The following is a 54,222-nucleotide window of genomic DNA, read 5'->3' as shown; positions in this document are numbered from 1 at the left end:
TCTTGGGCCTGCGCCGGATGCGCTTTGCCGGGCGCGGCGATGCGCCGGGCTTGGTACAGCTTGATGAAAGCCGCATCACCTTTATGGGGCCGACGCTCGGCGGCAGCATCAGTGTCGATGAGCTGATCGAGATCCGGCTGTTGTCCTTGCGCGGCCGCAGGGCATGGCGGTTGCGCCAAGGCGACGGGCAGGTCTTGCTGGTGCCCATCGATTCCACAGGGGCCGAGGCGCTATTCGACGCTTTCGCAACCTTGCCGGGCCTCTCTTCGGCCGATCTTGTCGCGGCTTTACAGGGTGATAGCCCCGCCAGCGGGCAAAGCCTGCCCGCCTTGGATGGTGGCGACAGGCTGGTCTGGCGGCGGGCGCAAAAGGGGCTTGCCCCGGTTTAAGCTAAGGCGTTGATTACCCCCTGATCGCTGTGCCCGATCGATAACCCTTTGCGATGTTTTCGCCCGCTCTCTTGACAGGGCTGTCTGCACAAGACACCTGTGCCGCTAAAGACACCCTCGCAGCAGACGGAGCCTCCTATGTCCATCCCTCAGTCCGGCGGCGGTTTGATCGAAAGCTTTGATGATCTGGCAGGGCTTTTGGAGTCTGGCTGTAAGCCTGCGGATCAATGGCGCATCGGCACCGAGCATGAGAAATTTGGCTGGCTGACCGACAGCCGCAAGCCGCTGCCTTATGCGGGCGAGCGTTCGATCTCGGCACTTTTCGCGGGGCTGGAAAGCCGCTTTGGTTGGACCCCGGTGCGCGAGGGCGCCAATATCATCGGCATGACCCGCAATGGCGCGAATATCAGCCTTGAGCCGGGCGGCCAGTTTGAGCTTTCGGGCGCGCCTTTGGTCTCGGTCGTTGAGACGGCGGCAGAGCTGGACAATCACTTTGACGAGGTTGGCCAGATCGCTGGCCCCTTGGGCATTCGCTTCATGTCGATCGGGGCCGCCCCGGAATGGCGGCACGAAGATATGCCGGTGATGCCGAAGGGCCGCTACCGGCTGATGACCGATTACATGGGCCGCGTTGGCACCCATGGCACGCAGATGATGTATCGCACCTCGACCGTGCAGGTGAACCTCGACTTCGCGTCCGAGGCGGACATGGTCAAGAAGATGCGGGTGGCCATCGCTTTGCAGCCGGTGGCGACGGCGCTTTTCGCCTCGTCCCCCTTCTTTGAGGGCAAGGAAAACGGCCATAAAAGCTGGCGCTCGCGGATCTGGCGCGGCTTGGATGACAGCCGCACTGGCATGCTGCCTTTCGTCTTCGACGAGGCGATGGGCTTTCAGGCTTACGTCGATTGGGTGCTCGATGTGCCGATGTATTTCGTCTATCGCGACGGGGTTTATCACAATGCTTTGGGCCAATCGTTCCGCGATTTCCTGAAGGGTGAGCTGCCCGCTTTGCCCGGTGAGAAGCCCACGCTTTCCGATTGGGCCGACCATCTGACCACCGTCTTCCCCGAAGCGCGGGTGAAGAAGTACATTGAGATGCGCGGCGCCGATGCTGGCAATCGTGCGCATCTTTTGGCGCTGCCAGCCTTCTGGACGGGTCTGATGTATGACCAAACCGCGCTGGATGCGGCTTGGGATCTGGTGAAGGGCTTTGACGGCGAAACGCGGGAAGCCTTGCGGGTGGCGGCTTCCGTCTCGGGCCTGCAGGCCGAGGCTGAGGGCGTCAAACTGCTCGACCTTGCCCGCGCCACGGTGGCTTTGTCGCAAGCGGGTCTTGCAGGGCGCGGTTACGGCGAAGAACGGCTCTTGGCGCCTTTGGTGCAAAGCCTGAACACAGGCAAAACGCAGGCGGATCATTGGCTTGAGCTTTATCGCGGCGCATGGGGCGGATCGCTTGACCCGATCTATGAGGCGTCCAGCCTCTGACCCAGCAAAGGATCGCAAAGACAGTGCAACGGAGTCTGCAAGGACTCCGTTGCTGCGTTTTAGGAACGCCGTCCCGGTAGGTCGAGCCAGAGCTTGCCCTCTCGCACGCCGCCACGGATCAAGCGGCCGGGGGCGGCGATCTTGGGATAGTCCGCGATCCGGTCGCGAAAGCGGTCATTGCTGATGACAATCGCGTCGCTGTCGCTGGCATAGGTTAGCAAGAAAGGATCGGCCTGCTGGCCCTTGGGCACCACCAAGACGCGCTCAACATCGATCCCAAGCGCCCGCGCCAGATGGACGTCATTCATATGCCGCTCGGCCAGTTTATAGCCCGCATTGGCATCGAAGATCACACCAGCCTGATAGCCCCGCGCCTCTAGATGCTGCAGGACCGCGACAACGGGCTTAAGCTGGGGCGTGGAGCTGTCCCAATGCATAACGTTTGAGCCGTCCACCACCGCGATTGGCCGAGTGTCGCGCTTGCGTTTGCCGGGCTGACTTGGCCGTCGCGACGGAAGCTTTTTGCGCTTGGGCTTTTTGCCGCGCGGTTTGCCTCCGTAGCCCCGCAACAGCAGGGCCAAGAGGACCGCGAGAAGAAAAAGGCCAAAGAGCGACAGGAGCCAAATGTCACTCATCCCAGTGCCCTTCGCTTAGCTCTGCGGCTTTTTTTGGCCAATCTTCGGCTCAGTTCCGGCTTTGATCCGCGCCAAATTGGCGGCGTGGCGGATGTAGATCAGCACCGTCAAAATCACAGCCAAGATCAGCAACCGGCCATGATCAAACACAAATAGCCACAAAGGCGAGGTGGCGGCGGCCACCAAAGCTCCGACCGAGGAGATCCGGGTGATCGCAGCGGCGGCAAGCCAGGTGAGGCAGCAGGCCACGCCAATCTGCCAGTCCAATGCCAGCATCAGACCAAGGAAAGTGGCAACACCTTTGCCGCCCTTGAAGCCCAGCCAGATCGGGAAGAGATGGCCGATAAAGGCCGCCAATGCCGCCAGTTGCGCGGCGTCCTCGGCCCCAACGAAGCAGCGCGCCAGCACCACCGCCAAAGCGCCTTTGCCGCCGTCAAGCAAGAGAGTCGCCAAAGCGGCGCCCTTGTTGCCGGTCCGCAGCACATTGGTCGCGCCAATATTGCCCGAGCCGATCTGGCGCAGATTGCCCAGACCCATCGCGCGGGTGACCAGCACGCCAAAGGGGATGGAGCCCAAAAGATAGGCCAAGACCGCCGTCAAAATCAGCGTATCGGTGGCGGTCAGCAGTTCTGGCATATGCATCCCCTTAGGCGGTGAAGACCTGGGCGCCGGCGACCCATGTGGCCAACACCTTACCCTCCATCCGAGCGCCGTCAAACGGGGTGTTTTTCGATTTCGAGCGCAGCGCGAATCGGTCCATTTGGAAGGGCGCGTCGGGGTCGAACAGCACCAAATCGGCAGGCGCGTCTTCCGAGATCCGCCCCTGCGGCAGGCCAAGCCGTTGTGCCGGGTTCAGCGCCATTGCGCGGAACAATGCGGGCAGGCTGAGATGCCCGCCGTGATAAAGCCGCATTGCTGCGGGCAGGATCGTCTCCAAAGCCACGGCACCGGCGGCGGCCTCTTCAAAGGGCAGGCGCTTGGATTCCTCATCCGCTGGGGTGTGGAAGCTGGCGATCACATCGATCGTGCCATCGGCCAAGGCGGCGATGATCGCTTGGCGATCTTCTTCAGACCGCAAAGGCGGAGTGAATTTGAAGAAGGTGCGGTAATCGCCCACGTCAAATTCGTTCAGCGTCAAATGGTGGATCGAGGTGCCAGCCGTCACATCCAAACCCGCCGCTTTGGCGCGTTGCAACGCGGGCAGCGAGGCGGCGGTGGTGATCTGATCGGCGTGATAGCGGGCGCGGGTCATCTCGACCAAAGCCAGATCGCGCTCCAGCCCCATTCGCTCGGCCAAGGGCGAGACGGCGGGCAGGCCTTTCAGCGAGGCAAACTTGCCGGAAGTGGTCGAAGCGCCCTTCGACAACGCTGCCTCTTGCGGGTGGCCCACCACCAAAGCGCCAAGGCTGCGCGCATAGGTCAGCGCGCGGGACAATGCCTTCGTCTCGGTCGAGACGGCGAAAACATCGGTGAAGGCGATCGCCCCGGCATCCAAGAGAAAACCGATCTCGGTCATCTCGCGGCCCTCGCGGCCCTTGGTCAAAGCCGCCATATGGCGGATGCGCACCGGCGCAGATTCCTGCGCGCGGCGGGTCACGAATTCCAAGGTTTCGGGCGTATCGATCGCGGGCAAAGTGTCGGGCCGCGCGATGATCGTGGTCACGCCACCTGCCGCTGCCGCCAGCCCTGCCGAGCGGAAGCTTTCGCGGTGCCGCTCACCCGGCTCGCCGATCTTCACGCCCCAATCGACGATCCCCGGCGCAAGGCATTTGCCGCCGCAATCGATCAGCGTGGCGCCTTTCGGAGCCTTGCCATCTTGACCAAGGATCACCCCATCTTTGACCGTCAACGTGCCGGGCGCATCAGTGCCGGTCTCGGGGTCGATCAGGCGGGCATTGTGGAAGTGGAGCGTGCTCATGGGGTTCGGCATCCGTCTTGGCAGGGCACCAAGGGCCCCGCATCCTGCCTTGGCGTGTAGGCCTTGCGGCTGCGGCTGTCCAGATTTGCCTGCTAGTCGCGACGCTGCCGATTGCGTCTTGTGAGGTAAATGAAGACGCCAATTGCGATCAGGAAGGCCCAGAAGGATTCGATCTCGGCCGCGATCAGGAAGAGCGCAAAGACGCAGGCGAGGATGAACCACATTGGCATGCCGCGCTTGCGCTTTGCGCCTTTGGGACCAAACCGCTGCTGTGTCCCCCTTCCGCGCGACAACTGGCCCTTGATCAAGGGCACTTCGGCCGGGGGAAACTCCACCCGTTGCGGTGCAGGGCGGGGTGGCTCGGGCAGATAGACCGGCGGCACATCGGGGACGCTGGGGGGCTCGGCGCTATAGGTCGGGGGAGGCGAATGAGGGTGCGACAGCTGCGCGCCCGGAGGCGGCGGCACCTCACGCGGGGGCAGCGGTGGCAGTTCGGGCGGCAGCGGCGGTGGCACTTCGCGGGGAGGCGGCGGCGGCATAGCCTCGGCAGGCAAAGGCGGTGGGGTTTGCGGATCTGCGGGGCGTTTGTCGCTCATGGCTGCACCAAGGGACTGGCCACCACGGCGCTGGGGGCGGCGGCGCAGAAAGAAATATCGGGCATCAGATCAGCTTCTCCGCACTGGCTACCCGCGCAGAGGACGGCGGCAGGGCGTTGCTTGTCAAGCCAACTCGCCCAGCCTTGCCCGCTGCAAGCGGCGCTTGGCTAAAGGCCTGCCGCTCGCTTAGCTGATCAGCACGAAAAGCGTGGTGAAAAGCGCCAAAAGCACCAGCACCACGGTCGCCACCATGCCGCCTTTGCGCATGTCGTCTTTGCTGGGCTTGCGATCATGGCTCATGACATGGGTCTTTCGCTTTGCGCGTAAAGCGCGATCAGTTCCTTCACCGTCTTGCGGCTGAGCATCGCAAATTTCAACGGTTTGCGATGTTGTGCGGTAAAGCTGATCCCATTGGAGCTGCTGGTCCAAAAGGGTCTGGGATAGGTGCCAGCGCGCGGCATGCTCTCAACCCGCGCTGTGCCAAAGATCGGATGGCTATAGGCCAGAATGCGGCGGTCGGTCAGCGCATAGGCGCTGCGGCCATAAAGCCCGACCAAGACCGATGCCGGCGCCAAGGCGATCAGACCGGCAGGGCCGACGATAAGACAGAAGATAAAGGCGACCGTTGCCATCAGGCAAAGCGGCGCCAAGCTGGGCCGCCCCGACCATAATAGCTGCTCTTCGGGCATCAGATCGCCGCTCCAATCGCGCGCGGTCAGATGCGCGGGCAGCGCGGCCTGAGGCGCCTCAGTGCTCACACCATCGTTCCGACGATCTGCCGCCCACGCTCGGCGCGCAGGTTGCGGGCCAGAAGGTCCATGCAGGCCATCCGCACCGCGACCCCCATCTCGACCTGATCTTGGATCACCGAGCGGTTGATGTCATCCGCGAGATCACCGTCAATCTCGACCCCGCGGTTCATCGGGCCGGGGTGCATGACGATGGCATCGGGATTGGCGAAGGCCAGCTTCTCGGCATCCAGCCCGTAGCGGTGATAGTACTCGCGCTCGGAGGGGATAAACCCGCCGTCCATCCGTTCCTTTTGCAGACGCAGCATCATCACCACATCGGCGCCCTTCAGCCCTTCGCGCATATCGTCAAAGAGCTCGCAGCCAAAGGCATCGACGCCCGAGGGCATCAGCGTCGGCGGCGCGATCAGACGGATGCGATTCTCCATCTTGTTCAGCAGGATCAGGTTCGAGCGCGCCACGCGGCTGTGCGCAATATCGCCGCAAATCGCCACGGTCAGCCGCTGGATCCGCCCCTTGGCGCGGCGGATCGTCAAAGCGTCAAGAAGCGCCTGTGTCGGGTGCTCATGCCGGCCATCGCCCGCGTTCAGCACGGCGCAATTCACCTTCGAGGCCAGAAGGTTGACCGCCCCCGAGTTCGGGTGCCGCACCACCAGCAAATCGGGATGCATGGCGTTCAGTGTCAAAGCGGTGTCGATCAGCGTCTCGCCCTTCTTCACCGAGGAAGAGGCGACAGACATGTTCATCACATCCGCCCCCAGCCGCTTTCCGGCCAGCTCGAAACTGGCCTGCGTCCGGGTGGAGTTCTCGAAGAACATGTTGATCTGGGTCATCCCCTCCAGCACATCGGATTGCTTCACCGTGCGCCGGTTCAGGTCGACGTAGCGGTCGGCCAGATCCAGAACAGAGGTGATTTCCAGCGGGGCGAGGGGCTCAATGCCAAGCAGGTGGCGGGCGCGGAAGGCCATGTCGGTTTCCTTCGGGTTTCGCCCCCTCTATGGCAAAGCCCCGCGGCACGGGCAAGCCTATCGGTTGTTCAAGGCGCACGGTCGTGGCGGGCGATCTCAGGCAGGCGCGGCGCTTGTCGCTGAAGCGCTGGCAGCTTAGGCTGCGCGGATCATGGGAATCGCCTCAGACATAAGCAGCGACTGGGACGCATCGCTGGCCGCTTTGGCGTGGCAGTTCGATGCCGGCGTCGATGAGACGCTGTGCGAGACGCCGATTGACCGCTACGGCCTGCCCGACCCGCAACCCGTGGTGCGTGCGGCCCCTGTGCAAGCTCCGCCACAGGCGCAGCGCGGCGCTGCCAAACCGGCCCCACCGCCCGAGGTGAAGGTTGAGGCCATTGACCCCGTCGCCTTGGCCCGCGCGGCCGCTGGCTCGGCCAGTTCGGTTGAGGATCTGCGCGAAGCGGTGCTGAATTTCGAGCATTGCGAGATGAAAAAAGGCGCGCGCAACACCGTCTTTGGGGATGGCAATCCCAAGGCGCGGGTCATGGTGATCGGCGATATGCCGGGCCGGGACGAAGATCTTGCGGGCCAACCCTTCGCCGGGGATGAGGGGCAAATCCTCGACCGGCTTTTGGGCTTCATCGGTCTGTCGCGGCAAAGCCCCGATACTGAAGCTGCGGTTTATCTGAGCAATCTGATTTTCTGGCGCCCTTTGGGCGACCGCCTGCCGCCGCCCGAGGATGTAGCGATGATGCGCCCCTTCCTTGAGCGTCACATCGCGCTGGTTGATCCTGCGATGATCGTGGTCACCGGAAATCTTGCGCTCGAGGCGCTGACCGGCGAGCGGCGGCTGTTGCGTGCGCGCGGCGCGTGGCAAACCGCGCTTGGCCGCCCGCTGCTGCCGCTTTTGCCGCCTTCGATGTTGCGCAGCGCCGCAGATCGGCGCGCGACTTGGGGTGATCTTTTATCTCTGAAAGCGCGGCTGCGCGCCGCAAAGGAATGATTTCACATGCCGGTTGAGGCTTTGACCCTGCTTGCCTTCCTGCCTGCCGCTCTGGCGCTGAACCTCACGCCGGGGGCGGATATGATGTTCACCCTTGGCCAAGGGCTAAAGGGCGGTTGGCGCGCCGGGCAGGCGGCGAACCTTGGGATTGCGGTTGGCTGCATGGTGCATGTGCTGCTTGCGGCCTTGGGTCTTGCGGCGGTGCTGAAGACCCATCCGGCGGCTTTTGAGGCGGTGCGCTGGGCTGGGGTTCTCTATCTTCTGTGGTTGGCGGTGCAGAGCCTACGCTCGGGCATTGCCACGCCGAAAGAGGTGGCCAAGCAATCCTCGCTGCGGATCTTCCGTGAGGCGCTTGTGGTCAATCTTCTGAACCCCAAGGTGATTTTCTTTATCCTGTCCTTCTTGCCGCAATTTGTGGACCCCAGCCGCCCGGTGCTGCCGCAGTTCCTGCTGCTGGGTCTGGTGTTCTGCGCGGGGGGATTCGTGGTCAATGGCATCGTCGGCGGTTTTGCCAGCACGATCGGCGCCAAACTCGCCGCCTCGGCACGGCTGTCGCGCTGGTTGGGCCGAGTCACGGCGGGGATTTTTACCATGCTGGCGCTGCGGCTGGCGGTGATGGAGCGTTGAATGGCCATTGATGAAAGCCGCGACTTCATCCCGGTCCGCATCGCCGTCCTGACGGTCTCTGATACCCGCGAGGCAAAGGATGATCGCTCGGGCGACACTTTGGTTGAGCGGTTGACCGGGGCCGGGCATCACCTCGCCGCGCGCGGTATCCTGCGCGATGATCGCGCGGCGATTGTGGCGCAGCTTAGGGCCTGGATCGCCGATCCGGGCGTGGATGTGATCCTGACCACCGGTGGCACCGGTTTGACCGGGCGCGATGTGACGGTTGAGGCGCATCGCGATGTCTATGAAAAAGAGATCGACGCTTTCGGCACGGTCTTCACCATCGTCTCGATGCAAAAGATCGGCACTTCGGCGGTGCAAAGCCGGGCTTGCGGTGGTGTGGCGGGCGGCACCTATCTGTTCGCGCTGCCCGGCAGTCCCGGTGCCTGCCGCGACGCTTGGGATGAGATTTTGCGCCTGCAACTCGATTACCGCCACCGCCCCTGCAATTTCGTGGAAATCATGCCGCGGCTCGACGAGCACCGTCGTCGCAAGTAGCCACCTTCGGCCCCATTGAGGGGCCGTGCGGCGGCTTTGGCGCGCTCTGCCACGGGGGCAGATTTGTCAGACGTAGGCGCCTCTGGCGAGGCACCGGAGCTTAAGGGGCAGGGCAGCCGCGCAGCTCGACCGAGCCACGCTCGGAGATCAAAGTGAGCGTCAGACTTGAGCGATCCAGCGCAAAAGGTTGCGCCGAGGGGCCGACCATCTCGGTCACCGCAATAAGCTGGTTGCCTTGGCGCTGAGTCTGGGCCTCTGAGAACCAGATCTGCGGGTTTGTGGCCTCAAAGGCCACCGTTTCTTGGCGACCTTGGGGAGGGAGTGCGAGGCGCGCGGTCAAGCGCAACCCGTCTGATATCGGCTCGATTTTGCAATCGAGATCCGACAGTCCCACGGCGCGGGCGGTTTTGGGACCGGCATCCAGTGCGGCGCGGATCTGCGGGTTGGCGGCGCCGGGGGCTGCGATTCGCGCCTCAAACGCGACCGAGGCCGGCATGCAGATGTCTTCGCAGATCCCCAGATCGATTTTGGCGCGCAACAGGACGGGCCGCGTGGGGTCTTGGGCCACCAGCTCGACCGGCAGCACCACGCCGCCAAGATAGCCGATGGTTTGATAGCCATTGGTGTGGAAAACGATCGGCGAGGGCCAGTGCAGCTGCACCGATTTCAGGTTTTCAGAGCCTGACCAATCAAAATGCGGCGGGATGCCGGCATCGCCGGGGCTGCGCCAATAGGTCTTCCAGCCTGGTGCCAGATCGATCTGGATCCCAGCCATGTGATGGCCATTCTTGGTTTGCCAGCCGGGCAAAAGCTGCGCCTGCAGCACCTCTTCCTGGCTGGAGGTCTGGGCTGAAGCGGGCGACATAAGGGCTTGGCCGCCCAAAAATGCGAGCAAAGCCAGAGTGGCAGTAGGGGCAGCCAGAAGGATCGATTTGGTCATGGGCGGCAAGATAGGCGTTGCAAGGGGCGGCTGGAAATCACTTCGCGGCGACGAGCCGTGATCTGTGGCCGTCCTGCCGCAGCCGGTTCCCTCTTGAGGCTGGCGCGGGCTGCGCGCATGCTGGCGGTGGGAGAGGATCAGATGCGCACTATCGACGATGCTCAGGATCTTGCGGGTAAGCTTTTGATTGCAATGCCCGGCATGGAGGACACGCGCTTTCAGCGCAGTGTCATTTTCATCTGCGCCCATACGGCCGAGGGCGCGATGGGATTGATCATCAACAAGCCCTCGGCCGAGATGACGTTCGCTGCGCTTTTGGAGCAACTGGCCATCCGGCGGGACGCGTCTCTGGCGACCGAGCCGGCGCTCGAGGGCGTCAAAGCGGCCCGTGAGATCGCGGTGCATTTCGGAGGTCCGGTGGAGCGGGGCCGCGGATTCGTGCTGCATTCTGAGGATTGGCAGGGGGCGGCGGAGCTGGGCCTTGCCGTGCCAGGTGGCTACCGGATGACCGCCACTTTAGATGTGCTTGAGGCTTTGGCGATCGGGCAGGGCCCGTCTTCGGCCCTTTTGGCTTTGGGCTATTCGGGCTGGGGCGCGGGCCAGCTTGAGGCCGAGATTTTGCGCAATGACTGGCTCGTTTGCCCCGCCGATCCAGAGCTGGTTTTCGGTTCGGAGGATGGCGCGAAATGGGGCGGGGCGCTGCGGCGGCTGGGGATCGATCCGGTGACGCTCTCGCATCAGGCAGGGCGGGCTTAGCGGAAGCAAAGGTTCTTCTAGAGGCTCTTCGCGGTGCGTTGTTAACTATTTGGTAATAATTTTATGGGGTTAGGCGGGGCGCTCCGGGCTTGATGCATCCGTGAAGCGCGTGAAAGTACCACATGCCGGTCTGATCCTTGCCTTGGCCGTCTCGATTGTCGTGGTCGGAAGGATCAGTTTGCGGCTTATGCGACGGGGGGGAAGGGCATGATGCGACAGGCATTTCTGGCAAGTGTTGTGGCTTTGACAACATGGACCTTGGCCCTTGGCAGCGGCGCACCGGCGCAGGCACAAGAGCGGGTGAGCTTGGGCTGGGGGCGGCTTTTCAGCAATGACGCTTTGGGCGATGGCGCCGATCGTTGGCGCAGCGCCTCCTACACCGTCAGCCATTTGCGCGGACCCTTGTGGAGCGGCTCGCGGCCTGACTTTGGCGAAATCCTTGAATACCGTTTGCGCAGCGAGTTCATCTCGCCCGAAAATCTCACGCTGGGCGCTGCGGGCGACCGGCGCTATGCGGGCGTGCTGACGCTTGGCCTGCACACGCATTTTGAAATGGCGGGACTTGAGACCTCGTTGGGGGTGGATGTGGCGATCACCGGCCCACAATCGGGGATGAGCCGGTTGCATGACGGGCTCCATGACCTTTTGGACATGCCCCGGCCAATGGTGGCGGCCGATCAGATACCCGATGATGCCCATCCGACGCTGGTGGCCGAGATCGGACGCGATATCGCTTTTGGCGCGGCCACTCTGCGGCCCTTTGCCGAGGCGCAGGCAGGGCTTGAGAGCTTTGTCCGCATCGGCTTTGATCTGGCGATTGGCAGCTATGGGCGCGGTGCGCTCATGTTGCGCGAACAAAGCACGGGCCAGCGCTACCGTGCCATCAAAGGCAATCCCGATCCCGGCCTCACCCTTACCCTTGGTGGCGATGTGGCCCATGTCTTCGACAGCGCGCTTTTGCCCAAAGGCGGCGCTGCAGTGTTGCGTGACCGGCGTGAGCGGTTGCGCGCGGGCCTTGCTTGGCAAGGCGAGCATCGCGCGATCTTTCTGGGGCTGACGTGGCTTGGCAAAGAGTTCGTGGGACAGCGGGAAAGCCAGGTGGTCGGCTCTTTAAGCCTGAACCTCACGTTCTAAGGCTGCAATTTCGGTGATCCGAAAGCCTGGCCCACCCGTGGCACCGGTGGCATTCTGCCCTAAGGGAATGCAAGAACTGTGGCGCGCGGGTCATAGTCAAAGCGCCACCGGCCTGCTAGCTTGCGGGCAATAAAAGCAAGAACGAGCAGGCAATCAGGCATGAGAACGGGGTTTCAAGCCACGTTCGTTATCTCTTGGTCTCAGACGGAAGCAGACGGGGTTGCGGCCCCGCGCATGGATATGCTTGGCGTCGGCGCGGCTTGGCGCTGGACAGGCACGGCGGTGCGCATTGATGCGCCGGGCGATGTGCTGCTTTTGACAGGGGCCGAGGGGGAAACGGATATGCGCCAAAAGGCGGCGCGCATGGTGCGGCGCCTGATCGGTGTTGCCGTGCGCCCCGAGGCAGCGGCTTTGGCTCAAGATGACCTTCAAGACCTGCCAGACCAATGTTTCAGCGTGACGGATGGGCAGCGTTGCTACACAGTGACACTGTTGCCGGTCCCCGCCTCGGGCGCACGGCTTTTGATGTTTCACGGGGCGCCACCGCCGCAGGGGCGTGATCTGTGGATCTTGCGGGTGCAAATCGATCGCTCCGGCGCAGCGGCGGCGCAACACGCAAGCGGCGGTGTGATCTGCTTCAGCCCCGGCACCCGGATTCTCACCCCCAGCGGCCCGCAATTGATCGAGACGTTGCGCCCCGGCGATCTGATCTTGACCAAAGACAATGGTCCGCAAGAGCTGCTTTGGCGCGGCAGTCGCCGGATGAGCGGCGCGCGGCTCCATGCCATGCCACATCTGCGCCCGATCCGCTTTCGCGCCGGTGCTTTGGGGCAGGGGCGTCCGGACGGCGACCTTTGGGTCTCACCGCAACATCGGATGTTGGTGAAGGGTAGGGCGGCGCGGTCGCTTTTCAACAGTGATGAAGTGCTGATCGCCGCCAAGGATCTGGTCGATCACCACCATGTGCTGATCGATCACAGCCTGCGCGAGGTGACCTATATTCACCTCATGTTGGAGCAGCATAATATCCTTTTCGCCAATGGGTTGGAGACGGAAAGCTTCCACCCTTCCAACGCCGCGCTTGAAACGCTAGCGCCGCCAGACCGTGAGGGCTTGTTACAGCTGTTGCCTGCGCTGGCGCAAAACCCTTATGCTTACGGTGATCATGCGCGCCGGACGCTGACAGGCTCGGAAGCAGCGATTTTGCGGTTTGACAGCCGAGCCGCCTAAAACGCGCCAAGCCCTGCATCGCAGTTGGTTGACACCGCCAAGCCAGCCCCTATAAGCCCTCACATCGCCCCGGGAGTGATTCCGGGGCTTTGCATTGGTGTTGGTGGCCCTCGCAAGAGGATGACCTGTCGCCGGGGAGACCCGGAAAGGACAACGCCCTTCGTAACTGAGAAGGAGATCAGCGATGACCAAACGGACCGCTGCCAAACATAAAATTGACCGCCGTATGGGCGAAAACATCTGGGGTCGCCCGAAATCGCCGCTGAACAAGCGCGAATACGGCCCCGGTCAGCACGGCCAGCGCCGCAAGCAAAAGCTGTCGGACTTCGGCACCCAGCTGCGCGCTAAGCAAAAGCTGAAGGGCTACTACGGCGACCTGACCGAAAAGCAATTCCGTAAAATCTACGGCGAAGCTGAGCGTGTGAAGGGCGACACCGGCGAGATGCTGATCGGCCTCCTGGAGCGCCGCCTCGACGCAGTGGTCTACCGCGCGAAACTGGTTCCGACCGTCTTCGCTGCCCGCCAATTCGTCAACCACGGCCACGTTCTGGTGAACGGCAAAGCCGTGAACATCGCCTCCTACCGCGTTAAAGAAGGCGACATCATCGAAGTCCGTCAGAAGTCGAAGCAGCTGGCGATCATCGCCGAAGCCATCGCTCTGACCGAGCGTGACGTTCCGGACTACCTCGAAGTCGACAACACCAAGTTGACGGTGAAATTCGTCCGCACCCCGGGCCTCGGCGATGTGCCGTATCCCGTGCAGATGGAACCGAACCTGGTCGTCGAATTCTACGCGAAGAACTAATTTAGGCTGCGCCAAGCGCAGTCAAGAAAAGGGCCGCACCGCAAGGTGGCGGCCCTTTTTCGTCCTTAACTCATCTTACCCCGTGCTGGAGTGCAAAATGTCCAAGAAAGCCTCGCTGGAAAATAAGTTCGAGCGCTCGCTCTTTGCCAGTCGCTGGCTGATGGCGCCGATGTATCTGGGCCTGACGGTGGCTCTCGCTATGCTCATGGTGATCTTTGTCAAAGAGCTGGCCTATTACCTGCCGAAGACCCTTACCCTGACCGCGGATCAAGGCATCTTGGCGGTGCTGACGCTGATCGATTTGTCGCTTGCGGCGAACTTGCTCTTGATCGTGCTTTTCTCGGGTTATGAGAATTTCGTGTCGAAATTCGATTTCGACACGGGGGCTGACCGGCCAGGCTGGATGGGCAAGGTCGATTTCGCCGGGCTGAAGCTGAAGCTGATCGCCTCGATCGTGGCCATCTCGGGCATCCATTTGCTCAAGGTGTTCATGTCCTTGGGCAAACCCAACACCGGCACCGATATCTCGGTTGAGACGATGCAATGGATGGTGATCATCCATCTGACCTTCGTGGTCTCGGGCGTGTTGCTGGCGCTGATGGATTGGCTCGCGCCGAAAACCAAGTGAGGCAGGGCTGATTTGCGCTTTGCTTGCTCCCAAAAGAGCGCCCGCCCCGGATCTGCCGGGGCAGGCTTCGGTAGGGAGCTTCAAGTGCTGAAAGAGGGCCAAAATCCTCTTTCAGAATAAAATATCCTAGGGGTCTGAGGGAGGGGGACTCTCAACCTTTGGCCCCCTAGCCCCCGCCAGCCTGTCGTGCCAAAAGCACAATCGCCCGCGCAGTCATCGATCCTGCGCCCCCAGCCCTTGAAGGTGCTGGCCTTGGACAGGCGGGCCGGTTAAGAACCGGCCAATCTTGGGGAAGATGATGAACAACCTGATCCGACCGCAGCCCGGCATTCTCGAAATCGCTCCTTACGTCGGCGGCAAAGCCGCAGTGGCCGGCGTGGCGCATGCGGTGAAGCTTTCGTCGAATGAAAACCCGTTTGGCGCCTCTGAAAAGGCCCGCGAGGCCTATCTGCGCGCCGTGCACAACCTGCACCGCTACCCCAACACCGACCATGCCGAGCTGCGTGGCGCGATTGCCGATGTCTACGGGCTTGACGCGGCCCGCGTGATTTGCGGCGTGGGCAGCGACGAGATCTTGCAATTCATCGCGCAAGCCTATGCCGGCCCGCGCGATGAGGTGGTGTTCACCGAGCATAGCTTCTTGATGTATCGCCTGCTTGCCCATGCCGTGGGCGCCACCCCCATTCAGGTGGCCGAGCGTGATCGCACCGTCGATATCGACGCGATCCTTGCCGCTTGTGGGCCGCGTACCAAGCTTGTCTTCTTGGCCAACCCCAATAACCCGACCGGCACGATGATCCCGATGTCTGAGGTGGAGCGTCTGGCCGACAACATGCCCCGCCAAGCGATCTTGGTGCTGGATGGCGCTTATGCCGAATATGTCGAGGGCTTCGATGGCGGCCTCTCGCTGGTCGAATCCCGCAGCAATGTGGTGATGACCCGCACCTTCTCGAAGATCTACGGGCTTGGCGGTTTGCGCGTGGGTTGGGGCTATGGCCCGGCCGAGATCATCGATGTGCTGGGCCGCATTCGCCAACCTTTCAACCTGTCCGCCGGGCAAATGGATGCGGCTTTGGCGGCGGTGCGCGATCAAGAATACGTCGCCAAATGCCGGACCGAGAACGCAAGGATGCGCGCTTGGCTCGCACAAGCGCTTGAGGAAGCGGGCGTCCCCTCGGACCCGTCGCATGCCAACTTCATTCTGGCGCGCTTCTCCAGCACCGAAGAGGCGCAGGCTTGCGATGCCTTCTTGCAGGCGGAAGGGCTGATCGTACGGCAAGTGGCGGGCTATAACCTGCCGCATTGCCTGCGCATCACCATTGGCGATGAGGCAAGCTGCCGCCGGGTGGCGCATGCCGTGGCCAAGTTTAAAGGCACAAGGTAAGGCAGGGCGCGGCATGAGCCAGATTTACGGAAAAGTCGCGCTGATCGGATTGGGCCTCATCGCAGGCTCTATGGCGCATGCGATGCGCGCCGCAGGTCTAGTGGGCCATATCGCGGGCCATGCCAAATCTGCCGAAAGCCGCGATGTGGCTTTGCAGCTTTTCTGCGATTCCGTCGCAGTCACTGCGGCCGAGGCCGTGCGTGACGCCGATCTTATCGTGCTGGCCGTGCCGGTGGGGGCGATGGGTGCCATCGCCGCCGAGATTGCTCCACACCTGAAGCCCGGCGCGGTGGTCACCGACGTCGGCTCGGTCAAAGGTGCGGTGGTTGAGGCTGTCGCCCCGCATATCCCTGCGGGCGTGCATTTCATCCCCGGCCACCCCTTGGCGGGCACCGAATACTCCGGCCCCCGTTCGGGCTTTGCGACGCTTTTCCAAAACCGCTGGTGGCTTCTGACGCCGCTGCCCGAGAGTGATGCGGCGGCGATTGCCCAGCTTCGCGCGCTTTTGGAAGGCATCGGCGCCAATGTCGATGAGATGGATGTGGCGCATCATGATCTGGTGTTGGCCGTCGTGAGCCATGTGCCGCATGCCATCGCCTATACGATGGTCGGCGTGGCCGATCACATGCGCCGCGTATCGCAATCCGAGGTTATCAAATACTCCGCTTCCGGCTTCCGGGACTTCACGCGGATTGCTGCCAGCGACCCGGTGATGTGGCGCGATGTGTTTTTGACCAATAAAGACGCGGTCTTAGACATCCTTGGCCGCTTCACTGAAGAGCTTTTCGTCCTGCAGCGCGCGATCCGCATGGAAGATGGTGAGCATCTCCACGCCTATTTCACCAAAACCCGCGCCATTCGGCGTGGCATTATCGAGGCCGGTCAGGATACTGCTGCTCCTGACTTCGGCCGCGGGGCCGAGCCTACGAAGGGTAGCTGATGGTGCGGGCTTTTGGTGCGGTTTTGGTGTTGCTGGGCTCTGTGGCTGTGGCGCAAGCCGAGCCGGTGGAGAAGTCGCTGAAGCCGCCCGCCAATCCGTTTCTAAACGGCGCAGCTGCTATCCCAAGCCCTGCAGAGCTGAGCACTGTCGATCCTGTCGCTCATGCAATGGCGGTCTCATTGCGGCCGAGGACCCGGCCTCAGGCCATCAATGACATGGTGGCGGCGGCGGCAGCGGGCAAGCCTGCGCCGGGCTTGGACCTTGCGGCGATGATGCCAGAGCCTGAGCCGGTGGCCGCGCCCCCAAGAAAGATGACGCGGGCCGAGAAAAAGGCTGCGCGCGAGCAAGAGCGGTTAAACAATTCGCTCAAAGGCTCGGTCTGCGGTGTGGCGGCGATCAAGGGCGAGAAGATCGCGCCGATCAAAGCCAAGGTGCAAGGATGCGGGCTGAGCGACGGGGTGCGCGTCACCTCGGTCTCGGGTGTGCGGTTGAGCCAAGCGGCGACCATCGACTGCGACACGGCCAAGGCCCTGAACACTTGGGTTGATAAAGTCGTCCAACCGGCCTACGGCGGCGAAGTGGTCGAGCTGAAGATCGCAGCGCATTACATCTGCCGCCCGCGCAACAACAAAAAGGGCGCGAAGGTTTCCGAGCATGGCCGCGGCAAGGCGGTTGATATCGGTGGCTTTGTGATGGCGAATGGCAAGGTTTTGCCGGTGTTGGGCGGCTTCAATAGAACGATGCGCAAGGCGCATAAAGGCGCTTGCGGCATCTTCGGCACCACCTTGGGGCCGGGCTCAGACGGCTATCACGAAGACCATCTGCATCTCGACACAGCGCGGCATCGCAATGGGTCTTATTGCCGGTAAGGCGTTGATCTTTGCGAAGATCAGCGCAGACGCGGAGCGTCTCCCAAAGGGAAGGGTCCCAGCGACATCCGGCCTTCTTTCATCACCAAGGTCAGCGCCAAAAGTCCCGGCTCGCCGCTTTGGCTGGCAATGGCGTTCAGGAAACCGGCCACCGTTGGTGCGGTCTTTGGGGCAAGCGTTCCGCTGGCCACCAGAACCGCTGGCAACCGTTCCCAACCGCGCATTTGCAGCTTGATCTGCCCCTCGGCATGGCCGGTTGCATCGGCGGTGAGTTGGCCCTCGGCGGCAAGCGTCAGCGCGCCCCATGCGATATCGAGGCCGCGAATATCCAACGCTTGTAACTGGGGCTGGGTTTCTCTGGCAAAGCGGTCCAGAGGCGCGGTCAAAGTGATGCCCAGATCGCCGTCAATCTGCTGCACTTCCGCCGGCAAGTCAGAGGGCGGCATCTCCGGCACAGCAACCTTTGCCAAAGCCTGCATGAAGGCAGGATCGGGTCGCAATGGGGCAAGATCCAGCGTCAGATCGTAACCCGCAGGAGTGACCCCTTCGCGCAAGGTGACATCGATCTCACCAAAGCTGATCTGCCAGCCAAGATTGGATTGCACCGACAGATTCTCGGCCGAGGCGCTCACCACGCGCAAGGGCACGTCGCGAGAGGGGCCAACACGCAGCCCAGCTTGCAAAGCGGTGGAGGTGAGGGTGAGCTCCTGATCGGGCAGCGTCAAAAGCTGCTCTGCTGGCAGATCTGCCCGCAGCGACCAAGGCGCCCAGACCGGCGCGGAAAGGCGCAACTCTGGCCCCTGCCAGCGCAAGCCCCGGAGGGGATCGGCCAGCGTCACCTCACGGCCTGCCAGCTCCCAGCGCAGCGGGAAACCCGAGACCGCAGGCGGGGTTATCTCAACCTCCAGCCCTTGGGCGCGCGCCGCGTTTAGCGCGTCTGGCGCGGCCTTTTCCAGCAAGACCTTGCCGCCATACCAGCCGCCAAGCCAAACCAGCAGCACCAGCACGGCCAGCCATTTCAAAAACCGCATCCCGTGCCCCTTTTCGCGCGCTCACGCCCATGATTAACAGAAGGCGCAGAAGGAGAGCTAGCCTTGCGCGAAACGATGTGGGTTTTTGGCTATGGATCGCTGATCTGGAACCCCGAGTTTCCAGTGGCCGAGCGCCGCATCGCGCGCGCGATGGGTTGGCAACGCAGCTTTTGCATGCGTTCGATCCATCATCGCGGCTCTGAGGCGGAGCCGGGGTTGGTTCTCGCCTTGGATCGCGCCGCCACAGCGCATTGCGACGGTGTTGCCTTCGCGGTGGCCAAAGGGGCCGAGGATGAGACGCTTGCCGCACTGCGCGAGCGGGAATTGGTCTCATCGGCTTATCTTGAGACGCATTTAGAGCTGATAACTCAGACCGGCCCGATGCAGGCCTTGGCCTATGTGATCGACCCCGATCATGGGCAATATTGCGGCGGCTTGGGTCTGGAGGAACAGGCGCAGATCATCGCCCATGCGGTGGGCGGGCGCGGCCCGAACCGCGATTACCTTTGGTCCACCGCCGCGCATCTGGCGGATCTGGGCATTGTCGACCCCGATCTTGAATGGCTTGCCGAGCGTGTCCGAAGGCTGAGTGCGCCCCGCTAAACCGCGCCTGCTAGGCTCCGGTTTGTGTTACAATTTTCACGCGGGTTTCCCTTGGGGGCTTGGGCGTGACCTGCTAGGCTGCCGGCAAAGACAGCTTACACAAGGCAGGCAGATCGCGCATGGAACGACCCGAGACCGAACCGGGCACCACCTTCAGCCAGCCCATCCGCGCCATCACCACCATGCTGCTGGTCAGCGTATTGGTCGCCCTTGGCGCTTGGGCCATCCACGGCGCGGTGATCGAGATCATCTGGACCAACCCGGTGCTGAACGGGCTGATCACCTTCGTCTTCCTGATCGGCATTGCCACCTGCTTCTGGCAGGTCTTCATCCTTGCCCAATCGGTCAGCTGGATCGAGGCGATTGTCCGCCATAAGCCCGGAGCCGAGACGGTGGCCCCGCCACGCTTGCTGGCACCCTTGGCCTCGCTCTTGCGCAGCCGCAAGGCGGCAAGACTGACCATCCCGTCAAGTGCGGCACGGTCGATCCTTGAATCGGTGGCGCAGAGGATTGACGAGGCGCGGGATATCACCCGATACCTGATTAACCTTTTGGTTTTCCTTGGCCTTTTGGGAACCTTCTGGGGCCTGGCCACCACGGTTCCGGCTGTGGTCGAGACCATCCGCAGCCTTGCGCCGGCCGAAGGTGAAAGCGGCCTTGATGTCTTTGGCAAGCTGATGGGGGGCTTGGAAAGCCAACTTGGCGGTATGGGGACGGCGTTTTCATCCTCGCTTCTCGGCCTTGCGGGCTCGCTGGTGGTCGGGTTGTTGGAGCTTTTTGCAGGTCACGGGCAGAACCGCTTCTACCGCGAGTTGGAAGAGTGGCTTTCTTCCATCACCCGTATCGGCCTTGGCTCTGAGGGCGAGGGTGACCAATCCGGTGTGGCGCTGGTGCTGGACCAGATGGCGGGCCAGATGGAGAGCCTGCAAGAACTTTACCTGCAATCCGATGCCGCGCGCGCCGGGATGGAGGATAAGCTGGCCGGACTTGCCGCCGCCATCAATGGTTTGGGCGCTGGCCGTGCCGCGGCCGAGGCGCTTGCCGCCGAACACGGGGCGGCGCTGACCGCAGCCGTCGAGCGGCTTGCCCGTCTCGCCGAGACGGAGCAGGCCAGAGCGGCCGAACAGAATGCGACCCTGGCCGCTTTGGTGGCGAAGCTTGCCGCGGGCCAAGATCAGCTGGTGCAAGCGACGCAAGCTTCTGCGGACAATGTCGATGCCGAAAGCCGGATGCGGCTGCGCTCGATCGACACGCAGCTGCTGCGCATACTTGAAGAGCTTTCCGCCGGGCGGCAGGAATCGGTCAGCGATTTGCGTAGCGATATCGCGGGCTTGACCGCCGCGATCCGCCATCTGGGCCGCAGCCCCATGGGCCGGAGCTAAGAGATGGCCCTGTCGCGCCACCGCCGCGATTCCAGCATGATCTGGCCCGGCTTCGTCGATGCCGTCACCACGCTTTTGATGGTGCTGATGTTCGTGCTGACCATCTTCACCGTCATGCAATCGGTGCTGCGCGACACGATCACGACCCAAAGCGGTGAGCTTGCTGAACTGACCGATCAGGTCGCCGCTTTGTCGCAAGCGCTTGGGTTGGAACAGAAAAAGGTTGATGGTCTGCAGGCCGAAGTGGGGCAATTGCAAGCCTCACTGTCCTCGGCCTTGGCAGAGGGTGAGCGGCGGGCCTCGGTCATCGCGCAGCTTGAGGGCGATCTGGCAGCGCGCCAGCAAGAGCTGGCAGCGGCCGAAGCGCGGATCACCGGGTTCGAGGCGCAGGTCGCGGCCTTGCTCGCCTCACGCGATAAGGCCTTGGCGGATTTGGCTTTGGTGACGGGCGAGCGCGATGCCTCGCAGGCGGAAGCCAAAGAGCTGGCGGCCTCTGTTGCGGAGCTTGAGGCGGCAAAAGCCGTGCTGATCACCGATGCCGAAGCGGCGCAACTGGCCTTGGCGGGCCTGCGCAAAGAGCTGGATGCCGCGACCGAAGCGGCGCGGCTGGATGCCGCCCGCCGCGAAGCGATTGAGGCTTTGCTGCGTGAGGCGGAAACCAAGGGCAGCGCGGATGCGGCGGCTTTGGCCTCGGCCAAGACCGAGCTGACCAAGGCGGAAGAGGCGCGGCTCGTCGATGCGGCGGCTTTGCAGGCTTTGCGCGAAAAACTGGAAGGCGCGCAGACCGAATTGACGGCAATGACCTTGGCTTTGGAAGAGCAACGTCGCAAAGCCGAGGAGACATTGACGCTGCTGGCCGCCGCCCGGACGGCAGCGGCCCAGGACGCAACCGGCAAGGATGCGGCCTTGATTGCGGCCGAGGCAGCGCTTCTGGCTGAGCAAGAGAAATCGCTGCAAGCCGCGAGAAATGTTGAGCTTTTGAACCAACAGATCGCCGCCCTGCGCGCCGATCTGGGCTCTTTGCAGAACGTGCTGGATGAGGCGGAAAACCGTGACGCCGAGGCGCAAGTGCAGCTTGAGACCTTGGGCACTCAGTTGAATTCGGCCTTGGCGCAAGTGGCGTCCGAGCAAAAGCGCCGGGCTGAGTTGGAAGAGGCCGAGCGCAAAAGGCTTGAGGCGGAAAAGGCCGATCTTGAACGCTTCCGGTCCGAGTTCTTCGGCCAACTTTCCACGCTTTTGCAAGGGCGAGAGGGCGTTCGGGTCGTTGGCGATCGCTTTGTTTTCTCTTCAGAAGTGCTTTTCAACTTAGGTGCGGCGGATCTTGCACCAGAGGGGCAAGCGCAAATTGCAAGCGTTGTCAGCATCTTGAACGATATCCGCACCCAGATCCCGCCGGAGATTGATTGGATCATTCGGGTGGATGGCCATACCGACAATGTGCCGCTTTCGGGCAGTGGGGAGTTCCGCGACAATTGGGAGTTGAGCCAAGCTCGGGCACTATCCGTGGTGCGGTATATGCAGGATGAATTGGGCTTTCCGCCGGATCGGTTGGCGGCGACGGGATTTGGCGAATATCGGCCCGTGGCTGCGGGCAATTCTGAGGCTGACAAAGCGCAAAACCGGCGGATTGAGCTGAAATTGACCGAAAGGTAAGGGGGGCTTTTCGTTGTGGAATGAAAGGCTTAAGCTGGGGAAATGAGTGATACCCTGCCTCCGTGCCCCGAATGCCGTTCTGCCTATACTTATGAGGCGGATTCTTTGCTGACCTGCCCTGAGTGTGGCCATGAATGGACGCCCGGTGCCGGGCTTGCCGCGATGGAAGTGCGCGACAGTGTGGGCAATCTTTTGGCCGATGGCGACAATGTCACGGTCATTAAGGATCTGAAATTGAAGGGTTCTTCGACCGTCATCAAAGTCGGCACCAAAGTGCGCGGCATTCGACTGGTCGATGGCGATCACGATATTGACTGCAAAGTGCCGGGGATCGGTCAGATCGGGCTGAAATCGCAGTTCGTGAAAAAATCCGCCGATTAAGGTCTCAGTTTGAGAGCTGTTTTACGTCTGGCTTAGGTATGGCTGACGTATGGCTTTGGTGATGACATGCGCAAAAGACAAAAAGGGCGGAGTTTTAAGCTCCGCCCTTATGCATTAAGCCTGCGCCAGCATAGCATCGCTGACCTGAGCGCCGCTTTGGCGCGGGGTGATCAGCGGGCTGAGGTCATAGCCCATGGTCCGGGCATGATCCAAATATTCATCAATCACCGCCTGCGGCAGTTGCGGCTCGCGCGCCAAGAGCCAGAGGTAGCGGCGATCCGGGTCGCCGATCAGCGCGACCTTATAGTCGGGGTCCAGCTTCAAGATCCAATAGTCACCGCTGGTGAAGGGGATCCAGCGCAACAGCTCGGGCAGGAAAGTGACGGTCAGCTTGGAATTGCTGGCATCGACCGGCTCGGCCTGACCGATGGATTGCGTGGGCTTACCCTCATCATTGAGGCAGCGGTTGTCGACACGGACCTTGCCGCCCTCTTCCAGCGAATAGGTCGCGGTGATGTCGGCGGCGTAGGTGTCTTCCCATTTCATCGGCAGGCGCTTCAGCTCAAACCACGTGCCGAGGTAGCGGTTGAGATCCACATGCGGGACGGTGGTGACGGGGGTATCTTGGGTCATGTCCAAACCTGATTTTTTTTGCGATGTTCGGGGAACAACGCGGGAAGGCGGATTTGGCTGCATGGGGCGCAAAGGAAAAGGCCGCCCCGAGGGACGGCCTTTATGATGTTCAGAGCTTCACTCAGCCGTCAAAAGCGGCGGCTTTTGGTTGGCGAGCCGGGGTTTGCTGGGCTCTTGCACCTCAAGCTCAATGGCGCCGTTCTTGACCAGAACCTTGACCAGACCGCCCTTGGTCAGACGGCCAAAGAGCAGCTCTTCGGCCAGAGGCTTCTTGATATGCTCTTGGATGACCCGCGCCAAAGGCCGCGCGCCCATCTTGTCGTCATAGCCCTTGTCACCGAGCCAGATCGCCGCCTCTTCGGTCAGCTCGATATGGACGTTGCGGTCGATCAACTGCGCCTCAAGCTGAAGGACGAACTTCTCAACCACTTGCAGGATCACCTGTTTCGGCAGGGCCGAGAAGGAGATGACGGCATCCAGACGGTTGCGGAATTCGGGCGTGAAGGTGCGTTCCACCGCAGCGGTGTCTTCGCCTTCCCGCTTGTCACGGCCAAAGCCGATCGCCGATTTCTGCATATCCGAGGCCCCGACGTTCGAGGTCATGATCAGGATCACGTTGCGGAAATCCACCGCCCGGCCGTTGTGGTCGGTCAGTTTGCCGTGGTCCATCACCTGCAACAGGATGTTGTAGACATCCGGATGCGCTTTCTCGATCTCATCGAGCAAGAGCACGCAATGCGGGTGCTGGTCGACGCCATCGGTGAGCATGCCGCCTTGGTCAAAGCCGACATAGCCCGGAGGCGCGCCGATCAGACGGGAGACCGCGTGTTTCTCCATATACTCCGACATGTCGAAACGCAGGAGTTCGACGCCAAGGACTTGCGAAAGCTGCTTGGCCACTTCGGTTTTCCCCACCCCGGTCGGGCCGGTGAAGAGATAGTTGCCGATGGGCTTTTCAGGCTCACGCAGGCCCGCGCGGGCCAGTTTGATCGAGGCCGAAAGCGCCTCAATCGCTTTATCCTGACCGAAGACCAATCGTTTGAGGGTCTTTTCGAGATCGCGCAGGGTCTCTGCATCGTCTTTCGAGACGTTCTTCGGCGGGATGCGGGCGATCTTGGCGACGACGGATTCGATCTCTTTGGTGCCAATCACCTTTTTGCGCTTCGAATCCGACAGCAGATGCTGCGCAGCACCCGCTTCGTCGATCACATCGATCGCCGAGTCGGGCAGCTTGCGGTCGTTGATATAGCGCGCGGCCAGCTCAACCGCGGTTTTGATCGCATCGGCGGTGTAGCGGATGTCGTGATGCTCTTCGAAATGCGGCTTCAGACCCATCAGGATCTTGATGGTGTCCGGCACCGAAGGCTCATTCACGTCGATCTTCTGGAAGCGCCGGCTGAGGGCCCGGTCTTTCTCGAAGTGCTGACGGAATTCTTTATAGGTGGTCGAGCCCATGCAGCGCAGTTTGCCGCCCTGAAGGGCTGGCTTCAGCAGGTTCGAAGCATCCATCGCACCGCCCGAGGTGGCGCCAGCGCCGATCACGGTGTGGATTTCGTCGATGAACATGATCGCATCGGGGTGGTCTTCCAGCTCTTTGACCACGGCTTTGAGACGTTCCTCAAAGTCGCCGCGATAGCGGGTGCCGGCCAGAAGTGCGCCCAGATCAAGGCTGTAGATCGTGGCGCCCGAAAGCACCTCGGGGACTTCTTTCTTGACGATCTTCCAAGCCAGACCTTCGGCGATGGCGGTTTTGCCCACGCCCGGATCGCCCACCAAAAGCGGGTTGTTCTTGCGGCGGCGGCAAAGGACTTGGATCGCGCGCTCCACCTCTTGGTCGCGGCCAATGAGCGGGTCCACGTCGCCCTTTTGAGCTTTGACGTTCAAATCGACGCAATATTTCGAGAGAGCCGATTCTTTCGCCTCACCCGCCTCGGCCTTGGGGGTCTCGCCCTCATGCTCGGCCCCGGTGATCGGGCGGGCTTCGCCAAAGGAGGGGTCTTTGGCCACGCCATGGGCGATGAAATTCACCGCATCATAGCGGGTCATATCCTGATCTTGCAGGAAATAGGCGGCATTTGATTCACGTTCAGCGAAGATTGCGACCAGAACGTTGGCGCCAGTCACCTCGGTGCGGCCCGAGGATTGGACATGGATCGCCGCGCGCTGGATCACGCGTTGGAAGGCGGCGGTGGGCACGGCTTCCGAGCCTTCGACATTGGTCACCAAAGTCGAGAGGTCATCATCGATGAATTCGGTAAGGGTCTTTTTCAGCTCGTCAATATCGACCGAGCAGGCGCGCATCACCCGCGCGGCATCGGGTTCTTCGGTCAAAGCCAGAAGCAGGTGTTCCAGCGTTGCCAGCTCATGACGGCGGGCGTTGGCGAGGGCCAAGGCACCGTGGATCGCTTGCTCAAGCGTGGACGAGAATGACGGCACTTGTGCGTGCTCCTGTAACTCTGGGCAGGTCGGGCCGTTCAAGAGGGGCCTGATCCAACCGTGGCCTCATGTCGTTAAGGATCGGTTTTATTCTGGACACTTCAAGGGCAATTTCGCTGCGAGGGGCATTTCAAACGGCAAAGTTCGAAAATGTGATAAGCGCAGCGCATTGCGCCTTGGAGTGAGCCGGTCAGAACCGATCTTTGCGGCTGCGGATTTCGGCGAAGACCTCGGCGTCGCTGGCACTCTCCATCCCCAAAGACGCCTTCATTGCGGGCAGGGCGGCGCGCAGGAAGGGGTTGGTGGCCAGTTCGTCGGAAAGCCGAGAGGGCATGGGCAGCTGGCCTTCGCGGCGCAAGCTCTCCAAAGCCTCGATGCGGCATTTAAGTGCTGGATTGTCCGGTTCAAGGGCCAGAGCGAAGCGAAGATTGCCGTTGAGGTAGTCATGGCCCGAGCAGATCAGCGTCTCGGGGGGCAGAGCGGCGAGTTTGGAAAGGCTTTGCCACATCTGCGCCGGGCTGCCTTCGAAGAGACGGCCGCATCCGGCGGCCATCAGGCTGTCGGCGGTGAAGGCGAGGCCCGCGTCGGGGAAGTGGAAGGCGAGATGGCCGATCGTATGGCCAGGAACATCGATCACGGTGCAGCTCTCTGCCCCGATGGGCAGGCTGTCGCCTTCGGACAAGGCGCGATCCAAAGCGGGCAGGCGGTGGGCATCGGCGGCGCCGCCCCAGACCTTGGCGCCGGTGGCGGCGCGCAGCTCTGGCACGGCTTGGATATGGTCGTCGTGGTGATGGGTAAGGAGGATCAGATCGAGCTGCCAATCCCGCTCGGCCAAGGCGGCCAAGATTGGCGCGGCTTCGGGGGCGTCGATCAGCGCGACGGTGCCGGTCTCAGCCTCGCGGATCAGGAAGGCGAAGTTATCGGAGAGGCAGGGAATCGTGACCAGTTCGAGCGCCATTTTAATTTCTGCCTTTCGGGTTAGGATAGTCGCGATGTGACCTTAAAGAGCGGCGAACCGCAATGCACCTCGACGTGCTTGACCTGCGCACCTTTTATTACCGCACCCGCTTGGGGCGGGTGGCCCAAAGGGCGATCCGTGACCAAGTGGTGCGGCTTTGGCCGCCTGCTCCGGGGCAGACCGTGGCGGGCTTTGGCTTTGCGGTGCCTTTGCTGCGGCCCTATCTGTCGCAGGCGCGGCGGGTCATCGGCTTGATGCCGGGGCCGCAAGGCGTGATGCCTTGGCCTGCGGGGATGGAGAATGTCTCGGTCCTTTGCGAGGACGGCAGCTGGCCGGTCGCCACGGGGCTTGTTGACCGGCTGGTGTTGATGCACGGGCTTGAGACGTCCGAGCGGCCCTCGGCGGTGCTGGATGAGGCGCACCGGGTGCTTGGCCCCGGCGGGCGGGCTTTGTTCGTGGTGCCGAACCGCTCGGGCCTTTGGTCGCGGCGGGATGCCACGCCTTTCGGCTTTGGTCGCCCCTATTCCGGCACGCAGCTTGAAGCGCAGCTGAAGCGGCATGGCTTCACGCCCGAACGCAGCCTGACGGTGCTGCATGCCCCGCCCAGCAATGCGCCCTTCTGGCTGCGCACGGCGAACTTCTGGGAGACGGCGGGCGGGCGACTGCCTTGGCTTTCGGGCGGGGTGCTGATGGTTGAGGTCTCAAAACAGGTCTACGCCCCCACGCGCGGTGGACTTGGCGCGGTGGTCAAAAAGCCGTTGCGGGTGCTGGAGGGGGTGCGGGGCGGCAAAGCCGAGCCTGCCTTGGGCCGCAAGGGCAGCTAAGGCTGCCTTGGGCCGCAAGTGGGGGCGGGCCCCACTTGCGAGGATCGCGAAGATCAGATGATGCGCACTTGCGTGCCGACGGGCGAGATCTGAAAGAGCTCGGCGATGTTTTCATTGAACAGGCCGATGCAGCCGTCCGAGGACTTGCGGCCGATCTTGCGGGTGTCATGGGTGCCGTGGATGATATAGGCGGGCCAGCCCAGATACATCGCATGGGTGCCCAAGGGGTTCTCCGGGCCGGGGCCGATCGGCTTCCAATCGGGGTAGCGCTGCATCTGCGAGGCGGTGGGCGTCCAGCTGGGCCCTTCCTTCTTGCGCACAATCTCGGTCAGGCCGCGCTTGGTCAGCTCATCCGAGATCGGAACCGACGTCGGATAGACCCGGTGGCCCGAACCATCTGCCGCCCACCAATGCAAGGCGCGCGACTGGGTGTCGGCCAAGATCATCACGCGGCCTGCGGAATCAAAGTGGTTGCGCCAGTCTTGCATGGTGAAGCCCGAGCTGTTGCCGCGCACCACAGGCTCTGCTGTCGCTTGGGCCAGAACGGCGGGGGCTGCCAAGACCGAGGCGCTGCCCAGCAAGCTGCCGGCTCCAAGAATCAATGCGCGGCGGCGCGTAAGGGGGCGGCTCATGATAGGCTCCTTGGATCTGCTGCTCTTGTTAAACAGGGCGACGGGGAAAAGAGGTGGTCTTGCGCATGCGGGCAAGCGGCATCGCGCGTGATCTTTGCGACAGATCGGTCTTTGCGCGGCGAAGGTCAACGGCTGGCAGGCGCGACTCACGCGCTATTGACCCGAATGTGAGGGGCCAAGGGACGAGATTTCGTCGGGTGGCAGTCACTTATAGCGTTGATTTTGTGCACAAATTTTAATCGAATGTAAGATTGCTGACGCCGGAGGCGCTTTTGGCAAATGCGGTGATGCGGGCCGCCTCTGACAAGGCTTGAAAAGGCATTTGCCTGCGCAGATACTGAAAAAATCCTTGGTTCAGGCCAAAAGCCGGGCAGGCTCGGTTGGTTTTGTGGCCGGCTAAAGGGGCCAATCGAGGGCCAATTGGGGGCAATCGCGCGCGCAGGCGCGGCGAAATGACCACACGCTCAGTCACCTTTCGCAACGCACCCTAGTTGCGAGGTTGGGGATGCTCTGCTAAGGACGCCCGCGATATCGGGATTTCTACGGGCTCTCTGGACATGGCGCTGCTGCTATGGACAGGCAAGGTAAGGCCCGCGACATGGGAAGGGATGACGTGTCCGAACCAGCTTCTGTCTCCACAGGAATCGCGGCACGCTATGCCAGCGCCCTGTTCGATCTGGCCCGTGACGCTGGCGCATTGAAGGCGCTTGACGCTGATGCCCAAGCGCTGACGGCCGCGCTTGCAGCCAGCCCTGAGCTGCGTGCGATGATTTCTTCGCCGGTGCTGAGCCGCGCTGAGCAATCGGGTGCCATTGCCGCCATCGGCGCGCAAATGGGTTTGCACGAACTGACTGCCAACACTCTGGCTTTGATGGCCGACAAGCGTCGCTTGTTCGTGCTGCCGCAGCTGGCGGTGGCTTTGGCCGATCTGATCGCTGCTGATAAAGGCGAGATGACCGCCGAGGTCGTCTCGGCCGCCAAACTCTCGGCGGCTCAGTCGAAAGCTTTGGCTGTGACGCTGAAAGCCAAGACTGGCAAAACCGTTAAACTGAACGCAACCGTTGATGAGACCCTCATCGGCGGACTTATCGTCAAGCTGGGCTCGACCATGATCGACACGTCGGTCAAATCGAAGCTCGCTTCCTTGCAGAATGCTATGAAAGAGGTTGGGTGATGGGAATTCAGGCTGCTGAGATCTCTGCGATCCTGAAAGAGCAGATCAAGAACTTTGGCAAAGACGCTGAAGTTTCTGAAATCGGCCGCGTGCTGTCCGTTGGGGACGGTATCGCTCGCGTGCACGGTCTGGATAATATCCAAGCCGGCGAGATGGTCGAATTCCCGGGCGGCATCCGCGGGATGGCGCTGAACCTTGAGACCGACAACGTGGGTGTCGTGATCTTCGGTTCCGACCAAGACATCAAAGAAGGCGACACCGTTAAGCGCACCAAGTCCATCGTGGACGTGCCGGCGGGCGACGGCCTTCTGGGTCGCGTTGTGGACGGTCTGGGCAACCCGATCGACGGCAAAGGCCCGATCGTTGCCGCTGAGCGTCGCGTTGCTGACGTGAAAGCTCCGGGCATCATCCCGCGCAAATCGGTGCATGAGCCGATGGCGACCGGCATCAAGGCAATCGACGCGATGATCCCGGTTGGCCGTGGCCAGCGCGAACTGATCATCGGTGACCGTCAGACCGGTAAAACCGCTGTCGCTCTCGACACCATCCTGAACCAGAAGTCCTATAACGAGGCTGCTGGCGACGACGAGTCGAAGAAGCTCTACTGCATCTATGTGGCGATCGGTCAAAAGCGTTCGACCGTTGCTCAGCTGGTGAAGAAGCTCGAAGAATCCGGCGCTTTGGCTTACACGATCGTGGTTGCTGCAACCGCTTCGGACCCGGCACCGCTGCAATACCTCGCCCCCTATTCGGCGACCGCTATGGCAGAATTCTTCCGCGACAATGGCCGTCACGCCCTGATCATCTATGATGACTTGTCGAAACAAGCCGTGTCCTACCGTCAAATGTCGCTCTTGCTGCGCCGTCCGCCGGGCCGTGAAGCTTACCCGGGCGACGTGTTCTACCTGCACTCCCGCCTGCTGGAGCGTTCGGCGAAACTTGGCGATGCATCGGGCAATGGCTCGCTCACCGCTCTGCCGGTTATCGAAACCCAAGGCGGCGACGTTTCGGCCTTTATTCCGACCAACGTGATCTCGATCACCGACGGTCAGATCTTCCTTGAGACCGAACTCTTCTACCAAGGCATCCGCCCGGCCGTGAACACCGGTCTGTCGGTGTCGCGCGTGGGTTCGTCCGCTCAGACCAACTCGATGAAAACCGTGGCTGGCCCGGTGAAACTGTCGCTCGCTCAATACCGCGAGATGGCGGCTTTCGCACAGTTCGGTTCGGACCTTGACGCTTCGACCCAAGCGCTGCTGAACCGCGGTGCGCGTCTGACCGAGCTGATGAAACAGCCGCAGTATTCGCCGCTCACCAACGCCGAGATCGTGGCCGTCATCTATGCTGGCACCGCGGGCTTCCTCGACAAGATCGCCGTGAAGGACGTGGGCCGCTTCGAAGCGGGTCTCTTGGCCTTCCTGCGCGGTCCGAAGAAGGAAATCCTTGAGTGGCTGACCAAGTCGGACCCGAAGATCAAAGGTGCTGACGAGGAAAAACTGAAGTCCGCAATCGCTGAATTCGCCAAAGATTTCGCGTAAGCGCCCTGAAGGAGAAGGCGAATGCCGAGCCTAAAGGCCCTTAAAAACCGGATCGTAAGCGTTAAGAACACGCGGAAGATCACCAAGGCGATGCAAATGGTCGCCGCTGCCAAACTGCGCCGTGCGCAAGAGGCAGCGGAAGCCGGTCGCCCCTATGCCGAGCGGATGAACGGGGTTATGGCCTCGCTCGCCGCTGGCGTGTCGGGTTCGGGAAGCGCTCCGCGTCTTCTCGCCGGCAATGGCAATGACCAGACCCACCTTTTGGTGGTGATGACAGCCGAGCGCGGTCTCTGCGGCGGCTTCAACTCTTCGATCGCCAAACTGGCCCGGCAGCGTGCTGCCGAGCTGGTGGCACAAGGCAAAACGGTCAAGATCCTGACCGTGGGCAAAAAAGGCCGCGAGCAGCTGCGTCGCGACTGGTCCCATGCCTTTGTTGGCCATGTCGATCTGAGCGAGGTGAAGCGCATAGGCTACGCCAATGCGGCGGCGATTGCCCGTCAGGTCACGGCTTCTTTCGAAGCGGGTGAAGCTGACGTGGTGACGATCTTCTACGCGCGGTTCCAATCGGTGATCAGCCAGATCCCGACCGCCCAGCAGATCATCCCCGCCAAATTCGAAGAGGCGGCTTCGACCAATGCGCTCTACGACTATGAGCCTTCGGAAGAAGCCATCCTTGCAGACCTGCTGCCGCGCAATGTCGCCACGCAGATCTTCACGGCTCTCCTCGAGAACGGCGCCTCGGAGCAAGGAGCGCGGATGTCCGCTATGGACAACGCCACCCGCAACGCCGGTGACATGATCAACAAGCTGACCGTCCAGTTCAACCGGACCCGTCAAGCGGCGATCACCACCGAACTCATCGAAATCATCGCGGGCGCTGAGGCGCTCTGACGAACCCGGAGATTTAAACTATGGCAAAAGCACCGAAAGCTGCCGCCGCCGCGGGTAAGGTTACCCAAGTTATCGGCGCAGTGGTTGACGTTCAATTCGAAGGCGAACTGCCGGCGATTCTGAACGCGATCGAAACCGACAACAACGGCAAGCCGCTGGTCATGGAAGTGGCTCAGCACCTTGGCGAGAACACCGTTCGCGCCGTGGCTATGGACGCGACCGAAGGTCTGGTTCGTGGCGCCCCGGTTCGTGACCTTGGCGCTCCGATCTCGGTTCCGGTGGGTAACGCCACCCTCGGCCGCATCCTGAACGTCATCGGCGAGCCGGTGGACGAGCAGGGCCCGGTCAAGACCGAAGCCCGTCGTGCGATCCACGCTCCGGCTCCGGACTTCGACCAGCAGTCGACCGCGACCGAGATCCTCGTGACCGGCATTAAGGTTATCGACCTGCTCGCACCCTACACCAAAGGCGGCAAAATCGGCCTCTTCGGTGGTGCAGGCGTGGGTAAAACCGTTCTCATCATGGAACTGATCAACAACATCGCGAAAGTGCACTCGGGTGTGTCCGTGTTCGCCGGTGTGGGTGAGCGGACCCGTGAAGGCAACGACCTTTACCACGAGATGATCGAATCGGGCGTTATCGTTCCCGACGATCTGGAAAAATCGAAAATCGCACTGGTTTACGGCCAAATGAACGAACCGCCGGGCGCGCGTATGCGTATTGCTCTGTCGGGTCTGACCATCGCCGAGCAGTTCCGTGACGACACCGGTTCGGACGTTTTGTTCTTCGTGGACAACATCTTCCGCTTCACCCAAGCCGGTTCGGAAGTGTCCGCACTTCTGGGTCGTATCCCGTCCGCAGTGGGCTACCAGCCGACGCTGGCAACCGACATGGGCGCGATGCAAGAACGCATTTCGTCGACCAAAAACGGCTCGATCACCTCGGTGCAAGCTGTTTACGTTCCGGCCGACGACTTGACCGACCCGGCACCTGCGACCTCGTTTGCTCACCTTGACGCGACCACGGTTCTTGACCGTGCGATCTCGGAAAAGGGCATCTATCCGGCTGTGGACCCGCTGGGTTCGACCTCGCGCCTGCTGGACCCGCTGGTCATCGGCGAAGAGCACTACACCGTGGCAACCTCGGTGCAGCGCATCTTGCAGAAATACAAATCGCTGCAAGACATCATCGCCATCCTTGGCATGGACGAGCTGTCGGAAGACGACAAGATCACCGTGGCCCGTGCCCGTAAGATCGAGCGTTTCCTGTCGCAGCCCTTCGACGTGGCAAAGGTCTTCACCGGCGCCGACGGCAAACAGGTTCCGCTGGAAAAAACCATCGCTTCGTTCAAAGCTGTGGTTGCTGGCGAATACGACCACCTGCCGGAAGCCGCTTTCTACATGGTTGGCGACATCGAAGAAGTGATTGCCAAGGCCCAAAAACTCGCCGCAGCAGCGGCATAAGGGGGACAGAATGGCAGGCACCCTGCAATTCGACCTCGTTTCTCCCGAACGGCGGCTTGCTTCCGTTCAGGCGAATGAGGTGCAGATCCCAGGCGCTGAGGGCGATCTGACGGCGATGGCGGGGCATGCCCCCACCATCACCACCCTGCGTCCCGGCATCCTGAAGGCGGTTTCGGCCGCCGGCACCAAAGCCTATGCCGTGACCGGCGGCTTTGCCGAAATCTCGGCAAGCTCGGTCTCGGTTCTGGCCGAACGTGCGGTCCCGGTGGAAGAGCTGAACGCGCAGCTGATGGATCAGCTGATCGCCGAAGCTTCGGACGTGTCGGGCATCGAGCCGGCCAATGCTGCCAAGATCCTGTCGGATCTTCAGGCGATGAAGGCCGCTGCTGGCTTCTAAGCCAGAAACGATTTGAAAAGGCCCCGCCGCGCGGGGCCTTTTTCATTTTTAGACCACCAAACTGCCGTCTTTGGGCAGTATGGCGGGGGAATGAGTGTGCATTTTTAAGGAATAAATTGCGATAGGGGACGGCGCATGAAGCGGATCGGCAGTGGAACTGGTGTCCTGCAAGGCTCTCGCGTGCTCTTTTCCGACTTCGCCGATGACGGGGTGATGTGGACCGGCAATGGCAACCGCGAATGCCGCTTCATGGTGACATTCAAGCCCGCGTTCCGGCAGGTGCCTGCGGTCACGGTGGGGATCTCGATGTGGGATATGGACCATAAGACCAATTCCCGCGCCGATATCTCGGCCGAGAATGTAACGGCGAGCGGCTTTCACATTGTGTTTCGCACTTGGGGCGACAGTCGGGTGGCGCGGGTGCGGGCCGATTGGATGGCGATCGGCGCGGTCAAAGATGACGACGATTGGGATGTCGCCTGAGCTTCAGCTGCGCAGTTCCGCCGGGGAAAACCGGCGTTTGACCCTTCCCTTTTCTGAAGCGGCGGCGCAATTTGCCGGCCATGACCAATATGCGCGAAAAATTCTGGGAAACTGTCCCGCTGAACAAGATGACCCCCGCTGAATGGGAGGCGCTGTGTGACGGCTGCGGCAAGTGCTGTCTGAATAAGCTTGAGTTCGAGGATGATGGCGAGGTTGCCTATACCTCGGTCGCCTGCCGGCTTTTTGATGATGCGACCTGCCGGTGCGGGGATTATGCCAACCGGCGGCAATTCGTGCCAGAATGCGTGTTCCTGACGCCGAAGACGCTGGCGAAATCCGCCTATTGGATGCCCGCAACCTGCGCCTATAAGCTGTTGTATCAAGGCAAGACTTTGCCCGATTGGCACCCATTGGTGACCGGCGATCCTGAAAGCACACATAGCTCGGGCAATTCAGTGCGGGGGCAGACGGTCTCGGAGCTGACGGTGCCGGAAGACGATTGGGAAGACTATATTATCGAGGAGACGCCCTGATGTTTTTCGCATCCGACAACAGCTCGGGTGCTGCGCCCGAAATCATGGCGGCAGTGCTGCGCGCCAATGACGGGTCGCAGCGCAGCTATGGTGGCGATGATCTGATGGCGCGGGTGACGGCTCAGGTCCGCGCGCTTTTTGAGGCACCGGAGGCGGCGGTCTATCTGGTGGCGACGGGGACGGCGGCCAATGCTTTGTCGATCGCGCTGACTTGCCCGCCTTGGGGCGCGGTCTTCTGCCACCAAAAGGCCCATGTGGCTGAGGATGAGTGCAACGCGCCCGAGTTCTTTGCCGGTGGGGCGAAGCTTCTTTTGGTGGACGGCGCGGAGGGCAAAATTGATCCTGCCGCCTTGCAGGTGCAGCTTGACCGGATTGGCGCCGGCGGGGTGCATTCGCTGCAAAGCGGGATGATGACGCTGACCAATATCACCGAAGCAGGGACGCTTTACACGCCTGCCGAGATTGCGGCGTTGACCGCTTTGGCCAAGGCCAAGGGGCTGCCCTGTCATCTTGATGGTGCGCGATTTGCCAATGCTTTAGTGGCGAGCGGAGCCACTCCGGCCGAGATGACTTGGAAGGCCGGGATCGATATTCTGTCCTTCGGTGGCACCAAGAATGGCTGCCTTGGGGTTGAAGCGGTGGTGATCTTCGATCCCGCTAAGGCCTTTGAGTTTGAGATCCGCCGCAAGCGGGCGGGGCATCTTTTCTCGAAGCACCGGTTCCTCTCGGCCCAGTTTGACGCCTATCTGGAAGACGGACTCTGGTTGCGCTTGGCGGGTCAAGCCAATGCGATGGGGCAGCGTTTGGCATCGGGGCTGTTCAGCGGCAATGACGCGGTCTCGGTTCATCCGGTGCCAGCCAATTTGATGTTCGCCGATTGGAGCCGTGGCACCTCCGTAAGGCTGCAAGCCAAAGGCGCGCAGTTCTACAGCCGTGCCGGGGCCGAGGGCCGTGAGCGCGCCCGGCTTGTCACCAGCTGGGCAACCAGTGCTGAAGAGGTGGATGCCTTCCTGTCCGCCTATGCCGCGCAGCTGTGAAAAACGCTGAGTTCTAAAGACTAAGCCGCGATCTTTCTCAAAAGATTGCGGCTTAGCTTTTCGCCAGATGGGTTTGGACCAGAGCAGCCAGCGCTTTGGCATGGGTGAGGGGCAGCATATGCCCAGCATCGTCAATCTTGGCGCGGGTCAGCGGCGTGATGCGTTGGGCAAGGGCGTCATGGATGGCGCCGACGATGGCAGGGCTTTTGCCGCCTTCGACCAGCAAAACCGGCACCTTAAGGCTCTCAAGCCCTTCGGGGCGCAGAAGATGCGCATTGTCATCCACTAAGCCGGGATTGGCGGCGGGGATCAGATGGATCCGCTCGGTGATATAGCGCCGGGGGCGTTCGGGCAGATCGGCAAGGGCCTCTCCCGTGCCCCATTCGGCGTGGAAACTGGCGGCGGCGGCCTCTCGGTCTGCGGCAATCGCCTGCGCAAGGTTAAGCTGCGAGGCGGCCATCTGCGCGAAGGACTGCGTCGCCCTTGCTGCCGCGAAAAGCACAGGCTCCACCAGCACCAGCGCGCGCACGAGCCCGGGGTTCTCCAAGGCAATGCGCAGGGCCAGAGTGCCGCCAAAGCTGTGGCCGAAGAGGTCGATCGGACCGTCCTTGGCCAAGTCGTGGGCATGGGCCAGCGCTTCGGCCGTGGCCTGCTGGTGCAAGTCCTGCACCCCGTCCCAATCCCTATTGCGGCCATGACCGGGATGATCGGGGGCGGTCAGCGTGACGCCTTGCAAGTTTTGCGCCAAGTCGGCCCAAGCGCCGCCATGCGCCAGCGCGCAATGCAAAGCCAAGATCGGACGCGGACCCGAACCCCATTTGCGGGCGGGTGAGCGATCTGCAGGGGCGGGCGAGGGCGACATGAGCGAAACCTTGCGATTGGCAAGGGCGAGATAGCCCCAGCCTGTGTCGCCAACAAGCCATTCTGCCTTAATAACGACCCTCCAAGCGGGTTTTACGCTCCGTCCCCCTATGCCTAAGGTAAAGTGGGTGCTATCCCGCGCCCATCGATTCCGCTGCCCTTCGGAGACAATCCATGCCCGCCATCACCGAGCCGAAGCTGATTTCCGGCAATGCCAACCTCAGCCTCGCCAAATCCATCGCGCGCCGCATGTCGATGCACCGCGGCATGAGCGTCAATCTTGTTGATGCGCGGATCGAGCGGTTCAACGATCAAGAGATCTTCGTCGAGGTCTTCGAGAATGTCCGCGGCGAGGACATGTATGTGATCCAGCCGACCTCGAACCCGTCGAATGACAATTTGATGGAGCTTCTGATTATGACCGACGCTTTGCGCCGGTCCTCGGCCAGCCGGATCACCGCCGTGATCCCCTATTTCGGCTATGCCCGCCAAGACCGCCGCGCCAAAGCCCGCACCCCGATCAGCGCCAAGCTTGTGGCCAACCTGATCGAGACCGCAGGCGTCGACCGCGTGCTGACGCTGGACCTGCATGCCGCCCAGATCCAAGGCTTCTTCGATATCCCCGTGGATAACCTCTACGCGAGCCCGGTTTTCGCTTTGGACATCGAGCATCACTTCAAAGGCCAGATGGATGACATCATGGTCATCTCGCCCGACGTGGGCGGTGTGGCCCGCGCGCGTGAGTTGGCCAAACGGATCAACGCCCCGCTGGCCATCGTTGATAAGCGCCGTGAGCGCGCGGGTGAGATCGCCGAGATGATCGTGATCGGCAATGTCACCGGCAAGAAATGTATCATTGTGGACGACATCTGCGACACCGCTGGCACGCTGTGCAAAGCCGCCGAGACGCTGATGGAGGCGGGGGCCACCGAGGTGCACTCCTACATCACCCACGGCGTGCTCTCGGGCCCGGCCATTGAGCGGGTGTCGAAATCGGTGATGAAATCGCTGGTGATCACTGATTCGATCGAGCAAGGCGACAAGCTTCTCGGCGCGCCGAATATCCGCGTGGTGCCGACCGCGCCGATGTTTGCCCAAGCGATCCTGAACATCTGGGGCGGCATGTCGGTTTCGAGCCTCTTTGAGACCGAGACCCTGACCCCGATCTACGAAGGCTTCTACCCGCGCGGCTAAGCCTTTCGCGGTGGTCGCAAACTGGTTTGCGCCACAGATCTTATTGGGATGACAAAGGCCGGGCAGATCTTGCCCGGCCTTTGTGGCTTTATCGGCAAGGGCATTCGTGAAAGAGCCTGAAATGGCAGAATTTTTGCCCTTTGACTGCCATATTGCCCATCGAAATTGACGGCGATACGCGGGGTTGAGGGCAAGATGACAGCACAATCACAATCGGCGCCCCTGCAGGGCAGGGGCCTTGACGGCGCGGCCTTCCTACCGGGCGAGCGGATCTTGCTGGGGTATATCCTTGTCTTGATGCTTGGCACTTTGGCTTTGGTCTGGGGGCTTGGGCGCGATGTGGATTGGGCCGGCTTCGCGCCCGGTGTTGCGGCAGCTTTTGGCATGGTGGCGATTGGTGGCTATGCCCGCGCGCGTGCCAAGGCGCCAAGGCTGGCGGCAGGGGCGATTGGCGTCGGCGCTTTCATGGCGATCAGCGCTTTGTCGGCGATCTTCATCTTCGCGCTTTTCCCCCTTCATAACCCATTGATCGACCTGCAACTTATGCGAATTGATGCAGTTTTGGGCTATGATTGGGCGGGCTTTGTCACTGCGCTTTCCGCCTATCCGGCCTTGGTGCGGCCCTTGGCTTGGCTTTATCACAGCTCTTTACCGCAGATCCTTGGGCTCGTGGTGATACTGGCTGTGCAGCGGCGCGAGGTGCAGATGCAAAGGCTGTTGCTGTCGGGCTGTCTTGCCTTGGTGGTCACCACCGCAATCTGGTGGCTTTGGCCTTCGATCGGCCCGTCGGGATTTGCACAGATCCCCACCGTGATCAGCCAAAGCATCGGGCTTTTGACCAGTCCCGAGGTGGGGGCCGCGCTGTTGCATTTGGCCCAAGCAGGCCCCGGCGTGATCCGCCCCGAGGTGGTGACGGGCGTGGTGGCTTTCCCGTCTTATCATATCGTTATGGCACTCATGGTGGCGGTCTACGCGCGCGGAACCTGGTATTTTCCGCTGGCTCTGATCGCGGCTGTGCTGATGGTGCCGACGACCCTGTCGCATGGCGGACATCATCTGGTGGACCTGATCGCTGGGGCGCTGGTCTTCACGCTTGCAGCATGGGTGGCGCGTCGGTTGGTGCCGGATGCGGCGGCTTAGTCGGTCAAGATCTGCCGCGCTTGGGCGCAATCGGCGTTCATCTGGGTGATCAAAGCGTCAAGACCATCGAATTTCATCTCGGGGCGCAGGTAGTCGACCAGCGCGACCGAGAGGTGGTGGCCGTAAAGATCGCCTTTGAAATCCAAGAGATAGGTCTCGATGTTTGGCACTTCGCCGTCAAACATCGGCCGCACGCCAAGGCTGGCGGCGCCAAGGTAGCTGCCCTGCTGCGGGCCGCTGAGCACATCCACGCGGGCGGCATAGACGCCGAATTTCGGCAGATGCAGCCCGGTCAGGGCCATATTGGCGGTGGGAAAGCCAAGCTCACGGCCGCGCTTTTCGCCGTGGATCACCTCGCCTTCAATGCGATGCAGATGCCCCAGCATGGCGGCGGCGTCGCGCGGGCGGCCCTCGGACAAAGCGCGGCGGATCGCGGTCGAGGAGACCTCGTGGCCTTCGATGGCGATCAGCGGGGCGATGGTGGTCTCAAAGCCCAAGCGGTCTCCCAAGGCTTTGAGATCATTCGCAGTTCCGGCACGGCCAGCGCCAAAGCAGAAGTCGGCACCGACCACGATATGGCGGATGCCCAGCCCTTCAGCCAGCACGCGGGCGGCGAAATCTTCGGGCGTCAAAGCCGCGAGGGCGCGGTTGAATTGAATTTGAAAGAGGTGGTCCACGCCAAGTTTGGCCAGCCGATTGGCGCGGGATTCGGCGTTCATCAGGCGGAAAGCCGGGCCTTCTGGAGTGAAGACTTGGCGGGGGTGCGGCTCAAAGGTGATGACGCCCAAAGGGCCTTTGCCGCGCGCCAGATCAATGACGGATTGATGGCCGAGATGCACGCCATCAAAATTGCCCATCGCCACGGAAGCCCCACGGGCGGCCGGGGCAAGCCATTGCCAGTCTTGATGAATTTGCATCCTGCCTGCGCGTCCCATGCCTTGGCGGCGGGGGCTTGGGCCCCTAGCCGATCTTGCGCGAGGGGGCCAACACCACCGCCTCGCCCTTCAGAACCACGGTTTGACCGACTGAAGCGATGGTTTCAAGGGTCACACGGCGTTTTGCGAGATCAAGCTCAAGCACGGTGACGGTGGCGGTGACCGTAGCGCCGGGGCGAACAGGGGCAATAAACCTAAGGTTTTGGCTAAGGTAGATGGTGCCATGCCCGGGAAGCTGCTCGCCGATCACGGCTGAGATCAGGCCAGCGGTCAACACACCATGCGCGATGCGGCCCTTGAAGAAGGTCTCTTTGGCGTAGGAATCGTCAAGGTGGACTGGGTTGCAGTCACCAGTCGCCTCGGCAAAAAGCTCGATATCCCGGTCACTTACGACCTTGGAGAGCGAGCGGGACAGGCCGGGGGTGATGTCCTCGATATAGATCGTGCCGCGCGGCGGGGTTTGAGCGTTGTCGAGCATCATGGCGAATCCCTAAAAGTCTTAGGGCTTTTAGCAGATGCTGCGGCGCAGAACAAATCCATTAAGCAATAATCGGATGAATTGTTGCCTTGTGCGGCAATTATATTGCTGGCGTCAGCGCAGGTGGCCGATGGCATAGCTGGGCGCAAGCTGGCGCTCATCGAGCCATGCCTGAAGCAAGTCCTTGTTTGGATTGGAGGAATCCGTGCCAAAGGCCAAAGTGTCGATGCCTCCGGTGACGAAAAGCGTGTCGAGCCCCTCTTGCACGCCGCCGAGCACGTCGGTGTTCACGCCATCGCCGATGCAGAGGATGCGGCATTCGTCAGAGCGCAATGCCGCAAGGCGGCGGCGGGCGAGGTCGTAGATCGGCGGGTGCGGTTTGCCGAAATAAAGCGCGGTACCGCCCATTTCCTCATAATCGCGGGCCAGTGCGCCCGCACACCAAAGCCGCTTGTCGCCCATATCCACCACGATATCGGGGTTCGCGCAAAGCATTGGCAGGCCTAGCGTTTTTCCCAAAAGAAGCTGGGCGCGGTAGTCTTCTGGGGTCTCTACCAAATCGTTAATCAGGCCGGTGCAGATGATGCCTTCGGCGTCTTTGAGGGCCACACGCTCGATGGCGGGTTGGCTGGCGGCATAGGCCTGCAAATCCTCGGCGAAATCGTTGAAGAATGTCTCATCCTTCGGCGCGCCGATGTGGTGGATGCGGCGACCGACGCCACCCGAGAGCATACCATATTGCGCCGCATCGCCCGAGGTGGCGATGTCGTCCCACGCATCGCGCGGCACACCCATTGCGTCCAACTGCTTGATAACGCTGGGCTTTGGGCGCGGCGAATTGGTCAGCAGCATCACGATCCCGCCTTGGGCGCGGAAGGCTTGCAGCGCCGCAACGGCAGCGGGGAAGGGGGTTTTGCCATCATGCAGGCAGCCCCAGAGATCGCAGAACACCGCATCATAACGGGGGGCCACATCGGCCAGCGAAGCGATGATCTCGGTCATGGGGAACTCCTGAGGCGCGGCGGGCGCCAAAACAATGGTATGGATGACGTATGGCTTACGTCTGGCAGAGGTATGGCTTTGCGCCATACCTCTGGCCAAGGGCCGATCAGAGCTTCAGCGCGGGGATGATCTGCTTTTTGCGGCTCATCACGCCGGGCAGCACCACGGTGTCGCCGGAGACGGTGACGCCGAAGGAGGCCTCGGCCAGTTGCTTCACCAGATCGTTCGGGACGAGGAGTGTCGCCTCTTCGCGCAGGATGTCGACGACGAAGAGCAGCACTTGGTCAGCACTGTCTTCCTTGGCGACGCCTTCCATCGAGGCCATCAGGCTGGCCTTGCGGTCCAGTACCAGCTTCGGCGCGGTGGTCTCCAAGACCGAGACACGCAGTTCTTTGCCGTCGACGTTATACTCTTTGCTGTCCATGCGCAGAAGCTCGGCATCCGAGAAGGCCGAGATGTCGGATTTGGCTTCGAACATCGCGGTGGCGAGATCGCCCAAGTTGATGCCGAGATCGGCGGCCAGTTTCTCGGCCACGGCCTTGTCATGTGCGGTGGTGGTCGGGCTGCGGAATTCCAGCGTGTCCGACAGGATGCAGGAGAGCATCGCGCCTTTGATGCCGCGCGGGGCTTTCGCCAGATCGTCACCGATCAGGTCATGCATGATGGTGGCGGTGCAGGCCAGCGGGCGGATGGTGATGTCGATCGGGGTCTTGGTTTTCAGACCGCCCACCAGCATGTGGTGGTCGATGATCGCCAGCAGCTTGGCCTCATTGATCGAGGCGGGCAACTCGGCCGGGTTGTTGGTGTCGACAACGACGACTTGGTCGTCTGCGGTCACATCCGAGATGATCTCGGGCTTCGGGAGATCCCAATGCTTCAGCACGAAAGCGGCTTCGGTGTTGGGCTCGCCCAAGAGCACCGCTTTGGCCGGGGTGCCCAGCACGTCATTCAGATACCACGCCCAGATGATCGGCGAACCGGTGGAATCGGTGTCGGGGGATTTGTGGCCAAAAACCTTGATCGTCATCGCGGTATCCTTGCGGCAAATGTTTCGCGCGCCTTATAGACAGCGCGCGCGCCCTTGTCACGAAGGCTGGCAAGGCGCTTTGGCGCGTCGCCGCGTTATTCAGCCCATTCCGGATCGCCGGTGAAGACCACGGTAAGCCAGCGATGCGCGCTGTCGCCGCCGATCTCGGTGCCGATTTCGTCGCGCAACGCGTCCCATGCGGTGATCGGGCGCGGCGGCATCTCGGGCGGGACGATGAAGTAAAGCTCGATCTGGCGGGCGCGGCCGACGCGGGCGACATAGGCGCGGTAGCTGAGAAAGCCGTGTTTGGCGGCAAAGCGGCTGGCGATCTCGTCAATCTCGCTGCGCATGGCGGGCGGGGCGGCTAGGAGCACATCCGAGAGCGCTTGGCGGATCGTGGCGATCGGCAGCGGGATGATCAAAAGGCAGACCAGCGCCAGCACGGCGGGGTCGATATAGGGCTGAAGCCATTCGTGCCGGGTGCCTTGCAGCAGATAGCCGATGCAGAAGGCGATCAGCAAAGCGGCGGTGATGCTGGAGGACATGATCCAGCCCTTCACATCCAGCGCCAAAAAGTCGGATTTGATCCGGCGGTTGGCGCGGGTCTCGGCCACGGCGATGGTGATGCAAAGGGCCACGGTGGCGGCGGCATAGGCGATGGCCCAGCCAAATTCCAGCTCGCGCCCGCCTTGCAAGAGGCTGCCGACCGAGGTGATCAGCGCATAGACGGCAACGCCGATCAGCAAGGTGCCGTTGAGGAGGAGGACCATCGGTTCGAGGTGCCAAAACCCCATGGAAAACCGAGCGCGCAGTTTCGGCGAGAGATTGGTGGCGGTGGCAAAATTGGTGATGAGATTGACCACAAGCAGCGACAGCAAGCTCATGCTGGCATCGGTCAGCGAATAGACCCCGTCGAAGATGATGGCGAAGGAGCCAGAGATAAGGCCGAAGCCGATGCCGAGAAGGGCGACAAGCACGGTGACCGCGACGGAGAGGCGCAAGACGCCCTTTTCATCGGAAAGGTTGAAGAAAGTTGCTGCCATGGCCGTCCTATTTGCTTGCTTGCCCCCTCAACGCCGGGGGCGGTGATTGGGTTGCAATCTGAAGGCGGGAAGTTGCGCGGGGCATGGCGGTTAAACAGGCGCTAAGACGAAGGGCGGCGCAGGGATGCGCCGCCCCTTTTGCATGGAGCCGGGGGGGCCTTACGGGGCCGGGGCGATTTCGGTCAGCGTCCAGCCGTTGCGCTCTAGCAGGTTCAAGACGCCCTCTTCGCCCGAAAGATGCAGCGCGCCGAAGGCGACGACTGTAGAGCCTTTGCCGGCGGCCTCTTCGATCACCGGAATCCAAGCTTGGTTGCGGCGGATCATCAACGCCTCTTCCATCAGGGCCATATCCTCATCGACTTGGGCCTTGGTGAACCCGGGGATGTCGTAGGAGAGGTGGCGCATCAGCTCCCATGTCAGGCGGTTTTCACCGGCAAAATAGCCTTCGGCCAAGGTCCAGGAGAGATCGGCGATCTTCGGTTCAAACGAAAGGGTTTGTTCGATCATCGCCAGCTGGTCTTCGCTGCTGAAGAGCTCGAAGACGGCAAAGAGCGTGTCATAGGGTTCCAGCGCCTGCACCTTGGTGCCAGCGGCATCGGCAACGCTTTGCAGGCGATGGTCAAGCCCGTTCGGCGTCAGCATCAGCTCCATCGCGCAAGGCGGAATAGCGAGGAGCAGCGACAGATACCAAGGACGCATTTTGGCGGCCATGATCGGCGGGATGCCCCGCGTCTCAGCGGCTGTGGCAAGACGCTCCCAGATCTCGGGCGAGAGTTGGCTGTTGAGCGGCGGGCCATCGGTGATCACCATCAGCGAGGGGTCGCGGCCGATATGGTCTTGCAGCGCCTTTTCCTCTTCAGGTCCGGCCTCGAGCAACAAGAGGTCGGCGGCCTCAACCAGCGGGGCGAATTGTTCCACGATGGCATCGTGGCGCGGATCATCCAGGTGATAGGTGCCAATCACCGTCAGGCTTTGATCGCCCTTGGTGGCTTGCCAGAAATTGCCCGTGGCATAGGGGACCGCCTTGGCCTTTGCGTCAAGCTCAGCGCGGGTGTCGCTGGGCAACTGATCCAAGAGGTTCGTGCCGGTGCAAGCGGCGGAAACTGGGGCGGCGGCAAGCGCCAAAAAGCCAAGCGTGACAAAGGCTGAGCGGATATTGACCATGATACCTCCTACCAAGGTGGGAAGGATTGCACCCTTGGCCGGGAAGGGGAAGCAAGTTGCGCTCACGCGCCCGTAAATTTCCGGTCAGGAGAGAGTTGACTCGTGGCAAAGCGCTGCCTAAGTCTTCGTTCGTTAGCACTTACCCCTAGTGAGTGCTAAACGATTTAACCTGGAACCCAAGGGAGAGTTACCAGATGGCTTTTACACCGCTGCATGACCGCGTGCTGGTCCGTCGCGTCCAAGGTGAAGAAAAAACCAAGGGCGGCCTGATCATCCCCGATACCGCCAAAGAAAAGCCCGCTGAAGGCGAAGTCGTCTCGGTTGGCGCTGGCGCGCGCAAGGACTCGGGCGAGCTGATCGCACCTTCGGTCAAAGCTGGCGACCGTGTTCTGTTCGGCAAATGGTCGGGCACCGAAGTGACGCTGGACGGCGAAGAGCTGCTGATCATGAAAGAAAGCGACATCCTCGGCATCATCGCCTGAGACGCTTCTTTTGACCCGGATGGATCCCGGATCCGTCCCGTCCGCAACTGAATTTTCGAGGAGTCTGCACAATGGCTGCAAAAGACGTACGTTTCGAAGCCGATGCCCGCGCCCGCATGCTGCGTGGCGTCAACACCCTGGCAAATGCTGTCAAAACCACGCTCGGCCCGAAAGGCCGTAACGTTGTCATCGACAAGTCCTTCGGCGCACCGCGCATCACCAAGGACGGCGTGACCGTTGCCAAAGAAATCGAGCTGGAAGACAAGTTCGAGAACATGGGCGCGCAGCTGGTGAAAGAAGTCGCCGCTCGCACCAATGACGAAGCTGGCGACGGCACCACCACCGCCACCGTTCTCGCTCAAGCCATCATCCAAGAAGGCCTGAAGTCGGTTGCAGCTGGCCTGAACCCGATGGACCTGAAGCGCGGCATCGACCTGGCGACCTCGAAGGTCATCGAAGCTGTGAAAGCTGCGTCGCGCCCGGTCAATGGCACCGAAGAAGTGGCTCAAGTCGGCACCATCTCGGCCAACGGCGAAGCGCAAATCGGCAAAATCATTGCTGAAGCGATGCAAAAAGTTGGCAACGAAGGCGTGATCACCGTCGAAGAAAACAAAGGTCTGGAGACCGATGTTGACGTCGTCGAAGGCATGCAATTCGACCGCGGCTACCTGTCGCCCTACTTCGTCACCAACCCCGACAAAATGATCGCGGATCTGGAAGACGCCTTCATCCTGCTGCACGAGAAAAAACTCTCGTCGCTGCAGCCGATGGTTCCGCTGTTGGAAGCCGTCATCCAATCGCAGCGCCCGCTCGTCATCATCGCTGAAGACGTTGAAGGCGAAGCACTGGCGACCCTCGTGGTCAACAAGCTGCGTGGCGGTCTGAAAATCGCTGCTGTCAAAGCTCCGGGCTTCGGCGATCGCCGCAAGGCCATGCTGCAAGACATCGCGATCCTGACCGGCGGCCAAGTCATCTCCGATGACCTCGGCATGAAGCTGGAGAATGTCGGCATCGACATGCTGGGCCGCGCCAAAAAGGTCACCATCAACAAAGACAACACCACCATCGTTGATGGCTCGGGCGACAAGGCCGAGATCGAAGCACGCGTTTCGCAAATCCGCGCTCAGATCGAAGAAACCTCGTCGGACTACGACCGTGAGAAACTGCAAGAGCGCGTGGCCAAACTGGCTGGCGGCGTTGCAGTCATCAAAGTCGGCGGCATGACCGAAGTTGAAGTCAAAGAGCGCAAAGACCGCGTTGATGACGCTCTGAACGCAACCCGTGCAGCTGTCCAAGAAGGCATCGTTGTCGGCGGTGGCGTGGCTCTGGTTCAAGCGACCAAAGTTCTGGAAGGCCTGAAAGGCGCGAACTCGGACCAAGACGTTGGCATCGCGATCATCCGTCGCGCGCTGGAAGCGCCGCTGCGTCAGATCGCTGAGAACTCGGGCGTTGACGGTGCAGTTGTTGCCGGCAAGATCCGTGAATCCTCCTCGACCTCGTTCGGCTTCAACGCTCAGACCGAAGAATATGGCGACATGTTCGCCTTCGGCGTGATCGACCCGGCGAAAGTCACCCGCACCGCGCTGGAAAACGCGGCTTCGGTTGGCTCGCTCTTGATCACCACTGAAGCGATGATCGCTGACAAGCCGGCTGATAAAGCAGCTGCTCCGGCAATGCCGGGCGGCGGCATGGGCGGCATGGATTTCTGATCCATCCCCTATGGGTTACGGAAAAGGGCGGTCTTCGGACCGCCCTTTTTCTTTGCGGTGGGGTTTGGGTTGCTGTGGGCGGCGGGCTGCGGCTAGGTATGGGCTTGGATGTTTTGCCCAAGCCTCTTTCCCTGCGCCGCTTCTTTCTGAGCTGTATTTTCGCCCCGTCGATTGGAGTTTTCGCAATGCTCTTGCTGATCGCGCCTGCGCCGCTTTTGCAGATTGAACCGGGGCGCTGGGCGCTTGAGGAGAAATTCGCCTCGGGCATGAAGCTGCATTGCGAGGCTTGGCCGGGCAAGGTGCGGGTGCTTTTGCGCCGGCCTGTGGGGTTTCAGGCCGGTGATAGCCTGCCCGACACCGAAGGGTGGTTTGAGCTGGCGTTGATGGAGCCGGGACAACCGCCTGAACCGGCGCATTTGCGCGGTGCCAGCGTGATCTGCGCCTCGGCCGATATGCATGAGCTTTATGGCCTGCCGGCGCTGATTGAGCGACCGGCGCAAAAGCTGGTCTATGCGGTGGAATATCCGCTGGAGACGCAGCTGCAGATCCTGCGCTTGGACCGCCAGATGGGTGTTTTGCGCAAGCTGCGATCGGCGGTGTGGCATCTGGGGCAAGAGCGGCGGCGGCGGCAGGCGTTTCGCGTGGCAGATGGGGTGCAGGCCAATGGCTGGCCTGCGGCAGAGAGTTACGGCGGGCTGAACGCCAATCTCTTGATGTATCTCGACGGGCGGATGACGGCGGATCTTTTCGCCACGCCCGAGGATATGGCGACGCGGGCCGAGCGGCTGCGCAGCGGCGCGCCTTTGCGCATTGTGCATTCCGGGCGGCTGGAGCCTCTCAAGGGCGCGCAGGATCTTTTGCCCTTTGCTCGGGCCTTGCGGGCGCTGGGGGTGGATTTCACGCTGGATATTTACGGCGATGGTTCCTTGGCCGAGGGCGTGCGGCAGGGGCTTGCGGATCCGGGGCTGCAAGGGCGGGTGCGGCTCCATAGGCCGGTGCCGTTTCGCAGCGGGTTGGTGCCGATCTTGCGACGCGAGGCGGATTTGTTCTTGTCCTGTCACCGTCAGTCCGATCCGTCCTGCAGCTATATTGAGGCGATGGGCTGCGGCCTGCCGGTTGGGGGGTATGACAATCGGATGTGGCGCGGGCTGCTGGGGGAATCGGGCGCGGGGCTGCTGGTGCCGATGGGGCGCTACGCGGCTTTGGCGGCAGGGATTGCGGGCTGGGACCGCGACCGTGAGGATCTGATCGCCAAGGCCTCAGCGGCTTTGACCTATGCGCAAGCGCATGGATTTGAACAGGAATTTGGCTTGCGTATGCAGCAGTTGCGCGCGCTTAAGGCAGGCTGATCGCCACGACTTCCAGCGTCAAATCGCCCGCGGGGCGCTTCCAGACCACCTCATCTCCGACCTGCGCGCCCAGAAGCGCGCGGGCAAGCGGGGAATGCGGCGCGATGCGGCCAAGGTTGGCATCCGCCTCATCCTCGCCGGTGATCTCATAGCTGCTTTCGCGACCCTCTTCGTCGCAGACGGTAACACGCAGGCCGAAGGCCACCTCTTGCAGGCTTTGTGCCGCCGGATCGACCAGAATGGCCGATTTGAGCCGGGCCTCAAGCCAGCGGATGTCACGCTCGGCCGCGGCTTCGGGCAGCTTATCGAGCCGCTCAGCGCGGGCTTTCAGCGCCGCAAGATCGGCGACCCGGGTGGCGAGCCTTGCCTGCAGATCGGCCAGCCCGCGCGGCGTCACATAATTTGGCCGGGTCGACAGCGGCAGCTCGGGCAGGTCCGGGCGGTCGGCCCCGGCGTCCTCATTCACGAAGGCACGGCTCATAAGATCATTTCTTCCAAAGGGTCGTAGAGGCAGTCTTTGCCCCAAGCGGCCTCGATCAAATAGTCGGGTTTGAAACGGATTTTCCCGAGCGCGAGCTCGGCAAGCGACACAAAGCGGCGGCGGGTGACCACGCCTTCGGGGTCTTTCCAGCTGTCGTCGAGCTGGCCTTCGATAAGGGTGCAGCGGAAGAAAAGGTCGATCTGGTGAAAGCCCGAGTCGGGGTGGTGAAATTCATTGATCAGCGCAGGGGCCCCGACGCTGATGCGCAGGCCTGTTTCTTCATAGACCTCGCGGGCAAGGTTCTCGGGCAGGCTTACGCCGCCTTCACAGCCGCCGCCGGGCGCGCACCAAAGGTTCGACTTTGCGTCATCGGGGAAAGCGTTGACGAGTAAAAGCCGTTGGTCTTGATCGAGGATCAGGGCGCGGACGGCGATGCGGGGCTTTTGACGTATCTTTCTCATAGTGACGTAAGGTTGCGCCGCGTGCGGGCGGTTGTCCAGCCGCGAGGCGGCATTAGGCAATCATACCTAGGTGCGGGAAGCTGACTTGCATTGGGCGTTGGCTTTGGCATGATCGGCGGATGCGCAAAGCCCGCTCCGACAATTCTGCCTCTGTCTCACCTGAGGCCAAGTCCCGCATGAATGCGCCTTCTGAGCAGGTGCTTTTGGTGCATGGGCTGGCGCGCAGCCCGCGGTCTTTGCTGGCGATGGAGCTTGCTTTGCGGGCAGCGGGCTTCTCGGTCGTCAATATGGGCTATCCTTCGACCAAGGCGCCGCCGCAGGAACTGGTCGAAGGGCTGATTGCGGGGCTTGAGCGGGCGGCTGAAGGTGGGTCGGCTGAAGGTGGGGCGGGGCGGGTCACCCATATCGTCACCCATTCGATGGGCGGGATATTGGTGCGCGATTGGCTGTCGCGCCGACAACCGGCGGGTTTGGGGCGGGTGGTGATGCTGGCACCGCCCAACCACGGCTCGGAGCTGGTGGATGCGATGGGCTCGTGGCGGGCGTTTCAGGTTATGAATGGACCGGCGGGGATGGCTTTGGGGACGGGGCCGGAGAGCTGGCCGAACCGGCTGCCAGCGGCGAATTTCCCCTTGGGGGTGATTGCCGGGACCACGACGGTATCGCCTTGGTTTTCCTATATTTTGCCGGGGGCGAATGACGGCAAGGTGACGGTGGCAAGCACCAAGGTCGCGGGGATGGCGGATCACATCACCTTGCCGGTGAGCCATACTTGGATGGTGATGAACCCCCAAGTGGTGCGGCAAACGGTGCATTTCCTGCGCAATGGGCGTTTTTGGCGGGGGAAGTGAGGGGGGCCTCATGGCTCTTGGCCTTTCGCTCACCGCGCCGCGTTTCTCTTCCTTTTGGTCGGGTGCCCTAGCACCCGGCTAGCGCCCGCCCCGCCCCCTTCATATTATTGGAGCGGGCGCTTCTCGCGCCCACCCGGGCCGGGCGCTGGCCTCTGTTTGGAAACGCAAACAGCACCCGCTGGGGGCGCTGTTGAGGTCGTGGTGAGGGAGGCTTAGCCCTTCACGATCCGGTTGATATGGCCCATTTTGCGGCCGGGGCGGGCTTCGCCTTTGCCGTAGAGATGCACGGCAACGTTGCGCTCGCGCAAGAGCGCGGGCACGCGGTCCATGTCGTCACCGATCAGGTTCTCCATCACCACATCGGCGTAGCGGGTGCCGTCGCCCAAGGGCAGACCAGCCACGGCGCGGATGTGTTGTTCAAACTGATCGACGGTGCAGCCTTGTTGGGTCCAGTGGCCCGAGTTGTGCACGCGCGGGGCGATCTCATTGACCAGAAGGCCCGCGCGGGTGACGAAGAGTTCAACCCCCATCACGCCGACATAATCCAAAGAATTGAGGATCTTAGCGGCCAGCAGCACGGCGTCTGAACGCTGCGAGGGCGTCAGGCGTGCCGGCACGGTGGTGGTGCGCAGGATGCCTTCGCTATGCACATTCTCGCCCGGATCAAAGGCCGAGACCGAACCGTCCAAGCCGCGTGCGGCGATGATCGAGACCTCCCGCTCAAAGGCCACAAAGCCTTCAAGCACGGAAGCGGCACCGCGCATCGCGGCCCAAGCCTCGGGGATCTGATCGGGGCTGGTCAGTTTGAACTGGCCCTTGCCGTCATAGCCCAGACGCGTGGTCTTCAAGATCGCGGGCAGGCCCAGTTTTTCCACCGCAGCGCGAAGGTCATCTTCGCTGTCCACCTGCGCCCAAGGCGCGGTTTGCAACCCTAGATCGTTGAGATAGCTCTTCTCAGCAATCCGGTCTTGGCTGACGGCCAAAGTGCGGCGATTGGGGCGGATCGGCTTCAGGCTTTCAAGGATATCCAGCGCCGAGGTTGGAATGTTTTCAAACTCATAGGTGATGACATCGACCGAAGCCGCAAAGGCGCGCAGGGCGGCCTCATCGCTATAGGGCGCGGTGGTCACCTGATGCGCCACATCTGCGGCAGGGGCGGCGCCCGGCTCGAAGATATGGGTGCGATAGCCCAGACGGCTGGCGGCAACCGAGAGCATGCGGCCCAATTGGCCACCGCCCAGAATGCCAATGGTCGCGCCTGCGGGCAGTTCAGTCATCTTGCGGTTCCTCGGGGATGGAAGCGGAAAGCGCGTCGCGCCAAGCGTCAAGCCGGGCGCCAAGGTCGGGGTCCGACACGGCAAGGATGCCCGCCGCCATCAGACCGGCATTTGCCGCACCGGGCGCGCCGATCGCCATAGTGGCAACGGGGAAGCCTTTGGGCATTTGCAGGATCGAATAAAGGCTGTCGACGCCGGACAGAGCCTTGGTCAAAACCGGCACACCGATCACCGGCACTCGGGTTTTCGAGGCCATCATGCCGGGCAAATGCGCCGCACCGCCGGCCCCGGCGATAATCACCTTCAGCCCGCGCGATACTGCCGATTTGCCGTAATCCCACAGCCGATCTGGCGTGCGATGCGCCGAGACGATCTTGGTCTCGTAAGCGATGCCAAGCTGATCGAGGATCAGCGCAGCCTCTTTCATCGTGGCCCAGTCTGACTGGGACCCCATGATGATGCCAACGGGTGGGGTCATGCGTGCCTCCGCGCCTTTGTTGGCCTTGCGCTTATACTGCGGGGGCGCGCGGGGCAAGGCGGCAGGGGGCTGCCTCAGCTGCGCGGCCTATAATTTGGGCAGCCGTACGGAGTGGGGTCAGGCGATGATATCGGGGATCAAGTCATCCTCGATCCGGGCGATCTGATCTTTCAGCGCCAGCTTTTGTTTTTTCAGCCGCCGCAGGGTCAATTGATCGGCGCGGGCCTGTTCGGCCAAAGCGGCAATCGCCTCATCTAGATCGCGATGCTCGCGGCGGAGCACATCCAGCCGCACACGCAACATCTCATCGGCACTCATCTCAGATGGGGCAATCATGGTAACTATAGACGGTCCTTTGGCATCGGGCTGTCTTCTTATAGCGCGGAACGGGGCGGGGGCGGAAAGAATCTGCGGCAGATTGCGCAGATTTGCCGCAGCGGCGGGGAGAGGCGGCGCGGGGGCTTGCGGGCGCGGGGTCTGCGCCCCATATTTGGAGGGAAGCCGGTGCCCGAATGCGGGGCTGCGCTTCGGCATGTCGCTTGGACCAAGGACAGACCGATGACGAAACTAACCTTTGGGGCGCACCCCTATCTCTTGGGCTTTGAGCAGCTGGAACGGCTGGTCGAGCGCACCGCGAAATCCGGCGGTGAGGGCTATCCGCCCTATAATATCGAAGCGGTCAGCGATCAGGCCTATCGCATCACTCTGGCCGTGGCCGGTTTCCGTGAGGAAGACCTTGCGATCACGGTCGAGGATAAGCAGCTGGTGATCCGGGGCCGTCAGGCCGATGACATCGGCGAGCGCGTCTTCCTGCATCGCGGCATTGCCGCCCGCGCCTTCCAACGCAGCTTTGTGCTGGCCGATGGCGTCGAAGTGGCAGGGGCTTCGATGGAGCACGGGCTTTTGAATATCGATCTGCGGCGGCATGTGGCCGAATCCGTGGTCCAGACCATCCGTATTGGTAAAGGAGGCGAGAAATGAACACTCCCTTTGACGCATTGCCCGAGGGCAAAGCCCGTATCGTCTATGTCCGCCCGGTGCAGGTGGCTGACCTGCCTGAAGAGGTGCGTGAGCAGATTGCGGGCAAGGATGTGGTCTATTCCGTGCATGGTCAGGATGGTGAGCAGCTGGCCTTGGTCGCGGACCGGATGCTGGCGTTTCACCTCGCCCGCGCGCATGATTTCGCGCCGGTGAGCGTGCATTAAGCTTTCCGGTAATCGGATATGAGAACGGCGGCGCAGAGGGGATCTGCGCCGCCGTTTTGTTTTTCTGGGGGGCTTAGAGGCCGGTGGTCTCGTCAAGGCCCAGCATCAGGTTGAGGTTTTGCACGGCAGCCCCCGAGGCACCTTTGCCAAGGTTGTCGAGGACCGCGATCAAGGCGGTGGCGCCGGTCTGCGGGTTGCCTTGCACCGAAAGCTCCAGCCGGTTGGTGCCGTTCAGGGCTTGCGGGTTGACGCGGGGCTGGTGTGCTTCGGCTTCCACAATGGCAATGAAGGCGCTGGCGGCGTAATGATCGCGCAGGGCTTCGGCGGCGCGGGCTTGCTCCTTCGGCGAGAGGGTCAGTTGTACCGCCACCGCCATGCCTTGAGCATATTGGCCGACCGAGGGCACGAAGACCGGAGGTTTCGACAGGCGGCCATAGGCCACGATCTCGGGCAGGTGTTTGTGGCTTTGGGTGGCGCCATAAAGGAAGCTGCCTTGGGCAGTGCCCGCTTCGAACTCTTCGATCATCGATTTGCCGCCGCCCGAATAGCCCGAGACGCCGGAGATGGCGATATCGGCATCGGCCGCGATCACGCCGGCATCGACCAGCGGGCGCAAAAGCGCGATGGCGCTGGTGGACCAGCAGCCGGGGTTCGAGACGCGGGCGGCTGAGGCCACGGCTTCGCGCTGGCCGGGGGCAAGCTCGGGCAGGCCGAAGGTCCAAGCCGGATGGATGCGGTGTGCGGTCGAGGCATCGATGATGCGGGCCGAGACGCCTTGGGCGTCGCAGGCGGCGACGATTTCCTCAGCCGCCGGGTCGGGCAGGCAGAGGATGCCGACATCGGCCTCGGCAAAGGCGGCGACGCGGGCGTTTACGTCTTTGCGCAAGGAAGGATCGACGCGGATCAGCTGGATGTCCGCGCGGCGCTCGAGACGCTCACGGATTTGCAAGCCGGTCGTGCCGACATCCCCGTCGATGAACACCTTATGCGTCATGGCAAATCTCCGCGCTAAAACATGCGGCAGGGATATAACCCTGCCGCCACCGCTTGCAATGGCAAACGCCCGAGGTTTCCCCCGGGCGCGCTTTGGTTAAAGGCTGAAGAAAGGCTTAGCCTTTGATCAGGCCCATCGATTCCAGCTTCAAGATCACTTGATGCGCGCAGTGATCGACATCGACATTCTCGGTATTGACCACCAACTCGGCATGGGTCGGGGCCTCGTAAGGGTCGGAGATGCCGGTGAACTCTTTGATCTTGCCTTCGCGGGCGAGCTTGTAAAGGCCCTTGCGGTCGCGGCGCTCGCATTCCTCGATCGAGGTGGCGACATGCACTTCGACGAAAGCGCCGAAGGATTCGATCATCTCACGCACGGCGCGGCGGGTCGCGGTATAGGGTGCGATCGGCGCGCAGATCGCGATGCCGCCGTTCTTGGTGATCTCGGAGGCGACATAGCCGATC

General features: G+C 61.9%; 60 protein-coding genes (1 of these 60 only partly in view). 34 read left to right on the top strand and 26 right to left on the bottom strand.

The genetic code is table 11. From position 1 onward, the window contains the following. Positions 1-389, top strand: the 3' portion of a protein-coding gene (locus tag Q9295_RS13670; protein WP_306681129.1) for a hypothetical protein. It extends 163 nt beyond the left edge of the window; 389 of the gene's 552 nt are visible here — the last part of the coding sequence; the start codon falls outside the window, past its left edge; it ends in the stop codon at positions 387-389. Between the two features lie 138 nt (positions 390-527). Continuing rightward, positions 528-1,874, top strand: a complete 1,347-nt coding sequence (locus Q9295_RS13665; protein ID WP_306681128.1) for a glutamate--cysteine ligase — start codon at positions 528-530, stop codon at positions 1,872-1,874. Positions 1,875-1,933: 59 nt separating this feature from the next. Here the strand turns inward: Q9295_RS13665 and Q9295_RS13660 are convergent, their stop codons facing one another. The 6 genes from Q9295_RS13660 to Q9295_RS13635 form a co-directional block, all read right to left on the bottom strand. Continuing rightward, complete coding sequence (locus Q9295_RS13660; protein WP_306681127.1) at positions 1,934-2,509, bottom strand: NYN domain-containing protein; 576 nt, start codon at positions 2,507-2,509, stop codon at positions 1,934-1,936. 15 nt (positions 2,510-2,524) lie between these two features. Beyond that, positions 2,525-3,145 carry a glycerol-3-phosphate 1-O-acyltransferase PlsY gene (gene plsY, locus Q9295_RS13655; protein WP_306681126.1) on the bottom strand — a complete coding sequence of 207 codons (621 nt, stop codon included), beginning with the start codon at positions 3,143-3,145 and terminating at the stop codon, positions 2,525-2,527. 10 nt (positions 3,146-3,155) lie between these two features. Beyond that, positions 3,156-4,427, bottom strand: a complete 1,272-nt coding sequence (gene pyrC / locus Q9295_RS13650; RefSeq protein WP_306681125.1) for a dihydroorotase — start codon at positions 4,425-4,427, stop codon at positions 3,156-3,158. A gap of 92 nt (positions 4,428-4,519) precedes the next feature. Continuing rightward, positions 4,520-5,023, bottom strand: a complete 504-nt coding sequence (locus tag Q9295_RS13645; protein ID WP_306681124.1) for a hypothetical protein — start codon at positions 5,021-5,023, stop codon at positions 4,520-4,522. A 296-nt stretch (positions 5,024-5,319) separates the two neighbouring features. Continuing rightward, positions 5,320-5,781 carry a hypothetical protein gene (locus tag Q9295_RS13640; RefSeq protein ID WP_306681123.1) on the bottom strand — a complete coding sequence of 154 codons (462 nt, stop codon included), beginning with the start codon at positions 5,779-5,781 and terminating at the stop codon, positions 5,320-5,322. Beyond that, positions 5,778-6,740, bottom strand: a complete 963-nt coding sequence (locus Q9295_RS13635) for an aspartate carbamoyltransferase catalytic subunit (RefSeq protein ID WP_306681122.1) — start codon at positions 6,738-6,740, stop codon at positions 5,778-5,780. The genes Q9295_RS13640 and Q9295_RS13635 overlap by 4 nt, the downstream gene beginning before the upstream one ends. A gap of 151 nt (positions 6,741-6,891) precedes the next feature. Between Q9295_RS13635 and Q9295_RS13630 the strand changes: the two genes are divergently transcribed. From Q9295_RS13630 to moaB, 3 genes are read left to right on the top strand one after another with little or no spacing between them, the layout of a single operon-like run. Beyond that, on the top strand, positions 6,892-7,725 hold the full coding sequence (locus Q9295_RS13630) for a uracil-DNA glycosylase (RefSeq protein ID WP_306681121.1): 834 nt from the start codon (positions 6,892-6,894) through the stop codon (positions 7,723-7,725). A gap of 6 nt (positions 7,726-7,731) precedes the next feature. After that, complete coding sequence (locus Q9295_RS13625; RefSeq protein ID WP_306681120.1) at positions 7,732-8,352, top strand: LysE family translocator; 621 nt, start codon at positions 7,732-7,734, stop codon at positions 8,350-8,352. Beyond that, positions 8,353-8,892, top strand: a complete 540-nt coding sequence (moaB, locus tag Q9295_RS13620; RefSeq protein ID WP_306681119.1) for a molybdenum cofactor biosynthesis protein B — start codon at positions 8,353-8,355, stop codon at positions 8,890-8,892. Positions 8,893-8,992: 100 nt separating this feature from the next. Here the strand turns inward: moaB and Q9295_RS13615 are convergent, their stop codons facing one another. Continuing rightward, positions 8,993-9,832: a protein-disulfide reductase DsbD domain-containing protein gene (locus tag Q9295_RS13615; protein ID WP_306681118.1), complete on the bottom strand. Its 840-nt coding sequence runs from the start codon at positions 9,830-9,832 to the stop codon at positions 8,993-8,995. Positions 9,833-9,973: 141 nt separating this feature from the next. Between Q9295_RS13615 and Q9295_RS13610 the strand changes: the two genes are divergently transcribed. The 8 genes from Q9295_RS13610 (at position 9,974) to Q9295_RS13575 (ending at position 17,578) form a co-directional block, all read left to right on the top strand. Further along, positions 9,974-10,588, top strand: a complete 615-nt coding sequence (locus Q9295_RS13610; RefSeq protein ID WP_306681117.1) for a YqgE/AlgH family protein — start codon at positions 9,974-9,976, stop codon at positions 10,586-10,588. A gap of 210 nt (positions 10,589-10,798) precedes the next feature. Further along, entirely contained in the window at positions 10,799-11,722 is a 924-nt protein-coding gene (locus tag Q9295_RS13605; RefSeq protein ID WP_306681116.1) for a lipid A-modifier LpxR family protein, read from the top strand. Positions 11,723-11,956: 234 nt separating this feature from the next. Continuing rightward, positions 11,957-12,952: a Hint domain-containing protein gene (locus Q9295_RS13600; RefSeq protein ID WP_306681115.1), complete on the top strand. Its 996-nt coding sequence runs from the start codon at positions 11,957-11,959 to the stop codon at positions 12,950-12,952. A gap of 184 nt (positions 12,953-13,136) precedes the next feature. After that, positions 13,137-13,757, top strand: a complete 621-nt coding sequence (gene rpsD, locus Q9295_RS13595) for a 30S ribosomal protein S4 (protein WP_306681114.1) — start codon at positions 13,137-13,139, stop codon at positions 13,755-13,757. A gap of 97 nt (positions 13,758-13,854) precedes the next feature. After that, positions 13,855-14,385, top strand: a complete 531-nt coding sequence (locus Q9295_RS13590; protein ID WP_306681113.1) for a TIGR00645 family protein — start codon at positions 13,855-13,857, stop codon at positions 14,383-14,385. 298 nt (positions 14,386-14,683) lie between these two features. Beyond that, positions 14,684-15,769: a histidinol-phosphate transaminase gene (gene hisC / locus Q9295_RS13585; RefSeq protein ID WP_306681112.1), complete on the top strand. Its 1,086-nt coding sequence runs from the start codon at positions 14,684-14,686 to the stop codon at positions 15,767-15,769. Positions 15,770-15,782: 13 nt separating this feature from the next. Then, positions 15,783-16,709, top strand: a complete 927-nt coding sequence (locus Q9295_RS13580; RefSeq protein WP_306681111.1) for a prephenate/arogenate dehydrogenase family protein — start codon at positions 15,783-15,785, stop codon at positions 16,707-16,709. Then, positions 16,709-17,578, top strand: coding sequence for an extensin-like domain-containing protein (locus Q9295_RS13575; protein ID WP_306681110.1), 870 nt, complete (start codon positions 16,709-16,711; stop codon positions 17,576-17,578). Before Q9295_RS13580 ends, Q9295_RS13575 begins: the two co-directional genes overlap by 1 nt. Before the next feature lie 20 nt (positions 17,579-17,598). On the opposite strand, the gene Q9295_RS13570 is transcribed toward Q9295_RS13575, so the two are convergent. Continuing rightward, positions 17,599-18,609: a DUF2125 domain-containing protein gene (locus tag Q9295_RS13570; protein ID WP_306681109.1), complete on the bottom strand. Its 1,011-nt coding sequence runs from the start codon at positions 18,607-18,609 to the stop codon at positions 17,599-17,601. Positions 18,610-18,684: 75 nt separating this feature from the next. On the opposite strand from Q9295_RS13570, the gene Q9295_RS13565 reads away from it, so the two are divergent. The 4 genes from Q9295_RS13565 to Q9295_RS13550 all read left to right on the top strand — a co-directional run bounded on the left by Q9295_RS13565 (position 18,685) and on the right by Q9295_RS13550 (position 22,628). Next, positions 18,685-19,212: a gamma-glutamylcyclotransferase gene (locus tag Q9295_RS13565; RefSeq protein ID WP_306681228.1), complete on the top strand. Its 528-nt coding sequence runs from the start codon at positions 18,685-18,687 to the stop codon at positions 19,210-19,212. 119 nt (positions 19,213-19,331) lie between these two features. Then, positions 19,332-20,594 (top strand): biopolymer transporter ExbB, encoded by a 1,263-nt coding sequence (locus Q9295_RS13560; protein ID WP_306681108.1) that lies wholly within the window; start codon positions 19,332-19,334, stop codon positions 20,592-20,594. A gap of 3 nt (positions 20,595-20,597) precedes the next feature. Then, positions 20,598-22,247, top strand: a complete 1,650-nt coding sequence (locus tag Q9295_RS13555; protein WP_306681107.1) for a peptidoglycan -binding protein — start codon at positions 20,598-20,600, stop codon at positions 22,245-22,247. 42 nt (positions 22,248-22,289) lie between these two features. Then, entirely contained in the window at positions 22,290-22,628 is a 339-nt protein-coding gene (locus tag Q9295_RS13550; RefSeq protein ID WP_306681106.1) for a zinc ribbon domain-containing protein YjdM, read from the top strand. A 114-nt stretch (positions 22,629-22,742) separates the two neighbouring features. On the opposite strand, the gene Q9295_RS13545 is transcribed toward Q9295_RS13550, so the two are convergent. The 3 genes from Q9295_RS13545 to gloB all read right to left on the bottom strand — a co-directional run bounded on the left by Q9295_RS13545 (position 22,743) and on the right by gloB (position 26,655). Next, a complete protein-coding gene (locus Q9295_RS13545; protein ID WP_306681105.1) occupies positions 22,743-23,261 on the bottom strand; it encodes a lipocalin family protein in 519 nt (172 codons plus the stop codon). Positions 23,262-23,378: 117 nt separating this feature from the next. Next, a complete protein-coding gene (gene clpA, locus Q9295_RS13540; RefSeq protein WP_306681104.1) occupies positions 23,379-25,697 on the bottom strand; it encodes an ATP-dependent Clp protease ATP-binding subunit ClpA in 2,319 nt (772 codons plus the stop codon). A 190-nt stretch (positions 25,698-25,887) separates the two neighbouring features. Further along, positions 25,888-26,655: a hydroxyacylglutathione hydrolase gene (gene gloB, locus Q9295_RS13535; protein ID WP_306681102.1), complete on the bottom strand. Its 768-nt coding sequence runs from the start codon at positions 26,653-26,655 to the stop codon at positions 25,888-25,890. 62 nt (positions 26,656-26,717) lie between these two features. On the opposite strand from gloB, the gene Q9295_RS13530 reads away from it, so the two are divergent. Then, a complete protein-coding gene (locus Q9295_RS13530) occupies positions 26,718-27,479 on the top strand; it encodes a class I SAM-dependent methyltransferase (protein ID WP_306681101.1) in 762 nt (253 codons plus the stop codon). A gap of 53 nt (positions 27,480-27,532) precedes the next feature. Here Q9295_RS13530 and Q9295_RS13525 read toward each other — a convergent pair whose 3' ends face one another. Next, positions 27,533-28,111, bottom strand: a complete 579-nt coding sequence (locus Q9295_RS13525) for a L,D-transpeptidase (protein WP_306681100.1) — start codon at positions 28,109-28,111, stop codon at positions 27,533-27,535. A gap of 613 nt (positions 28,112-28,724) precedes the next feature. Here Q9295_RS13525 and Q9295_RS13520 point away from each other — a divergent pair. The 8 genes from Q9295_RS13520 (at position 28,725) to Q9295_RS13485 (ending at position 35,627) form a co-directional block, all read left to right on the top strand. Continuing rightward, positions 28,725-29,285: a F0F1 ATP synthase subunit delta gene (locus tag Q9295_RS13520; protein ID WP_306681099.1), complete on the top strand. Its 561-nt coding sequence runs from the start codon at positions 28,725-28,727 to the stop codon at positions 29,283-29,285. After that, complete coding sequence (atpA, locus tag Q9295_RS13515) at positions 29,285-30,823, top strand: F0F1 ATP synthase subunit alpha (RefSeq protein ID WP_306681098.1); 1,539 nt, start codon at positions 29,285-29,287, stop codon at positions 30,821-30,823. Before Q9295_RS13520 ends, atpA begins: the two co-directional genes overlap by 1 nt. A gap of 21 nt (positions 30,824-30,844) precedes the next feature. Further along, positions 30,845-31,714 carry a F0F1 ATP synthase subunit gamma gene (locus Q9295_RS13510; protein WP_306681097.1) on the top strand — a complete coding sequence of 290 codons (870 nt, stop codon included), beginning with the start codon at positions 30,845-30,847 and terminating at the stop codon, positions 31,712-31,714. Between the two features lie 20 nt (positions 31,715-31,734). Then, positions 31,735-33,177 (top strand): F0F1 ATP synthase subunit beta, encoded by a 1,443-nt coding sequence (atpD, locus tag Q9295_RS13505; protein WP_306681096.1) that lies wholly within the window; start codon positions 31,735-31,737, stop codon positions 33,175-33,177. A gap of 10 nt (positions 33,178-33,187) precedes the next feature. Further along, complete coding sequence (locus tag Q9295_RS13500; RefSeq protein ID WP_306681095.1) at positions 33,188-33,574, top strand: F0F1 ATP synthase subunit epsilon; 387 nt, start codon at positions 33,188-33,190, stop codon at positions 33,572-33,574. Positions 33,575-33,709: 135 nt separating this feature from the next. Beyond that, positions 33,710-34,057, top strand: a complete 348-nt coding sequence (locus Q9295_RS13495) for an H-type lectin domain-containing protein (RefSeq protein WP_306681094.1) — start codon at positions 33,710-33,712, stop codon at positions 34,055-34,057. An 80-nt stretch (positions 34,058-34,137) separates the two neighbouring features. Then, entirely contained in the window at positions 34,138-34,590 is a 453-nt protein-coding gene (locus Q9295_RS13490; protein WP_306681093.1) for a YcgN family cysteine cluster protein, read from the top strand. Continuing rightward, entirely contained in the window at positions 34,590-35,627 is a 1,038-nt protein-coding gene (locus tag Q9295_RS13485) for a threonine aldolase family protein (protein ID WP_306681092.1), read from the top strand. The genes Q9295_RS13490 and Q9295_RS13485 overlap by 1 nt, the downstream gene beginning before the upstream one ends. Positions 35,628-35,679: 52 nt before the next feature. Here Q9295_RS13485 and Q9295_RS13480 read toward each other — a convergent pair whose 3' ends face one another. Then, entirely contained in the window at positions 35,680-36,489 is an 810-nt protein-coding gene (locus tag Q9295_RS13480) for an alpha/beta fold hydrolase (RefSeq protein WP_306681091.1), read from the bottom strand. A 173-nt stretch (positions 36,490-36,662) separates the two neighbouring features. Between Q9295_RS13480 and Q9295_RS13475 the strand changes: the two genes are divergently transcribed. Together Q9295_RS13475 and Q9295_RS13470 are read left to right on the top strand one after the other, a co-directional pair. Continuing rightward, a complete protein-coding gene (locus Q9295_RS13475; RefSeq protein ID WP_306681090.1) occupies positions 36,663-37,682 on the top strand; it encodes a ribose-phosphate pyrophosphokinase in 1,020 nt (339 codons plus the stop codon). 195 nt (positions 37,683-37,877) lie between these two features. Continuing rightward, complete coding sequence (locus Q9295_RS13470; RefSeq protein ID WP_306681089.1) at positions 37,878-38,822, top strand: phosphatase PAP2 family protein; 945 nt, start codon at positions 37,878-37,880, stop codon at positions 38,820-38,822. On the opposite strand, the gene Q9295_RS13465 is transcribed toward Q9295_RS13470, so the two are convergent. The 6 genes from Q9295_RS13465 to Q9295_RS13440 form a co-directional block, all read right to left on the bottom strand. Continuing rightward, entirely contained in the window at positions 38,819-39,739 is a 921-nt protein-coding gene (locus Q9295_RS13465) for a bifunctional riboflavin kinase/FAD synthetase (RefSeq protein ID WP_306681088.1), read from the bottom strand. The genes Q9295_RS13470 and Q9295_RS13465 overlap by 4 nt on opposite strands. Positions 39,740-39,782: 43 nt before the next feature. Then, positions 39,783-40,235 (bottom strand): MaoC family dehydratase, encoded by a 453-nt coding sequence (locus tag Q9295_RS13460; protein ID WP_306681227.1) that lies wholly within the window; start codon positions 40,233-40,235, stop codon positions 39,783-39,785. A gap of 114 nt (positions 40,236-40,349) precedes the next feature. Next, positions 40,350-41,237 carry a TIGR01459 family HAD-type hydrolase gene (locus tag Q9295_RS13455; RefSeq protein ID WP_306681087.1) on the bottom strand — a complete coding sequence of 296 codons (888 nt, stop codon included), beginning with the start codon at positions 41,235-41,237 and terminating at the stop codon, positions 40,350-40,352. A 106-nt stretch (positions 41,238-41,343) separates the two neighbouring features. Further along, positions 41,344-42,264: a manganese-dependent inorganic pyrophosphatase gene (locus Q9295_RS13450; protein ID WP_306681086.1), complete on the bottom strand. Its 921-nt coding sequence runs from the start codon at positions 42,262-42,264 to the stop codon at positions 41,344-41,346. Between the two features lie 95 nt (positions 42,265-42,359). Then, entirely contained in the window at positions 42,360-43,307 is a 948-nt protein-coding gene (locus Q9295_RS13445; RefSeq protein ID WP_306681085.1) for a cation diffusion facilitator family transporter, read from the bottom strand. A 159-nt stretch (positions 43,308-43,466) separates the two neighbouring features. Further along, positions 43,467-44,471: a TraB/GumN family protein gene (locus Q9295_RS13440; protein WP_306681084.1), complete on the bottom strand. Its 1,005-nt coding sequence runs from the start codon at positions 44,469-44,471 to the stop codon at positions 43,467-43,469. A 194-nt stretch (positions 44,472-44,665) separates the two neighbouring features. Here Q9295_RS13440 and Q9295_RS13435 point away from each other — a divergent pair, with 194 nt between their 5' ends. From Q9295_RS13435 to Q9295_RS13425, 3 genes are all read left to right on the top strand, one after another. Beyond that, the gene (locus tag Q9295_RS13435) at positions 44,666-44,953 is read left to right on the top strand and encodes a co-chaperone GroES (RefSeq protein WP_306681083.1); all 288 of its coding nucleotides are present in this window, start codon (positions 44,666-44,668) and stop codon (positions 44,951-44,953) included. A gap of 71 nt (positions 44,954-45,024) precedes the next feature. Further along, the gene (gene groL / locus Q9295_RS13430; RefSeq protein WP_306681082.1) at positions 45,025-46,662 is read left to right on the top strand and encodes a chaperonin GroEL; all 1,638 of its coding nucleotides are present in this window, start codon (positions 45,025-45,027) and stop codon (positions 46,660-46,662) included. A gap of 185 nt (positions 46,663-46,847) precedes the next feature. Beyond that, positions 46,848-48,011: a glycosyltransferase gene (locus tag Q9295_RS13425; RefSeq protein WP_306681081.1), complete on the top strand. Its 1,164-nt coding sequence runs from the start codon at positions 46,848-46,850 to the stop codon at positions 48,009-48,011. On the opposite strand, the gene Q9295_RS13420 is transcribed toward Q9295_RS13425, so the two are convergent. Both Q9295_RS13420 and Q9295_RS13415 read right to left on the bottom strand, forming a co-directional pair. Further along, entirely contained in the window at positions 47,998-48,492 is a 495-nt protein-coding gene (locus Q9295_RS13420; RefSeq protein WP_306681080.1) for a GreA/GreB family elongation factor, read from the bottom strand. The two genes, Q9295_RS13425 and Q9295_RS13420, sit on opposite strands and share 14 nt — an antisense overlap. After that, entirely contained in the window at positions 48,489-48,953 is a 465-nt protein-coding gene (locus tag Q9295_RS13415) for an NUDIX domain-containing protein (protein WP_306681079.1), read from the bottom strand. The genes Q9295_RS13420 and Q9295_RS13415 overlap by 4 nt, the downstream gene beginning before the upstream one ends. 119 nt (positions 48,954-49,072) lie before the next feature. Between Q9295_RS13415 and Q9295_RS13410 the strand changes: the two genes are divergently transcribed. Next, positions 49,073-49,804 carry an esterase/lipase family protein gene (locus Q9295_RS13410; protein ID WP_306681078.1) on the top strand — a complete coding sequence of 244 codons (732 nt, stop codon included), beginning with the start codon at positions 49,073-49,075 and terminating at the stop codon, positions 49,802-49,804. Positions 49,805-50,016: 212 nt separating this feature from the next. Here the strand turns inward: Q9295_RS13410 and Q9295_RS13405 are convergent, their stop codons facing one another. The 3 genes from Q9295_RS13405 to Q9295_RS13395 all read right to left on the bottom strand — a co-directional run bounded on the left by Q9295_RS13405 (position 50,017) and on the right by Q9295_RS13395 (position 51,895). Continuing rightward, positions 50,017-51,081: a 5-(carboxyamino)imidazole ribonucleotide synthase gene (locus Q9295_RS13405; RefSeq protein WP_306681077.1), complete on the bottom strand. Its 1,065-nt coding sequence runs from the start codon at positions 51,079-51,081 to the stop codon at positions 50,017-50,019. Further along, positions 51,074-51,559 (bottom strand): 5-(carboxyamino)imidazole ribonucleotide mutase, encoded by a 486-nt coding sequence (gene purE, locus Q9295_RS13400; protein WP_306681076.1) that lies wholly within the window; start codon positions 51,557-51,559, stop codon positions 51,074-51,076. The genes Q9295_RS13405 and purE overlap by 8 nt, the downstream gene beginning before the upstream one ends. A gap of 117 nt (positions 51,560-51,676) precedes the next feature. Next, a complete protein-coding gene (locus tag Q9295_RS13395) occupies positions 51,677-51,895 on the bottom strand; it encodes a YdcH family protein (protein ID WP_306681075.1) in 219 nt (72 codons plus the stop codon). Between the two features lie 222 nt (positions 51,896-52,117). On the opposite strand from Q9295_RS13395, the gene Q9295_RS13390 reads away from it, so the two are divergent. After that, a complete protein-coding gene (locus Q9295_RS13390) occupies positions 52,118-52,540 on the top strand; it encodes an Hsp20 family protein (RefSeq protein ID WP_306681074.1) in 423 nt (140 codons plus the stop codon). Further along, a complete protein-coding gene (locus Q9295_RS13385) occupies positions 52,537-52,764 on the top strand; it encodes a DUF1150 family protein (protein ID WP_306681073.1) in 228 nt (75 codons plus the stop codon). Before Q9295_RS13390 ends, Q9295_RS13385 begins: the two co-directional genes overlap by 4 nt. A 73-nt stretch (positions 52,765-52,837) precedes the next feature. Here the strand turns inward: Q9295_RS13385 and argC are convergent, their stop codons facing one another. Together argC and Q9295_RS13375 are read right to left on the bottom strand one after the other, a co-directional pair. Further along, positions 52,838-53,758, bottom strand: coding sequence for an N-acetyl-gamma-glutamyl-phosphate reductase (argC, locus tag Q9295_RS13380; protein WP_306681072.1), 921 nt, complete (start codon positions 53,756-53,758; stop codon positions 52,838-52,840). A 115-nt stretch (positions 53,759-53,873) separates the two neighbouring features. Further along, a partial coding sequence (locus Q9295_RS13375; RefSeq protein WP_306681070.1) for an adenylyl-sulfate kinase occupies positions 53,874-54,222 on the bottom strand: 349 nt, incomplete at its 5' end.

It is taken from the genome of Pseudogemmobacter lacusdianii, from assembly GCF_030848395.1.
Taxonomy (GTDB): Bacteria; Pseudomonadota; Alphaproteobacteria; order Rhodobacterales; family Rhodobacteraceae; genus Pseudogemmobacter; species Pseudogemmobacter lacusdianii.
This window is presented reverse-complemented; position numbering and strand designations above follow the sequence as displayed.

Coding starts and splice junctions, on each gene's coding strand:
- Q9295_RS13665 (WP_306681128.1), top strand. CDS start 528: ATGTCCATCCCTCAGTCCGGCGGCGGTTTGATCGAAAGCTTTGATGAT.
- Q9295_RS13660 (WP_306681127.1), bottom strand. CDS start 2,509: ATGAGTGACATTTGGCTCCTGTCGCTCTTTGGCCTTTTTCTTCTCGCG.
- plsY (WP_306681126.1), bottom strand. CDS start 3,145: ATGCCAGAACTGCTGACCGCCACCGATACGCTGATTTTGACGGCGGTC.
- pyrC (WP_306681125.1), bottom strand. CDS start 4,427: ATGAGCACGCTCCACTTCCACAATGCCCGCCTGATCGACCCCGAGACC.
- Q9295_RS13645 (WP_306681124.1), bottom strand. CDS start 5,023: ATGAGCGACAAACGCCCCGCAGATCCGCAAACCCCACCGCCTTTGCCT.
- Q9295_RS13635 (WP_306681122.1), bottom strand. CDS start 6,740: ATGGCCTTCCGCGCCCGCCACCTGCTTGGCATTGAGCCCCTCGCCCCG.
- Q9295_RS13630 (WP_306681121.1), top strand. CDS start 6,892: ATGGGAATCGCCTCAGACATAAGCAGCGACTGGGACGCATCGCTGGCC.
- Q9295_RS13625 (WP_306681120.1), top strand. CDS start 7,732: ATGCCGGTTGAGGCTTTGACCCTGCTTGCCTTCCTGCCTGCCGCTCTG.
- moaB (WP_306681119.1), top strand. CDS start 8,353: ATGGCCATTGATGAAAGCCGCGACTTCATCCCGGTCCGCATCGCCGTC.
- Q9295_RS13615 (WP_306681118.1), bottom strand. CDS start 9,832: ATGACCAAATCGATCCTTCTGGCTGCCCCTACTGCCACTCTGGCTTTG.
- Q9295_RS13610 (WP_306681117.1), top strand. CDS start 9,974: ATGCGCACTATCGACGATGCTCAGGATCTTGCGGGTAAGCTTTTGATT.
- Q9295_RS13605 (WP_306681116.1), top strand. CDS start 10,799: ATGCGACAGGCATTTCTGGCAAGTGTTGTGGCTTTGACAACATGGACC.
- Q9295_RS13600 (WP_306681115.1), top strand. CDS start 11,957: ATGGATATGCTTGGCGTCGGCGCGGCTTGGCGCTGGACAGGCACGGCG.
- rpsD (WP_306681114.1), top strand. CDS start 13,137: ATGACCAAACGGACCGCTGCCAAACATAAAATTGACCGCCGTATGGGC.
- Q9295_RS13590 (WP_306681113.1), top strand. CDS start 13,855: ATGTCCAAGAAAGCCTCGCTGGAAAATAAGTTCGAGCGCTCGCTCTTT.
- hisC (WP_306681112.1), top strand. CDS start 14,684: ATGAACAACCTGATCCGACCGCAGCCCGGCATTCTCGAAATCGCTCCT.
- Q9295_RS13580 (WP_306681111.1), top strand. CDS start 15,783: ATGAGCCAGATTTACGGAAAAGTCGCGCTGATCGGATTGGGCCTCATC.
- Q9295_RS13575 (WP_306681110.1), top strand. CDS start 16,709: ATGGTGCGGGCTTTTGGTGCGGTTTTGGTGTTGCTGGGCTCTGTGGCT.
- Q9295_RS13570 (WP_306681109.1), bottom strand. CDS start 18,609: ATGCGGTTTTTGAAATGGCTGGCCGTGCTGGTGCTGCTGGTTTGGCTT.
- Q9295_RS13565 (WP_306681228.1), top strand. CDS start 18,685: ATGTGGGTTTTTGGCTATGGATCGCTGATCTGGAACCCCGAGTTTCCA.
- Q9295_RS13560 (WP_306681108.1), top strand. CDS start 19,332: ATGGAACGACCCGAGACCGAACCGGGCACCACCTTCAGCCAGCCCATC.
- Q9295_RS13555 (WP_306681107.1), top strand. CDS start 20,598: ATGGCCCTGTCGCGCCACCGCCGCGATTCCAGCATGATCTGGCCCGGC.
- Q9295_RS13550 (WP_306681106.1), top strand. CDS start 22,290: ATGAGTGATACCCTGCCTCCGTGCCCCGAATGCCGTTCTGCCTATACT.
- Q9295_RS13545 (WP_306681105.1), bottom strand. CDS start 23,261: ATGACCCAAGATACCCCCGTCACCACCGTCCCGCATGTGGATCTCAAC.
- gloB (WP_306681102.1), bottom strand. CDS start 26,655: ATGGCGCTCGAACTGGTCACGATTCCCTGCCTCTCCGATAACTTCGCC.
- Q9295_RS13530 (WP_306681101.1), top strand. CDS start 26,718: ATGCACCTCGACGTGCTTGACCTGCGCACCTTTTATTACCGCACCCGC.
- Q9295_RS13525 (WP_306681100.1), bottom strand. CDS start 28,111: ATGAGCCGCCCCCTTACGCGCCGCCGCGCATTGATTCTTGGAGCCGGC.
- atpA (WP_306681098.1), top strand. CDS start 29,285: ATGGGAATTCAGGCTGCTGAGATCTCTGCGATCCTGAAAGAGCAGATC.
- Q9295_RS13510 (WP_306681097.1), top strand. CDS start 30,845: ATGCCGAGCCTAAAGGCCCTTAAAAACCGGATCGTAAGCGTTAAGAAC.
- atpD (WP_306681096.1), top strand. CDS start 31,735: ATGGCAAAAGCACCGAAAGCTGCCGCCGCCGCGGGTAAGGTTACCCAA.
- Q9295_RS13500 (WP_306681095.1), top strand. CDS start 33,188: ATGGCAGGCACCCTGCAATTCGACCTCGTTTCTCCCGAACGGCGGCTT.
- Q9295_RS13495 (WP_306681094.1), top strand. CDS start 33,710: ATGAAGCGGATCGGCAGTGGAACTGGTGTCCTGCAAGGCTCTCGCGTG.
- Q9295_RS13490 (WP_306681093.1), top strand. CDS start 34,138: ATGACCAATATGCGCGAAAAATTCTGGGAAACTGTCCCGCTGAACAAG.
- Q9295_RS13485 (WP_306681092.1), top strand. CDS start 34,590: ATGTTTTTCGCATCCGACAACAGCTCGGGTGCTGCGCCCGAAATCATG.
- Q9295_RS13480 (WP_306681091.1), bottom strand. CDS start 36,489: ATGTCGCCCTCGCCCGCCCCTGCAGATCGCTCACCCGCCCGCAAATGG.
- Q9295_RS13475 (WP_306681090.1), top strand. CDS start 36,663: ATGCCCGCCATCACCGAGCCGAAGCTGATTTCCGGCAATGCCAACCTC.
- Q9295_RS13470 (WP_306681089.1), top strand. CDS start 37,878: ATGACAGCACAATCACAATCGGCGCCCCTGCAGGGCAGGGGCCTTGAC.
- Q9295_RS13465 (WP_306681088.1), bottom strand. CDS start 39,739: ATGCAAATTCATCAAGACTGGCAATGGCTTGCCCCGGCCGCCCGTGGG.
- Q9295_RS13460 (WP_306681227.1), bottom strand. CDS start 40,235: ATGCTCGACAACGCTCAAACCCCGCCGCGCGGCACGATCTATATCGAG.
- Q9295_RS13455 (WP_306681087.1), bottom strand. CDS start 41,237: ATGACCGAGATCATCGCTTCGCTGGCCGATGTGGCCCCCCGTTATGAT.
- Q9295_RS13450 (WP_306681086.1), bottom strand. CDS start 42,264: ATGACGATCAAGGTTTTTGGCCACAAATCCCCCGACACCGATTCCACC.
- Q9295_RS13445 (WP_306681085.1), bottom strand. CDS start 43,307: ATGGCAGCAACTTTCTTCAACCTTTCCGATGAAAAGGGCGTCTTGCGC.
- Q9295_RS13440 (WP_306681084.1), bottom strand. CDS start 44,471: ATGGTCAATATCCGCTCAGCCTTTGTCACGCTTGGCTTTTTGGCGCTT.
- Q9295_RS13435 (WP_306681083.1), top strand. CDS start 44,666: ATGGCTTTTACACCGCTGCATGACCGCGTGCTGGTCCGTCGCGTCCAA.
- groL (WP_306681082.1), top strand. CDS start 45,025: ATGGCTGCAAAAGACGTACGTTTCGAAGCCGATGCCCGCGCCCGCATG.
- Q9295_RS13425 (WP_306681081.1), top strand. CDS start 46,848: ATGCTCTTGCTGATCGCGCCTGCGCCGCTTTTGCAGATTGAACCGGGG.
- Q9295_RS13420 (WP_306681080.1), bottom strand. CDS start 48,492: ATGAGCCGTGCCTTCGTGAATGAGGACGCCGGGGCCGACCGCCCGGAC.
- Q9295_RS13415 (WP_306681079.1), bottom strand. CDS start 48,953: ATGAGAAAGATACGTCAAAAGCCCCGCATCGCCGTCCGCGCCCTGATC.
- Q9295_RS13410 (WP_306681078.1), top strand. CDS start 49,073: ATGCGCAAAGCCCGCTCCGACAATTCTGCCTCTGTCTCACCTGAGGCC.
- Q9295_RS13405 (WP_306681077.1), bottom strand. CDS start 51,081: ATGACTGAACTGCCCGCAGGCGCGACCATTGGCATTCTGGGCGGTGGC.
- purE (WP_306681076.1), bottom strand. CDS start 51,559: ATGACCCCACCCGTTGGCATCATCATGGGGTCCCAGTCAGACTGGGCC.
- Q9295_RS13395 (WP_306681075.1), bottom strand. CDS start 51,895: ATGATTGCCCCATCTGAGATGAGTGCCGATGAGATGTTGCGTGTGCGG.
- Q9295_RS13390 (WP_306681074.1), top strand. CDS start 52,118: ATGACGAAACTAACCTTTGGGGCGCACCCCTATCTCTTGGGCTTTGAG.
- Q9295_RS13385 (WP_306681073.1), top strand. CDS start 52,537: ATGAACACTCCCTTTGACGCATTGCCCGAGGGCAAAGCCCGTATCGTC.
- argC (WP_306681072.1), bottom strand. CDS start 53,758: ATGACGCATAAGGTGTTCATCGACGGGGATGTCGGCACGACCGGCTTG.